A 54861-nucleotide genomic window follows, 5' to 3' on the forward strand; every position below is an offset into this window, starting at 1 on the left:
GAGCTTTGCCTCATTCGATTATGGCGGCGAGATCGGGGTCTCCAAACGGCTCTTGTGGAATGACGGTGTCTCATCAGGTGAGGTCCGGATCGGAGCCAACGCCCAATACATCGAGGAGTTTGAGTTCTCGGACGGAACAGTCCACTCGTGGGACGATCTCTTTTCTTGAATTGTGATGGCGGCTGAAAACGAAGCTCGTGTTGCTCGACCTAACCTCTATGCATTCAGTATCCGTTGGCAGGATATCTTGACCTGAGGCCCGATTGCCCTCCAGCTAGTGAGAGAGACAATCTATTGATTTCTGGCCTTATGCGGCTCTAGTCCCGAGGCTCGATTTCATTGCGAACTCCTGCGGCGTGAGAATGCCCAAGGATGAGGGGGGCTGTTGCAGTTGTAATCCTCCTTGCAGGCCGTGATCTTCTAGCGGGCTCCTTCAGCCGGTGGGCATCCGATATCTCGAGCTCACCAAACTTCGCTTTCCATTTTTAGCATGTCGCCAAGCTGATCCGGTGCTACCCGCGCACATCAGCCGTCGCCAAACCGCATTCCTGTTGCTTGAGGATCTCGAAGATCTGCGCATCGCACAGTCGTGATCTCTCCATCTTGTTCGGCTCCTAAGTTCGGACGGATCCTGCCCATATTCTGTAGAACCCTACATTTCCTGACTAGCAAATTACGGCTATTTTTTTGCGATCAGAGAGATATGCGTTTTTCAAAACGGACTCTTGTGATTTGCAAATTCTGAAGTCGGATAGGAGAAATCGGCTCGTCCTCAAGATGGTTTGTACATTTTTGTTCCGCGCAACCTCAAAGCGCGTCTTTTAGACGAGACCAAATGCTGTAGCTCAACGCAGCCACCATGCTTAAGCGAGCGATGGCACATGCTATAATGTATCCCCAAAGCGGCATTCCGCAAAGAGCCGCGAAGCCCAAAATTCCAGCTGTTACAATGAGGTAACCTCCAGCCACTCTTAAGATCGCGATCTCCTTGTTCCATGCGATAAGAACCCAAGTGAGGTGCTTGTATCCAGAGCACACAGCTAGAGAGACTGCTGACATCAAGAGAAGCGGGGTCAGTGCATATTCGCTCTCAAATCTTGAAAGTGGACCACCTAGGACGAGCACGGCGGCGATAAAGCCACTCACTCCAATGACCAACCCAACAAGCACCACCCACTTCATCGCATATATCGCGATGGCTTTACGCACCACTCCGGTGCTGTTCATGCGTAGAACTTGCGGCCCCACGCGCTGATCGATGATACCTGACAAGGTAAGTGCCGCCATATTAAACAAGACTAGAAGGCCGTATGTTCCGGCGGCCTCCGCACCGAAAATCTCACTTACAAAGTATCTGTCCAAGAAAATCGGCGCTGCAAAAAGCAGATTAGCTGCAAACAAATATCGCCCTGAACTTTCGCCCATAAGGGTGTTTGCTGCCGCCGTCGCAGCATGGGAGTTCTGGTTTTCAGGCTGTTCTTCCGCCCTTGGGGTCGAAACGTCCAACCCCTTGAGCATCATCCGTCTACGGAATTCAACATAACCCATGAAAAAAAGCCCGCCAACCACCTCTCCGATGATGGCGCCGGGCCAAGACAACAGATACGCACCTGCTATAGCGGCTATCAATGCTATCGATGTCCGAAGCATCGTCGCCTTTGCGAGCGGGCCCAAGTCAACCGAAGCTCGTAAAAACGAAGCACCAGCTGAGGCCGCGACGGCGGACCACGCAAATCCTCCAACTGCAATTATCAAAAGTGCCGCATCAGCGAACCCGATACTGACTGCGAAGCCAGTTCCAAAAACCGTGGGCACGACCACTCGGAGTGCCATTTTCGCGTCGAGCTTTCGACTTTCGCGAACCGTCGCAGAGTATTCTCCTTCAGCCCACTGCAACACGAAGCGTTTCCAAGATGTCTCAATGGCGCCAAATGACACCAAAAGTCCCGCAAAGGCGCCTAACCCAATAGCGACTGCATAATTGCCGAAAGCCACAGGTGGCAGGACCCAAGCGACGGCAAACCCACGCACCAAAGTCAAGCTAGATGCGGTCAACATCAGAGCCAAAAAGTACTTCCGAGAAAATGCTGCAAACATAGCGGAATTATAAGCCAATCAAAGGCGGACGACACGAATCAGAGAGGTTCGGGAGGCATACCACCTGCTTCAGCCTTCGCGCCCGCTGACACCTGCAAAACATGTACGAGGTCGTCCTTGTTCATAATTGGCCAGCGGGTTCCACCCCCTGCTTGCCGCATCGTACTTGCCAAGCACGCGCGCACAAAAGCCTTACGCGCATCCAAATCCATCGGCTCGAAGTCCGCTAGAGCCTGCTGGACTTGCAAAGGCAGACGGTCGATCCGGTCCAAATCTACAAATGTCGCGCCGGAGGCGCCAAACCAGTAAGTGCTGGATGCAAAACTAAGGACGGGCTTGCCACGAACTGTGGCTTCCACGCCTGCACTTCCAGCGCCCAAAAGGACGATATCAGAGGCGTCAAGCACCGCATTGCTTTTTTCCAACGGCGGCACGCTTATGACGCTTGGGATCGCTTTAAGCTCATTGAGGAAGGCTGGATCTCTACCTCCCATCATATGCGGGTGCTCTTTCACCAAGATCAATGCGTGACCAGACAGGCACTTGGCCATCTTGATCGTCATCGCCTCGTACTCAAGCATCTTGCGATTTTGCACCCAGTAGTTCGTCGACGCTTCCGGGTAGAACGCAAGCGGCATGTAAACGATAGGCCAATGGGACGCGCCCAAAATGGTGCGGGTCTCCGTCAGCTCTGCCCGCCAATCGTCACTGTAGTGGCTTGCACGCGGGTACCAGGTGGGGTGCATCACCTGTCCCAGATAGGGTGTGATCTGATAGTGCATGTTAAGCGGGTCACGCCGAACCGCCCCCAACACCTTAAACCAGACCCGCTTGGCCATGTAACGCGCAACCTTACGCAAATGCGTGACGAGCGAAAGGTTCAGCTTGATGTTGTAATCCATGCGGAAGTCTTGCGGCTGCAGACGCGCAAGTGCGGCAGATACATCATCTTCCTCAGGCTCGCGGATAGCTATTGGCAGGCCATGCTCGTTCTGCACAACAAGAACGTTTCCAGAAAAGAACGATCCGCAATAGGCAACAAACGGAAGCTTCCTGTTCCGCGTGAGGTGGCTCAGCGTGGCAAGCCCGTATTCATCGACGAGATGACAAAAGACGACGTCGGGCTGCATTTGATCGAGAGCCGCTCCCAAAGCCAACGCGATTGCGTGAATCCGCCGAAGCGCCTCGTCACGGTCAAGATTGCGCATGAGCCGACAGCGTTGGCGAATGTCTTCGACCTGTCCGTCATCAAGGGCATCACAGCGCGCATGCGCGGCGTAGGCTGCATAGAATGCATCGCAAGTATCTTGCGCATCCGTACCCCGCCCATCGGTCAGAAATGAAACCGCGAAATGATCTTGGGTACCCGCAAACATCGTTTGGAAATCGGGTACAAGATACGGCCGACAGAACGCCAAGACGCGTGTTTTGGACATGCTCAGTGGTTTGGTCACCGTCTGATCCTGACGCGTGACAGCAGACCGATCATGGCAATCAAAGCGCATGCGACCCAAGAGTTTGGCGTCATAGACAGAACGGGTGAAAAAACTGCTACCGTTGCAATCATCGGCGCGCTGAGTGAAAGAGCGCTTAGTTTGCCACTCTGAAGGCGCCGCAATCCAAGCGCGCCAAAATATCCCATGGCACCTGCAAAAACCAGCGCGCCGCCTTTGCCAAAGTCTACAATGCTTGCACCAATCAATGTCGGGTAAGTGCCTGGATTAATGAGCTCTTCGCTGTTGCTGTACGAGACATTCAGTCCGAAGACCCGATCAAGAATTTGACCTGCGATGGAGAATTGGTGCATGCCCCAAGCTTGGTTCAATTGCGTATCACCCATGATGACGCTGAGCTGATAAATGCCCTGGGTTACGTACAGCCACAGCATCGCAAGCGCAAAGTAGAGCGAGCCAAAGGCCCGAGAAAACCGTTCATCGACCAACGTTGGAACCAGCACATCATGATGGGAGGTTTGCCAGGAATAGGCCGTCGCCAACTGGACTCCAAGCTGTTCCGGGCGGTTAACGAAGATGATCAGTAGGAAGGCCAAAAGACCGGCCATCAGCAAAAGTCGTTTGAAGAAACGGCTAAGCCTCAAGCGATCAGGTTGCGCGCCCCTTGCGATGATACACATCGTAAACAGGCAGACCCAGAAATTGCGCCCCCCCTCAAACGTGAGCTGTTGCCAGAACACGACGAGCGTTGCTGCGATCAACAGAGCACGCGTTTGCGGTCTGGTAGACGCCCAAGATAAGCAGGCCAGCACCCAAGCCACTTGCAGGGCGGGAACCATTAGTCGACCAAGCCCACCGATAATCGAAACGCTGCTATTCTCGCTGGCGCGGTTTACTTCAAGGATACGTACAGTTGAAACGTTCGACGAAAAACCATAGTCGCGTACAATCGCAAATTCGTAGATCAACATAATCGATCCAAGCAATGCCATCAAAGACATACGCTTGACCCATCGTTGTTGCCACGCAGGTTCCAGAGTCAAACGCTGAGTTCCGTTTGGCATTGGATGAACACTACGCGCAATGATTGCGGCGAAGCTGAATACGCAAAGCCAGGCAAAAATCATCAGCCAAACGGTAGGATCGACATCGCCCCAAGTTCCAAACAAGGTCAGTTGCCGGACCAATATCACTGTGATCCAAGCGCACCAAACGATGCGCAGCATGAGATGATCCAGATGCCTCCGTGACGGAGGACCAATGGATTGCACTGTAGGGGCTACTTTCGCGCGCGGCACATGGTGTGGCCCGTAAGGCGTCTGATCTGTCACCGCCGGCCCCTTCTTGCGTCAGCCGCCCGCCGCCGCCCGCCAGCAACCCTTACCAGTGTTTGCCACAACAAAACCACGTCGTAACAAAGGTTAGCGTTAGCCTGATAAATCAGATCCAGGCGCGCTTTTCTCGGGATAAAACGGCGTGTGTATATCTCTTCAATCTCTTCCGCAGACTGGGCCTTCGCAAGTGCGTCCCCTTCCTGGCGGTGGATCACCAAAGACGCCAAACCCGTCACGCCAGGCTTAGACCGTAAAACATCGGCATATAACTCGCGATACATTTCAGTATAGCGGCGCAGCGGCGGGCGGGGGCCCACAAAACTCATGTCGCCCCGCAGAATATTCCAAAGCTGCGGGATTTCATCGAGCCTGTACCGCCGCAGCTTGCGGCCCAACGGAGTTATTCGGTGGTTTTTTGCGCCGCCCGATACGCCGGAATTCACCTCACCCGGGCGGGGCGGGCGCATGGTGCGCAGTTTGATCAATGAAAACGGCGTGTCCAAGTCTCGCATCCGTTCAGACACGTAAAACACAGGCAGGTCGCGCTTAAGCACCATAACCAAAAACAGCCCCAACATGACAGGCGACAAAAGCACCATCAAAACCAAGGAGAGTCCTATGTCAAAGATGCGTTTCAGGATGGGTTCACTCCTCGTTTTCGGGCTGCACGCGACACAAGATGGCCCGCGCCTCCTGCGCGATGGAGGCCGCGTCGGCGCGGGGCGGGGCGAGGTGCAATGCCTCCAGCCGCGCCGTATCCAAAACCACTCGGCGCAGAGCGGCTTTCGGCGCAGGGCGGAATGTCCAAGGTATAGGCGCGCCATCGGGACCGAAGGAATTCAGAAGAGCATCCATTTGTACTGCGCCAGGTGCTGCGATGTTGAGAAGGAATGGCAAATCTTCAGGCGTCGTACATAGCGCAAGCAAAACCGCCGCTAGCGCATTTGGCCCGATGTAGGAACGTTCAGGCCCCCGCCCATCTGCAAAACAGTCCAGTGTTAACGGAGCCGTTTCAGTCGCGTTGGCCGCATTTTGCAACAACATGTCAGCGCCTGCGACGGTCGCAATCCGAAGGCAGGTTGTGGCCGGAGATTGCGGCCCCAACTGCGCGACCTGCGCGGCGACCGCACGTTCCATAGCCAGTTTAGAGTAGCCATAGTCGGTTTCGGGATGGCAATCGGTTGTCTCAGCAATCAGAGCATTTGGATCTGCTTGGCGACCATAAACTGCCGCGGACGAGGCTAGAAGCACCCGCTCTACCCCGGCCCGTGCCGCGCTCTCGTGTAGGACAAGAGAAAGGTCAACATTGGCCTGCATCATTTCGGCTTTTTCAAAGACCTCCCCACGGGTAGGCGTCGCTCCCGCAAGCACAAGTACCGTGTCGACATCATGCAACCAGTCCAGATCGACAGCCTCATCAGGGGACCATTGTCGCCAATCCGAACCGGGTGGAGGCATCCGGCTGACCCACGTCATCTTGACCTCATCCGGACAAGGGACCGAGCGCATCATTTGCCCAATTCGACCCGATGCACCAAAGACTGCGATCCGCATATGGTTACGCCTTCAAGGCCAAGGTAAGGGCGGCGACGACGGTATCTTGATCCTCCTCCGTCAGCGCCGGGAACATCGGCAAGCTAAGGGCCTCTGCATAATAAGCCTCAGCCGCAGGGTATTGCCCGTGCTCAAATCCAAACTGCTTGAAGTCAGGTTGAATATGAATCGGTATATAGTGGACTTGCACGCCGATCCCTGCCGCACGCAATCGGCGAAACACCACGGCGCGTGGTGGAGCGCCACGAGTCTGATCGACGCGCACAGGATACAGATGCAACCCTGAGCGGCCCTGATCTGTAGGAACCGGGACGGGCAACTTAATGGGTAGATCAGGAAGCAAAGTGTCATAGCGGGCGGCTATCTTGTGGCGCGCTTCAATGAACGTTTCAATGCGGCCAAACTGACTAAGCCCCAGCGCCGCTTGCAGATCGGTCATCCGGTAATTGTAGCCCAACTCGACCTGCTCGTAGTACCACGGGCCGTGCGGCGACTCGTGCATCTCTCCCTCGTCGCGGGTGATGCCATGACTGCGCAACCGTTCCATGCGACTGGCCAGCTCGGGATCTTCCGTCATTGCCATGCCGCCCTCTGCGGAGGTCACGATCTTCACAGGGTGAAAGCTAAACACGGTGATATCGCTGAATTCGCAGCACCCGATGGGGTTGCCGTAATACCGTCCTCCAATCGCATGGGAGGCATCCTCGATCACGCTGAAGCCGTATTCGTTGGCTAAGTCTGCAATCGCCGCCATGTCGCAAGAGCGCCCTGCGAGGTGCACGGGAATGACGACCTTGGGCAATCGTCCAGAAGCTTTTGCTGCGGCAAGCTTGTCGGCAAGAAGTGCCGCGGACATATTCGAATTCGCGGGATCAATATCAACAAAATCGACATCTGCGCCGCAATACCGCGCACAGTTTGCTGAGGCCACGAAACTGATAGGCGATGTCCAGACCAAATCGCCGGGACCGACATCAAGCGCCATACACGCAACATGCAGCGCACTGGTCGCACTGTTCATCGCCACACCGTGTGCTACGCCGCAATAGGCCGCCACGGCTTGTTCAAACTCAGGAACCCGCGGGCCTTGGGTCAAAAAGTCAGATCGCAAGACTTCGGAGACCGCCGCAACATCATCATCCGAGATACTTTGACGCCCGTAAGGTATCATGACCTTATCTTCCTTGCAGATATCATGCCTGAAACTTGGCTGCGTCGTGTTCTGCAATCAAGGTCCGCAACTGCTCAACCGACAGAAACTCCGGGTTAGAACCGCTTTCGTAGTTGAAGCCCGCAGGAACCGGGGTTCCACCTGTCCTCTCGCAATAGGAATCGCGTTTCTGACCATCGCCCAGGATAACGTAGTAGTCGCCGATATCCACTGTGTTGCAGCTGTCGGAGGCTGTGATCATCTCTTCGTGGATCTTCTCGCCAGGACGAATGCCAACAACGGGTTTTTGACACTCTGCACAGACCGCCTCGGCAAAATCCGTGATCCTGTAAGACGGAATTTTCGGTACCAGAATTTCGCCGCCTTCTGCGTTTTCCAACGCCCAAAGCACCATATCAACGCCCTCGGCGAGGCTTATGTTGAAGCGCGTCATTTCGGGATCTGTGATGGGCAAGGACCCGGTGGACTTACGGTCCTGGAAGAATGGCAGCACGGACCCGCGCGAGCCCATAACATTGCCATAGCGCACGACAGAGAAACGCAGATCACGATCACCACGAATATTGTTGGCAGCCACAAACAGTTTGTCTGAACAAAGCTTGGTGGCACCGTAAAGGTTAATGGGCGCCGCTGCTTTATCGGTGGACAAGGCGACAACCCGCTGCACGCCTGTATCAAGGCAGGCGTCGATAATGTTCTGTGCGCCCAGGATATTGGTCCGGATGAATTCAAACGGATTGTACTCTGCCGCGACCACCTGCTTTAGTGCGGCGGCATGAACGACGACATCAATCCCCTCAAACGCACGCCGCAAACGGTCTACATCCCGGATATCGCCCAGAAAGAACCTCAAATTCGCATAATTGGCAGCCGGAAATTCCTGCTGCATCTCAAACTGTTTCAGCTCATCGCGCGACAAAATAACAAGCCTGCGAACATTGTAGTCGTGCAGAATGCGACGAACGAATGCTTTGCCAAATGAGCCGGTGCCCCCTGTCACAAGGATAGACTTGTTCTCAAGGAAGGACGCAACTGTCGTTGATTGGTTCATGAATGATTCCGGTAAGCTGAGAGGGCGCAGGCTACGCTCGGATGAAGTGTGACACCCTGATTAGGCGATTGGAATGCGGTCACTTTGGGAGGGGATATGGGCGGCTATTCGCTAGTTGTCCTCAAGTTGCGGTCTGATACATGCCCACACCGTTGCTTTCCAGCGAAAATACAAACGCTAGGAGCGGATCAAAACGCGCATGCGGTTCGGGGAAAATGGTTTTTCTCGTAAGGTACGAGCCTTTTGGAGGAGGTGGCAGATTGGCGGCTACTCAAAATGACGAGTTTTGGAAAGGCCGCAGAGCGGCGTTGACCTAGGTTTCGGGCGAGGAGGTGGTCGCGTCGACGGAAGCATCTCGCGGGATGTGACGCGCAGGGACGCCAACGGCTAGCGTATTGGCGGGCACATCATCCAAAACCACAGCGTTTGCGCCAACCACAGACCCGTCACCCACTGTAATTCCGCCAATGACCTTGGCCCCTGCCGTCAAAGAAACGTTGTCCCCGATCGTCGGACGCAAGGCAGCCGTGTACTGGAAATCCGGTTGAACTGCGCCAAGGGTCACTTGCTGATAAATACTTGCATTTGCGCCAATCCGGTTAGCACCAAGGATGGTTCCTTGCGTATGAAAAATGACCAGCCCCGGCCCAATACAAAGGCGTGCGGGATACTCCAAGCCGTACAGCACGAACAGCATCAAGCACGCGAGCTTGGATAGAACCGCACCGAACACTCCTCCGCTTTTGTGGAATGCATGGGCCCGGCGGATCAGAACATTCGGCAAAAACCGAAATGACAGACTATCGCGCATGCGTCGACGACGCGCGATGCCGGAATAGCTGGAAAACCGCGCCCAGTCTGCATCCAATAAGGCGCCGACCGGCAGCGTTTTAGACTCAATATCGCGTAGTCTCGCCATATGGTATCCTCTTGTACCCGCTGCTCAGGACCCGTCATGCTTTGAGATCATGTCCCAATCCAAAGGGGTCCCCCGCTTGAGGGTGCGGACAGTCTGACGCCCCAAGACCTGCGGCAGATGTTTGGGCGGCAACCCATATCCAGGCCGTATCGAGCGAATGTTGTCGCGTGTTAGCGGCGCCCCGGCCGGAATATCTTCCACCACATATAGCGACCTGCGGAACTGCGAGTTGCTTTCTTCCGCGCTGGACTGGCGATAGGAAACCTGACCTAGAGAAATCCAGGCGTCATGGCAGTCCGAGCAAAGCCTTGCGAACTCATCCGGCTCCAGACTGAAGTCTGCATCGGGCCCGCCATCGGCCCGCGCCAAGGTGAAGTGTTTCTCAATCACGCTCGCTCCAAGTGCAACAGCTGCCACCGATGTGGCTGTACCAAGGGTGTGATCCGAAAGTCCGGGCACCACATCAAAAGCTTCGCCAAGATGTGAGATGGTGCGCAAGTTCGACTCCGCACTAGGTGCGGGATAAGAGCTTATGCAATGGAGCAGCATCAGTTCTTCACAGCCAGCTTTCCGGGCGGTGGAAACGGCGGCCTCGATCTCTCCCAGATTGGCCAGCCCTGTTGAGATGATCATCGGCTTACCTTTGCGCGCGACGTGATCGATCAGCGGCAAATCAATAGCCTCAAAGGATGCTATTTTGTAGGCAGGCGCGCCGAGGCTATGCAATAAATCAGCTGAGCTTTCGTCAAACGGGCTGGAGAATAGCGTCACGCCGCGCGCTTTGGCCCGTGCGAAAATCGCCTCGTGCCACTCGAACGGAGTGTGCGCCTCTTTGTACAAATCGTGCAACGTATAGCCGTCCCACAACCCGCCGCTGATGTTGAACCCCGGCCCATCATGATCGATTGTGATCGTATCAGGGGTGTAGCTCTGGATCTTGATTGCATCGCATCCGGTGTCCGCCGCCGCATCTACCAGCGCCAACATCCGGTCGAGCGAGCCGTTGTGATTACCGGAAAGCTCGCAGATCACATACGGTGGATATTCCGGCCCGATTTTGCGGCCAGCAATGCTAATGGTTTTGGTCATGACGATGTCTTTGCGAGCGATCTCATTGCGACGGATCTCCGAACGTTAGGGTGAACTGCATAAACGAGCCTTCTGTGCGCGGTACGGTGCCTTGAAACCGAAGACTTTCAAACAGCCTTCGGGACGCCGTGTTATCAACATGAACCTGCGCACTAAGTCCCGCGCAACGGGGTTGCGCGGAAGCATATCGAACAAGGTTCAAAAGGCTGGCCCGTCCAAGCCCCAAGCCTTTGGCGACAGGCGCCATGCAGATACTGACTTTGGGATACGCGAATTTAGATCTGATTTCCGCAGAAGCCTCTGTGCCTAGCGTGGAGTGGTCTAGGCGCAGGTGACCGACAGCAACGCCCTTAGACTCAGCGATAAACAGCTCAATCTTGGGATCGCGCAGTGCTTTCTCGAACCACTCAAGATGCGCGTTTAAAGGCGTTACCTTCGCACTCTCAAAATACTTCACCGAGTCGTCGGAATTCCGCCATGTCCAAACATCCTTGGCATCGTCCATATCCGCCTGTCGCAAACTCACATCCGCTGCGCTTAGGACCCGGGCAACGCGCTGGGCGCCCAGCCCGTCGCAAAGTCGGGCGGCGCGTTGGGCCATCGCTGCACGTCCGATGGTATCGGACGCAAGATGGTCCAAAGCTGCCCTGATCTGTGCGCCATCCGGAAGCGCGTTAGGCGCACCGATCACGTGGGCAGCACCTTCGCGGGTAAGCTCTGCCGCTATGTCGAGTTGATTGTCCACAACGGGCACCGCGACAGTGGGCAACCCAAGGCAGCACCGCTCATGCGATGTGCCACCTGCAGCGCCGACCGCAAGATCGGCAGCCATCATCAGATCGGCCACATTTGGAGTGTCGACATGCACAGTGACATCGGAGCGATCCTTCGCAAATGCTGCAAGTCTTGCGGCAGTCGGGGCGGCGGCACCGATCACGGCGTCGACCAAATACCCCGCACCCGAAAGAGCTTGCACCGTCTCAAGCGTTAATCCACCCACATCGGTCATTCCAAAAGATACGAACACGCGCAATGCGCTTTCGCCTTGAGGGGGCTTCGCGCCCACTGCCTTTTTCGTCTGAGCCAACTCAGCCCGGCGCGCGGCGAAATCGGGATTGAGCAATGCGTAGCGCGCACCACACAGCAGGTCTGACGTTTCTGGCGCCAAATTTTTATATTCCGCAGGCAAGCGCCCGGATTTTGAATCAATCAACAGATCGCAGTCATGCATTCGTGTCGGAGCGTCATCAATCACCGCAATGCGGTTCGTGGCGCCTCGAAGCACGTGTTCATCCACAACGTCAAACGCGTACTCGTCGAGCACCAACCAATCGGCCCCGTCTGGCCAATGCGCGAGCAACGCAGATACCATTTTCGCAGGGTCGCGTTCAATTTCAATCACCGCCATACCACTACTTTGCAACGCTGGCGCAAAGCGGCTCGCCTCGTGGCCGATGAGGAACAAAGGGGCGGCACACCGGTGGGCTGCGTCGTCATAGATGGCACGCGCAAGAGACAGACACCGCATTATATGCCCCCCGCCAAGTTCCGCACTGGCCGTGGCCACGAATGCAATCCGAGAGGTGCCCAAAGCATTCACGCGGTAAACTTTGCTTTGTTGGTGAGCACCGCCCTCATCTTCGCCTCAGCAACTTCCCAATCACGGGGCGTGTCAATATCCTGAACTCTCTCGGCCGGGAGGACCACGGCAGTGGATTGCGGACCGAAGATCGGTTCGTCTGATTGCCAAGCCGCTGCCGTCCCCCAATAGAACTGTCCAGCGTCAAAATATACCGGTGGCAGATCTTGGCTGCGCGCTTGGAACTGGTCGGGAAACAGCATTTTCAAGGATCGCACCGGCCCCTGCGTCGTATCCCCTTCTAGTGTGAAGGCGCGTTGTACCGGGACATCGAAAGCGCAGACAGACAGAACATAACGCCAATCGCCGCTGGCTATCAGATCCGCGCCACGCGCGATGTCGGAAGACTCCAGAAATGGGGCTGTAGGATACACGCAACACACCAGATCTGCGTCGGATATCGCGGAACCGGATGCAGCGCCCTCGGCACGGATCGCATGTGCAATCACTTCACGCGTTCCCGTGAAATCATCCGACAATGTCGCTGGACGCCGAAACGGAACATCCGCCCCAGCAGCCATGGCCGCCGCTGCAATTTCATCATCGTCAGTAGTTACAATGATACGGTCAAATAGCTGCGTTTTCTGAAGCATTTCGATGGGCCAAGCAAGCATAGGCTTGCCCAAAAATGGGAGCACATTCTTGCGTGGGACCCGCTTGGAGCCGCCGCGCGCCGGTATCACTGCTAAGCGTCTCATATCATCGCATCAGTTGCACATTACCCAACACGCTCCATCAAGAACCATGTGATGTCGTCTTGCGGAAACGACGGATCGCGATGGTAGGCGAAACCATAATCGACAAGCTCAAATCCATCATGGCGATCGAGGATTTCACCTGCGAAATCGCGCTTAAACAAACGATCATTGTGGCCGCGATACGGAATCGCGACGGGGCGTGGATTATAGTACTCTGCCACCAACAAGTACCGTCCAGCGGCTTGGGTCAAACGATCGTACACCAAGTTCAGCATGTCGGGGTTGATGTGGATAAGCACGCCTTTGATCAGCGCCAGATCATAGGTCCGGTCCGGCACAAAATCGAAAATCGACATGTGGTGAACGTTTTCTGGCGGAATAACTTTGCCCAAGAGGGCGGCAGCGTCGGCGTTGATCTCTACAGCATGCTGTTCCTGTTCAGGATACAGCAGTTGGAGCGCACGCATATTCATTCCGATGTTCGCCCCAAATTCGATGCAAGTTTTTGGGCGTTGCGTGCATCGAAGGGCTTTCGTGAAAAAGTTCAGGTTGGACGCAAGCAACTCCTCGCCCTTGTTACGGTCGATGTAGTCCGACCCGAACGCACCACTCCAGAAGGCTTCTTGCTCTGTCTTGTATGTCATAGGATTACACATCCATCTAAATGTCTCGGAAAGGCATCGGCCAAGGAACGCAGTTAGTCTAGCTCAAAACCCGCCGCGGCAGCCGCGAATTGGCGCAAACGCGTTTAGCATGTCAGCAACCGCAGCGCAGCGCTAGAGCGTTAAGACCATACCATTTCACTGGAAACCGCCACCAAGCCGGACGCAGCCTCGTCTGGCACGAGAACTGCGAGGGGGTAGACTTCCTCAAGCGAATTGGAATCCAATGCTTCGAACGTGTAGTAGCGCCCTTGTGCTAGAATCTTTAGCGCGCGCAGAAACTTGCTGCGTCCTGTGTCGTGCAGCACGACCCCGAACAACTGATACCCGTCCAGGTTTTGAGCATAATCCAGCAGTCCCGGTTGGTGCTTGGTGAACCATTCGAACGAGACGATGGGGCGATTTGTTTCGATGAACGGTTTCATCGCCTCAAGAATTTCCTGCTCCATGCCCTCGACGTCGATCTTGACGAAGGTCCGTGCAAAATCGCCCAGATCTGCAATGACCTCGTTGGCATCCCGGATCGCAACTTGGTGCGTCATACGGTTGTCTGTGGAGTCAAATTCGAACACGTCATCGGCCAGCGCAGATCGCTCAGAAATCTTAGACAAGCCGTGCTCAATACGGGACTCGACCAGCGTAGCCTCCGTGTTCTCGTTGCCTAACCCGAAATTATGTGCGGTGGCATGGGTCACACCGTTGATGGCGAGATTTGCCTCAAGTACTTTGAACAGAACGGGATGCGGCTCGAACGTGTCGACCTTTTCGAACAAGCCAGCCAATGCGACGGCGTGGTTGCCGATGTTACCGCCGATATCGAGCATTCGTGCATTGTACCCGCTCGTTGCGATCAGCACCTTCAGAACCTCGAGAACACCTTTTTCAAAGTAACCCTCTGTGATGATGTGACGGTCGATACTTCCAACGCTTTGCTGAAAGAAGCGGTGAGGGCGACGACGGATCGCACGGGCCAAAAGCGACGCGGCCGAGAAAGCCGCCAAGTAACGAAGCCCATCAAAAAACGGACGGACCTCGTAGTACTTTTTAAGGGAATTTCTCATGCTCGGCGTTCCGTAGTATTGCTCAAATTGGCGGCGCCAAATGAGGAAATTACTCTGATTTGCAAGCTCTAGTCGCCCACGGAAAAGACTTCAATCAATTGGTGCGCAGCCGAAAGAAGTCAGACAGGAACCCTCGCCGCCAATATGTGAGACGTCTGTACCGGAGAAACAGCCGCGGAAAAGCTGTCGAACTAAGAAGTGATGCTGCACAAACTACTTGCCGCGCAAAACGGCGTCTAGCCAGCCGCTCACGTGGAATTGCCGCCGTAACCCTTCGGGCACTGGCGCAAACGGTATGTCCAAGAAACCGTCGGGAATACGCGGCTTGTCGCGGTCGATCACAGCGACTCGGCTGGCGTCATATAGGGCCACATCGCGGACATGCGGGTTGGTGGTTATCAGTTTTTTGCCCGCCAGCAGCGTCTCGATACTCCGCATGGTCAGCCCGGTTTGGCGCGCATGTTCGATATCTACTACCGCGCGCGATGCGTTCAACACATCCAGATAGGCCTCCTTGGATAGGACCTCGTGTGAAATTGGAACCTCGCCGGGGCGAAAAAGCTGTGGGTCGCGCAAGGCTCGCAACAACCACACCAGTCGTGAGGGTATGTAGCAATGAACGAAGGGCTTCAGGCTTTTGTGCGTAGACCAAAGCCTCGATAGGAAAGCGTACCGGTCTCCATGCACAGAGCCGACGAAGGACCAGTCATATACTATGTTTCCCGTTCGCGATGCTCCAGCGGACGCGGACAACGGCATGAAGCTAAACAGCGGCAGGTGTTGCCAGCCAAGCCGCGCTGCATCACGCGCGTCAAACGTCGCGACAGTGTCGCACAACCGCGCCAGCCCAACCGAGCCGGGATGATTGCGCACGGAATCCCACATGTAGAAATGAACCGTGGCGCAAGGCGCAAGTTTTCGAAGGGTTGTCAGCGTCTTTTCCGTTAACCCGTCGCCTTTGACGATCACGATACGGTCGATGTTTTCGAGGTCTCGCACACCGTGCAACATGCGCACCATTCGGGTCTGGGTCAGCTTGCGCAGCAGCGACGGGACACCCTTCATCAAGACCTTGTAAGCAGTGCGTTCCGACGCGCGCGCGTTGACCCAATCCACGTCGAAGCCTTTGCATTGCGCAGCATCCGAAATCGCCTGATGATACCCAAACAACAGCGGGCAAATCAGCAAAAGCCGCTGTCGCTCTTCGCTCACTTTGAGATGCCCGCAGACGCCATTTCAGCATCGGCCTTCTTGGATAGGTCCTCGTAGATTGGCTGCGTACCAGCCCAATCCACGAAGCGCTGCAACCCGGTCTCAAGGTCAACTGAGGGCACGAAATCGAGCAACCGCTGCGTCTCTGTCAGATCGGCCCAGTTGTGCCGGATATCACCCAACCGGAATTTTCCCGTCACCTCAATGGGCACGTCAAACTGTGCCGTCCGGCACAACGTGTCTGCAAGCTCCGCAATCGAAGTCGCTTGACCAGATCCTACGTTCAAAACAGTGCCATGGGGCATGTCCCGACCAAGAAGACCCTCGAACGCCGCAACCACATCATCCACATGCACAAAATCCCTGCTGGGTATTCCATCCTCGTAAAGTGGAATGCCTAACCCCTGCCGAGCGCGGTTATAGAAGATGGAGATGATCCCGGTGTACGGATTCTGCAACGATTGCCCTTCCCCGTAGACGTTCTGCAAGCGCAAGATACTTAGCCGTGCGCCGACGGCAGCACATCCGGCCTGCAAAAGCAGCTCCTGTGAGGCTTTCGTCGCAGCGTAAACCGATCCAGGATTGAAAGGGAGAGACTCCGGCGTCGCAATAGGCTCAAGCGCTACGCCGTCGCTGGCTTTGAATTCAAATTGTCCTGCGGATAAAGCGGCAAGACTGCGTGCACCGGGACGCATAATACCGCCAGTTCCATCGACCCTGCGGTAGGCACCCTCTCCGTATACGCTGCGGCTGGAGGCCAGGATGATCTGCCGGTCAGTCCGCGGAAGGTCAGACAAAGTCTGCAACAGATGCGCTGTGCCCAACTCATTCACGCTGACATAGGGCTCGATCCGGTACATGGATTGCCCCGTGCCCGTTTCAGCAGCGAAGTGATAGATCGCCTCCGCGTGCTCCAGCACAGAACGGGCGGTGCTCAAATCCCGTATGTCTGAGCGGAAATACGATACCCCTGGCACCACCACGGGTTTCGGGAGAGCGCCGTGGATCTGTGCGTGCAGATTGTCCAAGATGGAAACATCGTGGCCGTCATGCGCCAGCTTACTGGCCAACCGGGTTCCGATGAACCCAGCGCCTCCGGTAATTACAACGCGCATATTTTCCGCTCTCCTGATGAAATCGCGCCGCGTACAGAACTTTCCTTGAAAATCAGGGGGATTTCCCGCGCATTTCCAGAGTCGTTGTGTAGATGGCCAGCGAGGGCAAACCCGGCGATCCGAACATTTATCAACCTCGAAGCGCCTTCATGAGTAGGGGTATGCTGAGGCTTATCTGACCGTTCAGGATCGAACACCAAATACCTACCTGTCTTTGTCGCAACACCGAACTATTGGGTATTGAGACAATAGGCAATCAAAGAGATGTGTTGTTGGCAGTGTCGTGGGCTGCGATCAATCATGATCGCCATCTTCCCAACCGCGAGCGCCGCTGGCGTGAAGTCAAACGAGCCTTTGTTCTCCTGCAGCGCGCGTCCCGCAAAGGTGGAAGTAATCGAAGTATGACACGGGACAGGATTGCTCCGAGCAATCGTGTAAATGCGCAGAAAAGCACGTGGCCAAAAACCGAGAGCGGCTAGCCCGTTTTTTGCTGGCAATTCACGTCGGCTGGTCTGCCGGAAAAAACGACCCACCGCCTACGAATCGCTCAAGCGATTGATCTCTCCCAACGAGACGCGAGCACACACTGCACTGGCGATTAGACGGGTCATGAGCCCTTGAAAGAGGTTGCCCACTTCAGCCTGCAAGCAGATACTGAACGGTCTGATCGCGGTAGCAACCTGGGATCGAAGTTCAAAACACTGAGACGTTACGAAATCGCGATCATCTATGTCGGGAAGGGTTTTGGAAATGGCGCGCTGGGGAGGATTCGAACCCCCGACCCCTTGATTCGTAGTCAAGTACTCTATCCAACTGAGCTACCAGCGCACGATGCGGTCGTTTAACCCCGGTATCCGGGCAGCGCAAGGGCCAATCAGGCCGTCATGCCAGCTGGCAGAAACAGCGTGAAGACTGTCCCATCCTCATCGCTTTTCTTCAGGTCCAACTTGCCCCCATGGCCCCGGATGATCTCGGAACAGATCGCAAGCCCCAGGCCGGTGCCCCCCGCCTTTTGCGCGGACGAGAACGGCTTGAACAGGTTTTCACGGGCTTTTGCGGGAAGGCCGGGACCAGTGTCGCAAATCTCGATACACCAGCCATTGTCGACTTCGGTGGCTGCAATCTTCACCTCGCCGGGCATGTGCGTGGCGGCAATGGCCTGCCGCGCGTTACGAACCAGATTGGACAGGACACGGTGCAACTGCTCCGCATCGGCGCGGACATGCATGTCGCGCGGCACGTCGGCCGTATAGCTTACGTCACCATCGCCTTGGGCAAGATTGTCGTTGTCCAGAACGTCATCAACCAACGGCTCCAGCGGTATACGATCCAACTTGGGCGCAGGCTCTTCGGCCCGGCCAAAGGCCAGTGTGGCCTCCGTTAGGTTAATAGCACGGTTCAGCGAATTGATCAGCTTGGGCGCAATCCTTTGCACTGTCGGGTCAGGCACCGTTTCCAACCGATCCGCCACGAGTGTCGCAACCGAAAGCATATTGCGCAGGTCATGGCTGATCTTGGCCACGGCCTCCCCCAGTTGTGCCAACCGCTCCCGCTGCCGCAGAAGCGAGGTCAGCTGTGTTTGCATCCCGTTCAGGGCCTCTTCCGCATTCCTCAGTTCTCGCACCGATCCCTGGGGTTGGATGATCCGGTTCGCGTCTTCGGGGGCGTCGGCATAGCTCATCATTGAGCCAACGACACGCTTGATCGGGTTCACCATCAAGATACGCACAGCCACAAACAGCAAGAGCGCGGTGAAGATCGAGATGACCGCCGATAAGATCAAAATGCGCTGACCGTAGTCGATCATCGCCATCCGCAAGGGCGCGGTTTCCATCGTGACTTCGATCAACAGACCGGCCTCGCGCACCGGCTCCCCAATAACGCGGATGTTCTGATCTTCCGTCTCGAAGATGCGCATGGTCGCATCGCGGATCAGCTCCCATGCAGGCGGGTCACGCAGATCGAACGAGGCTGAAATCGGCTCCATCCCATCCGTCGACAGGATCAACTGGCGCACGGCATCGCGCCGTAGCACGACGTTCAGAACCTCGGCATTTTCCAGAAGCTCATATTCCAGATCATCGTCGATCATGCCGTCCGTCGCCAGCAAGGCGAGTGAGGCGATCTGCGCCCGTTCCAGACGCGCCAACAGGTAGTCCTCGCGGAAACGGGCAATGGAGGGGACGAAGATGAAAATCTCGGCCAGCATCACGAAGATGATCGTGAGGATCAGAAATCGACCTGATAGTGAGTTGGCCAAACGCCGCCCCCCGAATGGCCCGTTGGGCCTGTTACGTGACCGGCGCCGTTAAGGGCGGCCGAACCTCTGCACGAAGCGCACGACTTTCTTGACCGTATCGCTTTCGAACAGCTTGGGAGAGAAATACGCGCTCGCGGCCCGTTTGTTAATCTCTCCCAGTGTCGGGTAGGGCGCGATCATGTTGGCAACGGCGCTCATCTTCATCTTGTTCGCAATCGCCATGGACCAGATCTGGATCAGATCACCGGCTTGCGGACCAACGATTGTTGCACCCACTGGCTTACCTTTAAAGACCATCACCTTGGCAAAGCCCTTGGTCTGCCCAGTCGCGATGCCACGGTCGTTGTGGTGAAATTCTGCCTTGGCGATGAACACCTTTTCGCCGTGCTGCTCTTTCGCCTGTGCTTCGGTCAGGCCGACTTGCGCCAGCTCGGGCGACGTATAGGTGGCCCAAGGAATGTGATCCGTGCGGGCCTTGGCGGGCAGGCCGAACAACATGGGCCGGATGATGACACCAGCATGGTAGCCCGCGACATGGGTGAATTGGAAACCACCCGCCACATCGCCAACCGCGTAAACCCGCTTGTTGGTCGACCGCAGGCCCGCATCCACCGTGACACCGCGCCGGTCATAGTCGACACCCGCCTTTTCCAGATCGAGCTTGTCGACATTCACCTGACGCCCGACGGCAACGAGCAGATGCGTGCCGTCAAAGCTTTGGCCGTCTTCGGTTTCGACCTTGATAGCCCCATCCGACCCGCTGATCTGGCTGGCCTTCGCGCCTTCTACAATCTCGATGCCCTCGGCGCGCAGGTTCTCCAGCACGATGGCGGCGGCCTCCGGGTCATCCTTGCCCATGGCCTTGTCGCCTTCCAGCACGGTCACCTTTGAGCCTAGCCGCACATGCGCCTGCGCCATCTCCAGCCCGATCGGGCCACCGCCGATGATGATCAGGTGCTCGGGCCGCTCACGCAGGTCAAAAATTGTCTCATTGGTATGGTGTGGCACCGTGTCGAGACCCGGGATCGGTGGCACGAACGGACGCGAGCCTGTGGCAATCACAAACCGGCGCGCCTTGATCACATCCTCACCCGCCTGCACTTCCGTCTCGCTGATGAAACGCCCGAATTCGCGGATCACATGGACACCGAGGCCTTCAAAACGCTCCTGGCTATCCACCGGCTCGATCTCAGCGATTACAGCATGAACGTGGTCCTTGGCAGCAGCGTAATCCGGGTTGGGTGCATGGCCGGCCACACCAAACGCGGCCTCAGATGTTTCATGTGCCTTGTGACCGGCGGCCAGCAGGGCCTTCGACGGCACGCAACCGTAATTCAGGCAATCCCCACCCATCTTGTGGCCTTCCAGAAGGACGACCTTGGCCCCCATCTGCACAGCGCCCGCCGCAACGGACAACCCGCCAGAGCCTGCGCCAATGACGCAGATGTCGGTCTCAATCACAGCCATTGTATCAGATCCCCTTCTTGCCGCGCACGGCCTTCAACACGACGGGCAAGGCGGCCAGCGCACACAGACCCAGGATCGGCAGCAAGACCTGCGGCTCGAAAATGATGCCAAGGTTCGGTGTCTCGCCCCGCTCGAACACTTCGCCAAGACCTGCACCCACCGAGGTGTAGACGATCGCCCCCGGCATGATGCCGAAGAAGGTCGTGATCACATAGCGGCGCAGCGGCACTTCGAAGAGGGCAGGCAAAACATTGGCCACAAAGAACGGCACCGCAGGCACAAGGCGCAGAAGGAACAGGGCGGACCACTGATTCTCATCAATCGCGTCCTTGAACCGCTTGGTGATCCCTTCCGACCCTTCCAACCGCGCCCCGATCCGCGCGCCAAAGCTGGTCTGCGCAGCCAGGAAGATGGCGGTCGCCCCGATGGTCGCGCCTGTGATGTTGAACAAAGCACCCGGGAACGTGGCAAACAGGAACCCGCCTGTCAGCGTGGCAATCGTCGCACCGGGCAGCGAAAACGCGACGATCAAGGCATAGGCCAACACGAACAGGGCAGCGGTCAGAACGTAGTTGGCATCGCGAAACGCCAAAAGCGCCTCACGGTTGTCGGCCAATGCCTGAAAGCTCAGGTAGTCGCGGAAGAAGTAATACCCGACGCCTGCCCCGATCACGACGGCGATCAGTGGCAAATAACGCCCTAGTCCTGAGTTCTGCGGGTCTGACACGCTGTCCGACATATCCCTAAATCCTTGTCCCGTAAGTTGGACCCTAGATGCGACATCCGGCGCAAGGGCGATATCCCTCCTCACGCGCCAGTGATGGGACGTGACGCGATTGCAGGTTTTCGTGACCTTGCGCCCGAAAACTCGTAACAAACGGGCGACACCATGTTTCAGTTCCGCGGAGGATTTGTGGAAAAGGTTCTGATCAGCTCCTGCCTGATGGGCGCGCGCGTCCGATATGATGGCAAAGCCAAGACGCTGGATGACCAGCTTTTGGCGACATGGCGCGCCGAAGGGCGCCTGATCAGCCTGTGCCCTGAGATGGCCGCCGGCCTGCCCACACCCCGCGCCCCGGCTGAGATTGCGCCGGGCGCAACAGCCGAGGCCGTGCTGCGGGGGCGTGGTGCCATCTACGACAAGGACGGGCTCGACATGACCGCCGATTTCGTCAACGGCGCGAACCTTGCGCTTGAGGTGGCTCAGGAAAGCGGCTGCCGCTTTGCGCTTCTGACCGATGGAAGCCCTTCTTGCGGGTCAACGCGCGTCTATTCCGGCGATTTCAACGGGCAGACCCATGAGGGCGAAGGCGTCGTGGCGGCGCGGCTGCGTGCCGGTGGTGTGCGGGTTTTCGCACAGCATCAGCTTAATGATCTGGCCCGCGCCATCGAAGAGGCGGAAAATTCTGGCGGCTAGGCCATCTGGTTTGTTGACTCCACCCCGGCCATTGCCTATTGGCCGGGCTTCAACGTTATTCCTGCCGTTCGAGGGTCGCATTCGGCACCCTCCGGCCAACCAGTAATTCGGAGCGAGACTCATGTCCAAACGCACGTTCCAGCCGTCCAACCTCGTGCGCAAGCGTCGCCACGGGTTCCGTGCGCGCATGGCCACCAAAGCTGGCCGCAAGATTCTGAACGCCCGCCGCGCCCGCGGTCGGAAGTCGCTCAGCGCCTGATCGGCATTTCATGTCGGATTTGAAGCCTCCGCCGAGCACCGCCTCGCCGGGGGCTTTGTCTGTTCAGACCCTGCGCAACCGGCCGGACTTTCTGCGCGCGGCCTCCGCCCGCCGCGTGCCCTGCCCCGCCTTCCTGCTGCAAGCCCGCGAACGCAAACCGGGCGAGGCCGCGGGCATTCGCATCGGCTATACCTGTTCCAAGAAGGTCGGCAATGCCGTCGCCCGCAACCGCGCCAAGCGCCGCCTGCGTGAGATTGCTCGCGCCGTTCTGCCCGTCGAGGGGCACGAAGGCTGGGATTACGTTTTGATTGGCCGCAAAGACGCCACCGCCAGCCGCCCGTTCGCCGAATTGCAGGCCGATCTCGTCCGGGCCTTGCGGAAGGTCCATAAATGAGCCCGCTGGCCTTCATCCTTTCTCTCCCAATCCGCTTCTATCGCGCGGCCATCAGCCCGTGGCTCGGCAGCAATTGCCGGTATCACCCGACCTGCTCGGCCTATGCGATGGAGGCCCTGCGCAAACACGGCGCACTCAAAGGCACTTGGCTGGCCACCCGCCGCATTCTGCGCTGCCACCCATGGGGCGGCTCCGGCATCGACAACGTGCCCGATTAAGGCAGCAAAGTGTGATCCGGTGGGCTGGGTGCCGGGCCGCGCTTGTCCGAGGCATGGCCCTGCAACGTCAGCGACACATCCCTCAGAAATGACTGATCCGCGAAGTAGAAGCGGTGGCTCGCATTCTCAAGATTTCCACCGCTGTTCACGAAATCCCAATAGCGCGCCGTGCAATCCACGTCCGTGAACCCCGCCGCCGTCGGATGCGGCAACCCGACCTTCCCCGCGCGTGATCCGAACCGCTTGATATGCGCCGCCAGACCCAGAGGGAAATCTTCGGCATTGTAATAATTGGTGAAATGGCTCGACCACGGCCCGAACAGCTCACTTGATCCATTCCCCGCCATGAACCCGTCGCTCCGCACATCGCCCGCAAAAAGGCAGATCTTGTCAAATGGAACCCCTCCCAACCCGTTCAGACAGGTCTTCAGCGCATAACTCCCCATCGAATGGCAGATCGCATGAACCCGCTGATTGCCCGGCAGATTGTAGATCGGCCCAACCCCGTCTTCGTAGATCGACCGCGCGGTGCGCTGCACTTTCTCATGGTCTTCAATGTATTTCTTCAACGGCCCACCACCGCCACACGGCCATGAGAAGGCGATCACATCGCCATCGAAGCCGTTCGCCTTCAGCCCCGCCTTCAGCTTCCGCAGGGACCACAACATGCGGGCGACACTGGTGTTGAATCCATGAATGAAGATCGCGACGCCATCCGCACCCATCTGCGGCTCAAGCATTTGCAGCCACGTGGCCTGATCGACACGTTGCCCGGTGTTGTGCCCTTCATGTGGCAGCACGACGTAACTTGTCTCGTTGCTGACCTCATCGGTGAAGGTGTCCGTGGCAGGGTCGTATTTCCGGCGCGTATAGAAAAAATGCACGATCTATCCCCTCTCAAATAAGGGAAAGGCTAACCGACAGCGGGCGTTTCGCAAAATATCGCAGGCAGTCAGTGACGCTCAAACGTGATGATCACTTCACCAATGGGCACGCCAAAACGGCTCATATACGCGCGGTTCAGCAAGCGATCCTCGCTCAACAACCACATCCAGTCATCGAAGGTCACGCGCAGGGGCTCGCGATCCGGCAGGGGCAGATCAATCGTGTATTGCCAGTTGAACGTATCCCCAACCTCGCGGCCCATGGCCGTCCCGATCACACCGGGCGCCGATCCCACCCAGGTATCAGGGCTCGTCTGCGTCAACGTCCAGATGCGCTGCTCGGTGGAACCGTCCTCATAGACGAAATCCTCAACCAGCCGCAGGTTCTGACCGTCCCAAGTGCCGTGAATATCTACGGTGAAGCGCCGCCGCACCTCACCGAAGACGTCCTGAAACTGCCCGTACGCCGTCAGCCGCCCGTCGAAGAATTCCTCAAGGTTCAGCTGCTGGTTGCTCAGCGGCTGGTCATTTAACGAAGGCCGCCCACAGGCCGCAAGGCCAACGACTACCACCAAAATCAGGATGCGTTTCAACATGGATGGGCATCTAAAGCGCCGCGCCGCCCCGGCAAGTCACCTTGACGCAAGGCCCCCACGCCGCCTACCTGCGACCATGCTCGATTCAGATCACGACGACATCCACCCGCTGTTCTCCGGCGCGCCCTCCACGACGGAGTTCAAGAAGCTGCGCAAACGGCTGATCCGCGACACGCGCGAGGCGATTGACCGCTACGGCATGGCGCGCAAAGGCGACCGCTGGCTGGTATGTCTGTCCGGCGGGAAGGACAGCTACACCCTTCTAGCGGCCCTGACCGAGCTTCAGTGGCGCGGTCTTCTTCCAGTCGACATCCTCGCCTGCAATCTCGATCAGGGGCAGCCCGGCTTCCCGGCGACGGTCCTGCCCGAGTTCCTTGAGCGCATGGGCGTCCCCCACCGCATAGAGTACCAAGACACCTATTCCATCGTCGTAGACAAGGTCCCCGCAGGCCGCACTTATTGCGCGCTTTGCTCGCGGCTCCGGCGCGGCAACCTCTACCGCATCGCGCGGGAGGAGGGATGTTCTGCCGTCGTCCTCGGCCATCACCGTGACGATATTCTTGAGACCTTCTTCCTCAACCTCTTCCATGGCGGCAAGCTGGCGACCATGCCGCCCAAGCTGGTCAATGACGAGGGCGACTTGATGGTCCTGCGCCCGCTTGCCCATGTGGCCGAGGCAGATTGCGAAAAATTCGCGCAAGCCATGAACTATCCGATCATTCCCTGCGACCTCTGCGGTTCCCAAGACGGCCTCCAGCGCCAGCAAATCAAAGGGATGCTCGATGAGTGGGAGGCCCGCAGCCCCGGCCGTCGCGGCAAGATGTTTTCCGCCCTGATGAGTGCTCGGCCCTCACATCTTCTGGATCCGGAATTGTTCAATTTTTCCGGACTTTTTCCGAAAGATGCACCATCCGACCCGCGCGCTCCCGACGGCGATTAACCACCTGTAAACCCTCCCTGCGCTACCCCGAAGAACACCAACTTCGATGGGCGTGACAGATGAGCGATACAGGTCCCCGCGCAACGCAGCAGATCGGCCTTTTGGCCCAATCAGCCCTCGGCCGAATTGAGGTTCTGGCGCTCTTTCCGTTGCTGGTTTTGACGGCGGAATTCCTCGGCTTCCAGAACATCGCATTGGTCACGGCGCTTGGCCTGTCGGTCTTGCTGGCAGTGGCCGTCCTGCTGCCCCGACGCGAACGCTCAACCGCGATCAAGTCTGTTCGAACGCACGGCAAAGCCCCATTGATTGAGGCCTTGGCCGAGATTGCGCAATTTGACGACCGGGATACCGTCTGTCTGCATCTGGAAATCGATGATTGGCCGAAAATCGTGGACATGTGGGGACACGACTCGTCGCAATTCATTTCTCAACGGCTCGAAGATCGGTTTCGATCAGTCCTTCGGTCCGATGACCTGCTCTGCCAGTTGGGCGACAACCGCTTCGGCATCGTCTTGGGCGGCATGTCAGCGGCGCGCCTCAGCATCCGCGATACTGTGGCGACCCGACTTCTGAATGCGGCCAGCGAACCTCTGCTGCTCCACGATGCGACGCTCCGTTTGACCGTGACCATTGGCCATGCTTCCCTGCGTCGCAGGGCCTCCGACGTCCCAACGGCGACCTTCAAGGCGGCCGAGGCGGCACTCTCCGCCGCCAAGCTCCACGGCCCCGGCAGCGTTCGTGCCTACACCACCGGCATGGGCCGCGCAAAAAGCGCAGCGTCCGACCTCGCCAGTGAGGTTGAGGAGGCTATTCATTCAGGTGCCATCGATGTCTGGTTTCAGCCGCAAGTTTGCGCACAGACCGGCGAGCTTTCGGGAATGGAAACGCTGGCCCGCTGGCAACACCCCCAACATGGCCTGCTTGGGCCTTCCGAAATCATGTCCGCCCTACAATCCGCAGGTCACATGGCCTTGCTCGGCCAAACTCTGACGCACCGCGCCATAAAGGTTCTAGCCGAACTGGACGCCGCCAAGGCCCGCGTCCCCACCATGTCGATCAACGTATCCGCTGATGAACTGCGGGACCTCACATTGCCCGATGCCCTCGCCTCTGAGCTTGAGCGTTACGGCCTTCGCCCGGATCGGCTAACCGTTGAGATCTCGCCCGACATCACGACGCAGGACCTGGACGATGCCATTTTGTCCAACCTGAAGACACTGAAAGACAACGGCCACAAGCTGGACCTAGAAGGGATCGGCACTGGCGCTATCCCCTTGTCGATCCTGCAGAGATTCTCCGTTGATCGCGTCAAAATCGACCGCGCCCTCGTGGCTGGAAGCGATGCCGATCCGGAACGGGACCGCATCTTGCGCGCAATCGTGTCGCTGTCAGACGCAATGGGCGTACAAACCGTTGCAACCGGTGTCGAGACCTCGCATGAGGCGACATATCTGGCCGGGATCGGGTGTAGCCACTTACAAGGGTTCGGTATCGCACGCCCCATGAAACCCAGCCAGATTAGCCCTTGGGTAAACGCACGCGCCGCTGCAGGCAAAACCATCGACCTGGAAGCACGGCGCGCCGGGTAATTGCACGGACCCACTGCGCCCTGCGCTCATCCCAAGTCACACCCCAAAACACACCCTCCCGCGCCGATTTCGCCCCTTGACCTTCTCGCGCCCCTTCTGTTGAACCGCTGGGAATTGGCCCGTCCCCTCTTGGATGGGTCCAAATGCCTTTTATCTAAGGGCAAACGCGCGGAGAGGTATCGCCGAAATGGACGATCAGAACAGAAACCTGATCCTTGCCACAGGGCTCAGCTTTGTCGTCATTCTTGTATGGTTCCTCCTGTTCCCACCGCCAGAGCCGGTGGAAGACCCAAATGCCTTGCCACCATCGGCAGAAACCGGCGTTGATCCTGTCACCGGTGAGACCGGGATCGCCCTCACACCTCCCGTTGAAGACGCTGGCACAACCGTTGCCGCAGGCGACGAAGGCACGCCGGTCGAAGTGGCCTTGGCAGAAGCCGACCGCATCCCGATTGAAACCCCCTCCGTTGAAGGCTCAATCTCGCTTCTCGGTGGCCGGATCGACGATCTGTCGCTGCGCAACTACTTCACCGAAGTCGACGGCGACGAAATCGTCCGCCTCCTAGCCCCGGTCGGCAGCGATGACCCCTATTACGCCCTCTACGGTTGGCGCCCCTCCTCAGGCATGACCTATAACGACGTCCCCACCTCCAACACCCCGTGGGAGCTTGAAAGCGGTGAGACGCTCACACCTGACAGCCCCATCACGCTCAGCTGGGACAATGGCAGCGGCCTCGTCTTCCGTCGCACCATCGAAATCGACGAAAACTACATGTTCCAGGTCACTCAATCGGTCGAAAACACGACCGAAGTTGAGGTTAACCTGGCTCCCTACGGTATCGTGGCCCGCCATGGCCTGCCCTCTGACCTGCAGAACTTCTTCATCCTTCACGAAGGCGTTGTGCGCAAAGTTGACGGCCAGCTCGAAGAAATCGGCTATGACGACCTGCCCGATCTGGACGTGATCGACCGCGAAGGCGCACCTGCCGAACTGGTCGACGTCGAAGCCAATGGCTGGATCGGCTTCACGGACAAATACTGGATGACAACGCTGATTCCCGAAGACGGCCAGCCGTTTACCACCGTCATCAAATACGTCCCCTCCGCCGACATCTATCAGACCGAAGCGCGCCTGCCCTTCATGACAATCGCAGCAGGCGAGACCGCCGAAGTGACCACGCAGCTATTCGCGGGTGCGAAAGAGGCTGAGGTCATCCGTGATTACGAGAACGCCGAACCTGGCATGATCGCGTCCCTTTTCGGGGCCGAGCAGGACCCCAACCGGCCAGAGGTTGCGCGCTTCATCGACTCAATCGACTGGGGCTGGTTCTACTTCCTGACCAAGCCGATCTTCTGGTTGCTGCATTGGCTTAACGGCATCATCGGAAATATGGGCATCTCGATCATCGCCCTGACCTTCATCATCAAGGCCATCCTCTTCCCGCTCGCCTACCGCTCCTACGTGTCCATGGCGAAGATGAAAGAGCTTCAGCCAGAAATGGAGAAGCTCAAGGAGAGCGCCGGTGACGACCGCGAGAAGCTCCAGAAAGGCATGATGGAGCTCTACAGGAAAAACAAGGTGAACCCGGCGGGTGGCTGTTTACCGATCCTGCTGCAGATCCCGATCTTCTTCTCGCTCTACAAGGTGATCTTCGTCACGCTGGAACTGCGCCACGCGCCATTCTTCGGCTGGCTGAATGACCTTTCGGCCCCCGACAGCTCCTCGATCATCAACCTGTTCGGCCTTTTGCCGAACCCGGCACCCGATCCCGAAAGCATCATGGCGCTGATCTTCATTGGCATCCTGCCCATCCTTCTGGGCATCACCATGTGGCTCCAGCAAAAGCTGAACCCGGCCCCCACGGACCCGACGCAGGCGATGATCTTCGCCTGGCTCCCATGGGTGTTCATGTTCATGCTCGGCAGCTTTGCCTCGGGCCTGCTGGTCTACTGGATCGCGAACAACACGCTGACCTTCAGCCAGCAATACCTGATCATGCGCAGTCAGGGGTACAAACCCGACGTCTTCGGCAACATCCGCAAAAGCTTTGCGAAAAAGCCGAAAGACGGGGCATGAGCTGTACGCTCGATCAGATCTGGCGTTTCCCGATCAAAGGCATCGGAGCAGAACCGCTGGACCGGGTCGAGCTGTCCGAAGGCCTGCCCTTGCCCCTAGACCGGGCCTGGGCTGTTCTGGAAGACGGCGGCGATGCGTCCGAGGGCTGGCGCTCCTGCCGCAACTTCCTGCGCGGGGCCAAAGGGCCCTCGCTGATGGCGGTCATGGCACGGATGGAGGGCGACATGGTGCACCTGTCCCACCCGGACAGACCAGACCTCAAAATTGACCCGGCGCAGGACAGCACAGCCCTGTTCGACTGGCTGAAACCGATCTACCCGGCGGAACGCAAAGCCCCCGCCGCTCTCGTGAAATCTCCGCCAGAGGGCATGAGCGATGCGCCCTTCGCCTCCATCTCCATCCTGAACCCCTCCTCCCTCCGTGCCCTTGGCCAAAAACTCGGCCAGGCCCTCGACGCCCGCCGCTTCCGCGGCAACCTCATCGTCGACGGCCTCGCCCCGTGGGAAGAATTCGACCTGGTGGGCAAGACGCTCTCAATCGGCGACACCCGCCTTGAAATCGTGGAACGGATCACCCGCTGCCGCGCGACCGAGGCAAACCCGGAAACCGGCAAACGCGACGCCAACACGCTCCGCGCTCTTGAAGACGGCTGGGGCCATCAAGATTTCGGCGTCTACGCAATGGTCCGCACGGGCGGCACGATCGCCACCGGCGACGCGGTGAATCTCACATGAACACCCTGCCCTTTCCCCTCGCCGACGCGCCCGACGACGCCACGGCCGAACGGGGCCGCAAACTCTTCGCCGCCGGTGCGGATTTCCTGAAAGGCGTCGTCGCGATGGACGGCCTGCCGCCCGCCGACCGCACAGAAGTCTGCTTCGCGGGCCGCTCCAACGTTGGTAAATCCACGCTCATCAACGCGCTGACCAACCGCAAAGGCCTCGCGCGCGCCTCCAACACGCCCGGCCGCACGCAAGAGATCAACTACTTCACCCTCACCGACTCCCACTATCTCGTCGACCTGCCCGGTTACGGCTATGCTGAAGCGCCCCTGCCCGTCGTTAAGCAATGGCAGGCGCTGCTCAAAGCCTACCTGCAAGGCCGCGCCACCCTGCGTCGCGCCTTTGTGTTGATCGACGCACGCCACGGGGCCAAACCCGTCGATGACGAAATCATGTCGCTCCTCGACGTGGCCGCTGTCCCTTTCCAAGTCGTGCTCACCAAAGCCGACAAGGTGAAAGGTAAAGACCGCGAGACCTCGCTCAAACGCACCCGTGAGGCGCTCGCCAAACACCCCGCCGCCTTCCCCGAGATGATCCTGACCAGCTCGGAAAAAGGCGACGGCATCGCCACGCTGCGCGCCACCATCGCTACCCTTTAACCTCCGATAAAGGTTAACGCGCGCCCATCCTCCATTCGCACAGAATATCCCGGGGGTTTGGGGGCTGGCCCCCAAGACGTCTCCACCATACCCTCCCCCTCAACTCAGCACGATTCCGGCGCCAGCCCATGAGAAAACAGATGACCCGCGACTACCTTGCCACTGCCCGCACCCTCAGCGAGGCGTTGCCCTACCTGCAACGCTTCAACGACGCCATCATCGTGGTGAAGTTCGGCGGCAACGCCATGGGCGATGATGAGGAAATGGCCAGCTTCGCGCGCGACATCGTCCTGCTACGCCAGGTCGGCGTGAACCCCGTGGTCGTCCATGGCGGCGGTCCCATGATCAATGACATGCTCGCCAAACTGGGCATTGAAAGCAGCTTTAAGGACGGCAAGCGTGTGACCGACGCCGCCACGGTCGAAGTCGTCGAAATGGTTCTGTCAGGCCGCGTCAACAAACGCATTGTGCAGGCGATCAATGCCGAAGGCGGCAAGGCGGTTGGCCTGTCGGGCAAGGACGCGAACCTCATCACCTGCGACCCCGCCAACCCCGATCTGGGTTTCGTGGGTGAACCGACAGAAGTCGACCCCTCTGTCCTCAACAACCTGTTTGAGGATGACATGATCCCGGTCATCGCCCCCCTCGGCCTCGGCCGCGCAGGCGAGACCTTCAACATCAACGGCGACACCGCCGCCGGGGCCATCGCCGCCGCGCTCCAAGCCGACCGGCTGCTCCTGCTGACCAACGTGGCAGGCGTCAAGAACGCGGACGGCGACGTTGTCACCGAACTCAGCGCCGCAGATGTCGACGCCATGACCGCCGATGGCACCATCGCAGGCGGCATGATCCCGAAGACTGAAACCGCGCTCAAAGCCGTGCGCGCAGGCGTCCGCGCCTGCACCATCGTGGATGGCCGCGTGCCGAATGCCGTCCTGCTGGAGCTCTTCACCGAACACGGTGCAGGCTCCATGATCAGGGCGTGAGGAACATGGATTACGACACCATCGCCACCGCCGCTGCCGCCAACCACCTGACCATCGTGGGCGCATTCCACCCCGGCCCGGACGACAACGCCCCCGACGGAACCGGCACCCTCGTCCTCCTCGCGCCGAAAGAACCCGGCTTTTGGGCTTGGTTCCAGACGCAACCCGAGGCGCGCGATGGGCAGCCCGACATGATGGACCGCTGGTCTCAGCGGGTCATTGACGACATCGCAGATCAACTCGACGCCGCTTCCCTCTTTCCCTTCGGTGGCCCGCCTTGGCACCCGTTCATCTCATGGGCAACCAAATCTGGCTCCATCCATTCCAGCCCGGTCTCTCTGCTCGTCCATAACGACCAGGGTCTGATGATTTCCTTCCGGGGCGCGCTGGCCCTGACCGAGAAGATCGACCTCACCCCGCCACGCTTGACCCCCTGCCTGCTCTGCTCTGCCCCGTGTGAGACCGCCTGCCCCGTCGATGCCCTCAGCGAAGATGGCTATGACACCGCCGCCTGCCACACCTTTCTCGACACACCCGAGGGCGCGGATTGCATGGCGAATGGCTGCAAAGCCCGCCGCGCCTGCCCGGTCAGCCAAGACTATCCCCGCGACCCGGCGCAATCGGCCTATCATATGCGGCACTTCCACCGATGACCCGCACTCTGATCCTCATCCGTCACTGCAAATCCGATTGGTCCGCCAATCAAGAGGATCACGCCCGCCCGCTGAACCCGCGCGGCCGACGCGCAGCACCGCGGCTTGGGGCGTTTCTGGCGGCCGAGGGCCTGGCCCCGGATGAGGTGCTTTGCTCAGACGCGATGCGCACCCGCGAAACTTGGGCCGGGATCGCCTCGCAGCTCCCAGACGCGCCCGCGCCCACGCTCAGCCGCACGCTCTATCTCGCGGACCCTGCCGCAATGCTCACCGCCATCCGCGCCGGCACCGGCACTATCGTCGCCGTGATCGGCCACAACCCGGGCATCGGTGAATTAGCCTGGAGCCTCGCGGAGAAGCCGCCCCACGACGAGCGTTTCGGCATGTACCCGACCGGCGCCACGACCGTTCTGCGGGTCGGCGCTCCTTGGTCCGACCTCACAACAGGCGAAGTCACTCATTTCACCACACCGCGTGACCTGCCTGATCCGGGCTGACTGCCCCGGTCTTCCACTGGTCAAAAATACTCAAAAGAAAACGCCCGCCTTCCAGCGGAGGCGGGCGCAATTTGTGTGCGTAGCCGTGGGTCTCAGTGACCGAGGATCTGGCTCAGGAAGAGCTGCGTGCGCTCGGACTGCGGGTTCGTAAAGAACTCCTCCGGCTCGTTCTGCTCCACGATCTGACCGGCATCCATGAAGATCACGCGGTTGGCGACCTGACGGGCAAAGCCCATCTCGTGGGTCACGCACAGCATGGTCATGCCCTCTTCGGCGAGCTGGATCATCGTATCCAGCACTTCCTTGATCATTTCCGGGTCAAGGGCCGAGGTCGGCTCGTCAAACAGCATGATCCGCGGGCGCATACACAGCGACCGGGCAATCGCCACACGCTGCTGCTGACCACCGGAAAGCTGGCCAGGATACTTGTCGGCCTGCTCGGGGATCTTCACCTTTTCCAGGAAGTACATTGCCGTCTCTTCGGCTTCCCGCTTCGGCGTCTTGCGCACCCAAATGGGCGCCAGCGTGCAGTTTTCCAGGATCGTCAGGTGCGGGAACAGATTGAAGTGCTGGAAGCACATGCCAACCTCAGACCGAATCTTGTCGATGTTCTTCAGGTCGTTCGACAGAAGCGTACCATCGACGGTGATCGTGCCCTGCTGATGCTCTTCCAGCGCGTTGATGCACCGGATCAGCGTCGACTTACCCGAGCCGGACGGACCACAGATCACGATCCGCTCACCCCGCTGCACGGTCAGGTTGATGTCGCGCAACACGTGGAAATTCCCGTACCACTTGTTCATCCCCTGAATGTCGATGGCCACCTCGTCGGAGACCTTCATTTGCGAGCGGTCGATTGCGCGCTCTTCTACCAAATTTGTGTCAGCCATAGCTCAGGCCTCCTTAACGGTGATCGGTGCGCAGTTTGCGCTCGAGATATTGCGAGTAGCGGGACATGCCGTAGCAACAGATGAAGAAGCACAGCCCGATGAAGATGAACAGTTCCCAGTAGATGCCGTTCCAGTCGGTCGTCGCCCGGATCAGGTTCGAGAACCCGATCGGGTCGCTGAGGCCCACGAAGACCACCAGCACGGTGTCTTTGAACAGGCCAATGAACGACGAAACGATACCTGGGATCGAGATTTTCAACGCCTGCGGCAGGATGATCAGCTGCATGGACTGCCAGTAGTTCAGGCCAAGCGAGTCGGCCCCCTCATACTGACCCCGCGGCAGGGCGGCGAGGCCACCCCGGATCACCTCGGCGATATAGGCCGAGGAGAACAGCGTCACCATGATGATCACGCGCAGCATAAGGTCGAAATTCGTGCCCGGCGGCAGGAAGTAGTTCAACAGGAGCGAGGCCGTGAAGAGCCACACGATCAGCGGCACCCCCCGGATCACCTCGATGAAGATCACCGAGAACTTGTTGATGATGAACAGATCCGACTGTCGACCAAGCGCCAGAATGATCCCCAAAGGCATCGACAGGATGATGCCCGAGGCCCCGATCACGAACGCCAGAAGGAAGCCCCCGAAATCATCGGACGGCACCGGCGTGATCCCAAGCGGGATCGCACTGGACAACGCGCCTGCCACAGGCCCGGCGATGAACAGCCAGTAGAGGATCGGGATCAGGATCGCGGCAATCGTCGCCCCCAAGGCACCGATCGCCGGCGCCCCGAACTTGAAGATCGCCCAGCCGATCACGAAACCCACTGCAATCATCAGCGGACCCCAGATCGTGCCACCCCACAGCAGCCACGCGCAAAGGAACGGCGCGGCAGCCGTCAAGATGAACAACTTGCGCGGCACCGTGTCGAACAGAACCGGCGCAAGCGCGACCAGGAAGATCACCAGCGAAAGGATCGGCCGCCAGTACAGGTCAGATGGGTAGAAGCCGAACGTCAGCTGATGCCAACGATCCGTCAGCACCGCCCAACAGGCGACACCATGGCCATGTTCGCTGGACCCGCCACGTGCATCCCGGATTTCCCGGCACTCACTCAGCGACCCGGCATCCCAGATACCATTGACCATCCACGGCAGGATGCCCTGCAAGACATAGTAGATCACGAAAATCGACAGGACCGTCAGGATCGCATTCAGCGGTGAGGAGAACAGGTTCTCCCGCATCCATTTGACGGGACCAGCGGCTGTGATCGGTGGCGCCTGTTCCGGCAACATCTCCGTGCGGACATAGGCGGTTTCTGCATGAATCTCGCTCATATCACCGCTCCTGCAACTTGACGGAATTGTTGTAGATGTTCATCGCGCCCGAAATGATCAGCGACGTGATCAGGTAGAACAGGCCCAGAAGAAGCATCCCCTCCAACTCGCGACCGGTCTGGTTGATCGTGATCCCCCCAAGGGTGGACCGGACATCCATGTACCCCACGGCAATCGCCAGTGAGGAATTCTTGGTCAGGTTCAGGAATTGCGAAATCAGCGGCGGAATGATCACCCGCAGCGCTTGCGGCAGGATCACAAGGTTCATGGTCCAGCTTGGCCGCATCCCCAAGGCAAAAGCTGCCTCTGTCTGCCCCTTGCTGACCGCCATGATACCCGCGCGCACAATCTCTGCGATGAAGGCGCCGGTATAAAGCGACAAGGCGAACCACAAAGCGATCAGCGAGTTCCGCAGGTGAATACCATCGGCGAAGTTAAAGCCACGCAATTCGGGGTATTCCAGCGTCGCACCCAAAGCGACCAGCACGATCAGGGCAGGCACAATCACCGCCCCTAATCGCATCCAGAACGTGCCCGGCGGGCGAACCCCTGTTTTTTCCTGAATGGCCGTCGCACGGCGTCCGATAAAGCCCGATGCCACGAAGCCTGCGATAATCACGACCAGCAGCAAGATCATGTCACCTGCGCTTTGCGACGCGACCACGGCACCCGTTTCCGCATCAACCTCATTTCCACCAAGCGAGCGGTTGAACACGAGATTGGGGATGTAGATGCCACGGTTGGTGATCGCGACGCTGTCGCCAAGGATCATCGACGCCTCAGCGTCCTCACCACGGAAATCGCGCGGCTGCGGCGTGCCTTCGGTCATCACGGCGAAGATCACGAGGATCCACAGCAGCAGGGGAATGTTGCGGAAGCCTTCCACATAAACGCCCATTAGGCGCGACACGATCCAGTTTTTCGACAGGCGCAGAACACCCGCAAACACACCCAGGATCGTGGCCGTGATACAGCCCAGAACTGCCACAAGCAGCGTATTCAGAATGCCGACAATAGCCGCACGGCCATGGGTCGAGTCGTTGGAATATTCGACAAGACGCTGGTTGATGTCATACCCGGCGCGGTTGCCAAGGAAGCCAAAATCAAAGTCTTTGCCAAGCGCTTGAAGGTTGGTGACGACGTTGTTCGCCAGCCAGACCAAACCAAGCATGATCAGTATGAACGCAACCACCTGGATCGTCATGGATCGGTAGCGCGTGTCATAGATAAGCTGGCTAAGCCGGAACCCCTCCACCGGTGGGTCGGTCATCGTTGCCATCGCTGTGGCCCCCTGTCGTTGGTTTCGTTGTTGCGGTACGGGCCGTCTTTTGCGGTCCCTTGCATCACTGCAACTTACGTTTGTCCGTATATGAGAAGGGCGCGAACTTTACGCTCGCGCCCTCTCGTTTTTAGGTCTTACCGGAACGGCGGGCTGTAGAGCAGGCCACCATCGGTCCACTGAGCGTTCAGGCCACGGGCCAGACCGATCGGGGTGGATTCACCGATATTGCCTTCGAACAGCTCACCGTAGTTGCCCACGGCTGCGATTGCGTTCGCGGCCCAATCCGCTTCGAGGCCGAGCATTGCGCCCAGTTCACCCTCGGTGCCCAGCAGGCGACGGATTTCGGGGTTCTCGGTGGTGCCACCGATCTCGCCAACGTTGGCCGAGGTCACGCCCAGCTCTTCAGCGGTGATCAGTGCGTTCAGAGTCCAGCGAACGATATCGCCCCACTCATGGTCGCCATGGCGAACAAGCGGGCCGAGCGGTTCTTTGGAAACGATCTCGGGCAGAACGACGTGTGCCGACGGATCTTCGAACGTGGCGCGCGTTGCGGCCAGGCCCGAGGCGTCCGTGGTGTAAACGTCACATGCACCGGCAAGGTACTGCTGCTGTGCTTCTGCGTTGGTCTCGATCGGCACGGGCTCGTAGCTCATGTTGTTCGAGGCAAAGAAGTCAGCAAGGTTCAGTTCGGTCGTGGTGCCGGTCTGGATGCAGACGGTTGCGCCGTCCAGTTCCAGTGCGGACGAGACGCCCAGTTCACGGGGAACCATGAAGCCCTGACCATCGTAGTAGTTCACGCCGGTAAATTCGAACGCGAGGTCCACATCGCGCGAGAATGTCCAGGTGGTGTTACGGGCCAGCATGTCGACTTCGCCCGATGCCAGCGCGGTAAAGCGGGTCTGGCCAGTGGTCGGAACGAATTCAACGGCTGTCGCGTCGCCGAGAACAGCTGCAGCAACCGCACGGCAGACGCCAACGTCGAAGCCTTCCCATTCGCCTTCGGCGTTGGGGGCCGCAAAGCCGGTCAGACCAGTGGTCACGCCGCAGTTCAGCGAGCCACGCTCTTGAACCTCGGCGAGGGTCTGGGCCGAAGCAGCACCTGCGATCAGTGCGCTGGCCGCAAGCGTGCCGAGAAATACGGATTTTTTCATTGTTAACCTCTTCCTGTGGGATCGCCCTAAGGGATCATATTATTTGCCCTTTGGGCCTTGGCATATGCCGGGAGGGGCTTTTTGCCCCCCGCCGCTGCCAAAATGGGCAAATCCTGTGCATAAGGTCAAGGGCGTCGGGTGTTCAAAACAGGCTGGAAACACTTCGTTTGCAGGCCCGCGCAAGGTCACTGCCCGGAATTTATGCAATGGGTGTTGGGCTATGCCCTGTGAAACATCACTTCTCAGAGCAAAGCGACAGGAACCGCTCGGCGTGAAGCAATTGGGCACGCTTGGCCTCTGCCATCTGCGTGGCCTCGTCATCTTCGCCCCATTGCGAGATCTGCCAATCCTCATCGATTCGGCTCAAACGCCAGCCTTCATTGGCCGAAATGTGGCGCTCCGCGATGGCCAGACCCAGCACCAGAGACCCGGTCAGCGTGATCAGATCGTGCAGCGCCGTCAGCGGGAACGCCTCGGTATGTGACACCTGCGCAGCAAGCGCGCCCAGCGCCGCAGGGTCTTGATCTACCGGTAAGACGCCCGCCACCGGCACCAACCGGGCAGCAAACCGTTCCGTCGCCCAATCCAGCAGCGGATCCCACGCGTCCTGCTGACGTTGCGTCAACTCCGCCGGCCCATGCGCGCGATAGCACAGGAGGTCAGTTTCCCCATAGGCCGACAGCATCGCGCAGACCTCCGCATGCTGCGGCGCGACTCGCTCAATGGCTGAGTTTGCGGACCGCGTGTTGGGCATCGTGAGCGGCTGGATATGCCCATCCTGCGCGCGCCATTCTTCGGCCACGGCCTCTGCCATCGCCTCCGTCGGCAGAAGCAGAGGCAGCTTGCCCGGCGTGTTCAACGTGCGCTCATCCAGAAACACCCGGTATCCGCCCTCATCCGCGCGCACCGCAACGTCTGTCCAAAACCGCTTTGCTTTCCATTCCGTCATGCGAACGTCCAACACTCCTCTAGCGCCGCAGGCAGATCCTCGAACCGATCCAGCACGCGCGCGGCACCCGCGCCCATCAGCACCGCACGCGAATGATAGCCCCAGCCGACCGCCAAGGCGCCCACATCCCCTGCCCGCGCCATTTCCATATCGAAACTCGTATCGCCGACCATCACCGCCATATGGGCCTCAACCCCCGTCTCATCCAGACATGCGCGCACCATCGACGGATGCGGCTTGGACGGATGGAAATCCGCCACTTGCACGGTCTGAAAGACACGCGCCCAGCCATGCAGCTCGATCAGATGGTCCAGCCCCCGCTTCGACTTGCCCGTGGCCACACCCAGCAGCACATCATCCCGCGAAGCCAACCCGGCCAGAACCTCAGCCGCGCCCGGATAGAGCGGCGAGTGCGCAGCCCCGTCCCCGGCCATGCGCAACCCCGCAAACGTGTCTTTGTAGGCCTCCGTCAAACGCATCGCCAAATCCGCCCGGTCCGGCACCAGCCGCGCGAACGCTTCCGGCAACGACAGGCCGACGATCCCAAGCACCGCCTCCCGCGAAGGCACCGCCATCCCATGCGCCTCGAACGCGCCCTGCATCGACGCCAGGATATGCGCCTGACTGTCCACCAGCGTGCCGTCCACATCGAAAATGACCAGCTTCAGGTCCATTCGTCATCCTCGAACGGATCGGCTGGCACATCCGAAGGATGCCACCCCAACGTCTCCCACGTCTTCGCCATATGCTCGGACAACGGCGCAACCAGGTTTACCACCGCCCCGCCAAACGGATGCTCAAACCGCAACGACCGCGCGTGCAGATGCAGCTTGCGGCTGATCTCGCCGCCCAGCTGCGCGCCCCAGCCATCGCCCAGATTTTCCTGACCCGAGCCGCCATACTTCCCGTCGCCAATGATCGGATGCCCGATCTCGGCCATATGCGCGCGCAATTGATGCGTCCGCCCCGTGATCGGAACCAAAGCACACCACGACACGCGCCCCCCAAGGTTCGACAGCACCGCGTAATCCGTCTCGGCCCGCTTAGCCCCCTCGACGTCGCGCACCTCGTCCGGCATCACCGCTCGCATCTTCTCGTTCTCACCGCCCTTGCCATGGCCCGGTGCCTTCACCAGCCCGTATTTGATCGTCCCCATCTTCGGCAGAGGTGTACCCGCCACGGCCGCCCAGTAAATCTTCCGCGTCTCCCGCGCCCGGAACGCATCGGTCAGCGCCTTGGCACTTGCCCGCGTACGCGCCATCAGCAAGACGCCCGAAGTGTCCTTGTCCAGCCGATGCACCAGCCTAGGCTTCTCTTCGAATCCAAACTTCAACACCTCGCTCAACCCATCCACATGGCGGCTCTGCCCCGACCCGCCCTGCGACGGCAAACCAGCAGGCTTGTTCAGCGCAATGATGTAATCGTCGCGGTAGATCACCGCCTTCCGCATCATCTCCGCATCCGCATCGCTGACCTTTGGCGCGCGATGCACCACCGGCGCGGCCCCGTCAGGCAGCGGCGGCACCCGCACGGACTGCCCCACTTCAACGCGGGTCGAGGTTTTCACCCGCCCGCCATCAACACGGATTTCGCCCTTGCGGCACATCTTCTCGATCCGGCCCTGCGGCACATGTGGGAACCGGCGGCGGAACCAGCGGTCGAGCCGCTGATCGCCCTCATCCGGGCCCACTTCAACCGTCTGAACCCCACTCATGCGACCATCCCCCGCGCAACCCAAAGGCCCAGCATCAGCCCGCCAATCGACAAGATCACCGACGCGCCCACATAAAGCGCCGCCTGCCCTATATCGCCACGCTCATACAGCGTGACCGCCTCAAGCGAAAAGGCCGAGAAGGTCGTGAACCCGCCCAGCAGGCCCGTCATCACCAACGGCGACAAATGCGTCAGCCCCCGATGCGCGGCGACCACCACAAAGACCCCCATCAGGAAAGAGCCCACAACGTTCACCGTCAGGATTGGCAACGGAAAAGCGGAATGCCCAAACAGCCGGATCATCCCGAGACCTGTCAGGTATCGGAGCACGGCGCCAACGGCACCGCCAAGGGCCACTTGCAGGATCGCTGTCATGGGGGCGGGATGCGCCGGGCGGGTCAGGATGTCAACGGAGCCAGGCCATCGACGGGCCTCGGTGCGGCGATCCAACGGTCGTTATCAGGCACTTTATGGTGGCCAAGCACAATCTCCGTACATGCGACGCACCAAGATCAGCCAAATCGCCGGGCCGGTGGGAGGCCCGTCGATGGCCGGGCGGCTGCGCCGCTGTTAACCGACTTGGCGTTTCAACTCCCCCGCTTCTTCCGCAACCCGTCAAACCATTCCACACGCTTCTTCAACTCCCGCTCAAACCCGCGCTCTTTCGGCTCGTAATACCGCGCGCGCGACATCGTGTCGGGAAAGTAATTCGCCCCTGAAAACCCGTCTTCATGGTCATGGTCGTAAGCATAACCCTCGCCATAACCCTGATCCTTCATCATCGACGTGGGCGCGTTCAGGATATGCTTGGGCGGCATCGCGGAACCGGTCGATTTCGCGCTCGCGCGCGCCGCCTTGTAGGCCACGTAATTCGCGTTCGATTTGGGCGCGAGCGCCAGATAGATGATCGCCTGGGACAGCGCCAATTCCCCCTCCGGGCTGCCCAGCCGCTCATACGTCTCCCACGCATCCAGACAGACCCGCTGCGCTTGCGGGTCGGCGAGGCCCACGTCTTCCACCGCCATCCGCACCATGCGCCGCGCCAAATACCGCGGGTCCTCGCCCCCCTCCAGCATCCGCGCAAACCAGTAAAGGCACGCGTCGGGGTCCGACCCCCGCATGGATTTGTGCAACGCCGAGATCAGATTGTAATGCGCATCCCCCGACTTGTCGTATTGCGCCGCGCGTCGTTGCAGCCGCGCACCCAAGGCCTTGGTGTCCAGCGGCTCTACCTTCCACGCCGCGACCTGCTCCACCAGATTGAGAAGCGAGCGCCCGTCCCCATCCGCCATCTCCCGCAACGCCACCCGCGCATCGGGCAGAAGCGGCAGCTTGCGTTCCAACTCCGCCTCCGCCCGCTGCAACAGTGCCTCAAGATCATCGTCGCTGAGCCGCTCCAGCACCATGACTTGAGATCGCGACATGACAGCGGCGTTCAACTCGAACGAGGGGTTCTCCGTCGTCGCCCCCACCAAAAGGATCGTGCCATCCTCCATATGCGGCAGAAAACTGTCCTGCTGTGCCTTGTTGAAGCGGTGGATTTCGTCGACGAACAAGAGCGTGCCTTTGCCGTTCTGGCGGCGCAGCTTTGCGCCCTCGAACACCTTCCGCAGGTCCGGGACACCCGTGAAGATCGCGCTGATCTGCACGAAATGCAGGTCCGTCTCGTCGGCCAGAAGCCGTGCGATTGTGGTCTTGCCCACGCCCGGCGGCCCCCAGAAGATGAGCGAGGACAGCGACCCGCTGTCCAGCATCACCCGAAGGCTGCCTTCAGGGCCGAGGATATGGCCCTGCCCGATCACCTCCGACAAGGCAGCCGGCCGCAGCCGATCCGCAAGCGGGCGCGGCCCTTTGGCGGCGTCCTGCGCCGCAGCAGATGTATCGAAGAGATCAGCCATGATGGGCAAAACTACGCCCGCGCCACCTTGGCGGCAAGCCTTAAGAAAAGGTTAACGAAATGGCGTTTAAATATCTTTTTCAACGGCTTAACCCCTCTGCTCACGCGTGAGCAAAGGGGCTGAAGCCGCACATCAGTGCATTTTCGAGGCCATCGAGACAAAGTAGCACCGATGCGCCACGCCACCGATCTTCATGATCGGCCCCCCGGCCTCCATATCAATGCCCAACCGGCGACCAAGGCGTGGGATACCGATCGGCAGAAGCCCCAAAAGCGTCGTCGCCCCCAGCTCCCGCGCCGAGCGCACCATATGCCCCATCAGCGACATCTGTACTTCGCGCCGGATCTCGGTCTCCACACCCTCCGCGACAAACAAACGGTTCGCATCCCAGATATGATCCGCAATCGGCGCCGGATCATCCAGTAGGTTGGCGGGGATCGAGTCCAAAAGCCCCCGCTGCGCATCGCGCACCATATAGGAATAGATGCCACAAGATGCAGTCGTCGGCGTCAGCCGCACCCCCGCCAGAACCCGCAGGCCATCATGGACACAGACCCACCGGCTCTGCGCCGTGTCGTACTGGTCGAATTCCATGTCCCCTTCCGAGGGGATCTCCCAGCCCATCTCTTCGATGAATTTCTGATGTCTGGCTTTCAGCATGTTCGTGAACAGGGGCCCATGCCGGTGAAAGTTCTCGAACGAAAGGGTCGTCATTTGCATGTGAGTCTCCAATGAGGTGAATCGATATGTTCGACGCACCGCCAAGTTGGCTCTCATGCGGGGCTGCTGCCCCTTTGGCTCAGATCAATCCATACTCCTTGGCCCTTTGAACGGCTTCTGCCGTCGTTCGGGCCATCAGCTTCTGACGCGCAGACGTCAGACGCGCCTTGAACGCGCTTTCGGATATGCCGAGCTTTGCGGCAGCAGCTGCATGGCGGTCCCCCTCCGCGATGCATTTCAGTGCGTCGGCCTGCGCCTTGGACAGGCGGGCCGGCGGTTCGGACAGATCGTGCATCCGGTGCACGATCCGATAAACAAGCTCCATTTCATCTTCGGTGAACTCGCGGTCTTCCCGACTCGCGCCCGCAATGGTGCGCGACGACATCGGCCCGATGGATGCGATCATCCCGTATTTCAGGCCGTATTCCGCAGATTCCTTCAGGATTCCAAACGGATCAGGCAGGCCAATCTGGCTCCACCGGCGCGTCCCGGTATGGCTCAGCCCCCAAGCCAAAGTGGGGTCGCGCAGACCGTAGAGTTTTGATGTGTAAACCTCCTGCCAGGAGTCGGGATAGGTGTTCACCATGATCAGCGGCGAGACGTAGCGGATGTGCAGACCCACGGCGAACCCGGCAGGGGCCGCCAGCGAAAGTTCGTGCAGCAAGAGGTCTAGAACCGGCGCTTTTGTCATCTAACCCACCAAATGGACATGTCCATTTAGATAGGTTGCCCGAAACGGGGTCAACCCGGATGATCAAGCGCTAACGCAAGGTGAGACGAATGACCAAAAGGATCGATCCCGATCTTTTCGCGCGTCTCATGAAGTTGTCTTCTGAAACGCGCCGTGACCTACTCGAATTCCTCGGGCAATCGCCCGTGGATACGGAATCTGTCGTGCGCGATGGGCCCTTGAACCACACAGGTTCTGGCCCTTCGAAGAGGCGCTAACAAGACGTCACCCATCCCCAAAAGGAAAAACCCTCCGACGAGGCCGGAGGGTTCAATCAAAGGGCCTGATGGCAGGGATCAGCCTTCTGCGGCTTCTTCCTCTTCCACACGGGCGCGGTCTGCGGCGCCTTTCGCGTCAACGTCACGGTCCACGAACTCGATGATCGCCATCGGCGCCATGTCACCGTAGCGGAAGCCCGCTTTCATCACGCGAACATAGCCACCCTGACGCTCTGCATAGCGGGGGCCAAGCACGTCAAAGAGCTTCGTGACGAACTGGTCCTGCTTGAGCTGCGAGGCGGCCTGACGGCGCGCGTGCAGATCGCCACGCTTGGCCAGCGTGATCAGCTTTTCAACGATCGGACGCAGTTCCTTTGCCTTGGGCAGGGTGGTCTTAATCTGTTCATGTTCGATCAGCGAGCCGGCCATGTTCGAGAACATAGCTTTGCGGTGTTCGTGGGTCCGGTTCAGGCGGCGGTATCCGCGGGCGTGACGCATTGTCTATCTCCAATTCAGGGGCCCTCTACGGGCGTTTTTGCTTTGTCTGGGGCCCCATGCGTGCGGGGCCCTCTCCTTGGGGCGTTCAAACCCGAATATTCCCCGGCGCGACCGGGCATTCTTTCCGCAGCTTAGAAGTTGTCTTCGTACTTCTTCGCCAGTTCTTCGATGTTGTCGGGCGGCCAGTCCACGATATCCATACCGAGGTGCAGACCCATGCCAGACAGCACTTCCTTGATCTCGTTGAGCGACTTGCGGCCGAAGTTCGGCGTGCGCAACATCTCTGCTTCGGTCTTCTGGATCAGATCACCGATGTAGACGATGTTGTCGTTCTTAAGGCAGTTCGCCGAACGCACGGACAGCTCAAGCTCATCAACCTTCTTCAGCAGAAGCGGGTTGAATTCCAGATCGTCCTCGTCGTCCTGACGGGTCGCCGATTCCGGCTCGTCGAAGTTCACGAAGATCGACAGCTGGTCCTGGATGATCCGAGCAGCGTAAGCCACGGCATCGTCAGGCGTGACGGAGCCGTCAGTTTCCAGCTTCAGCGTCAGCTTGTCATAGTCCAGCACCTGACCTTCACGGGTCGGCTGCACGTCGTACGACACCTTCTTGACCGGCGAATAGATCGCGTCGATCGGCATCAGGCCGATAGGCGCGTCCTCCGGGCGGTTCTTGTCGGCGGCCACGTAGCCCTTGCCGGTGTTAACCGTCAGCTCGATGTAAAGGTCAGCACCATCGTCGAGGTGGCAGATCACGTGATCCTTGTTCAGAACCTCGATCCCTGCGGACTCGGAGATGTCGCCGGCCGTCACAACACGTGGGCCTTTTGCGGAGATCGAAACGCGCTTGGGGCCTTCGGCTTCCATGCGGATCGCGACACCCTTCAGGTTCAACACGATGTCGGTCACATCCTCACGAACACCAGCTACGCTGGAGAATTCGTGCAGAACGCCGTCAATCTGGACGGAGGTGATGGCCGCGCCTTGCAGCGAGGACATCAGAACGCGGCGCAGCGCGTTCCCAAGCGTCAGGCCAAAGCCCCGCTCCAACGGTTCAGCAACAACGGTTGCCTTCCGCGCAGGGTCAGTGCCCGGCTGGACAACCAGCTGGGTGGGCTTGATCAGCTCTTGCCAATTTTTGTGGATCATGCGTCGCCTCCATGCTCGTGTCGGGGGGATCCATCCCGGACACACTCGAGGTAAAAATGACGAATCCGGGCCACGGAAAACCGCAGCCCGGCAGGAATTCTTCTGACCTTAGACGCGGCGGCGCTTCGGTGGGCGGCAGCCATTGTGGGCCATCGGCGTCACGTCGCGGATCGAAGTGATTTGGAAGCCCAGGGCCGCCAGGGCGCGCAGCGCGCTTTCACGGCCCGAACCTGGGCCCTGAACTTCGACCTCAAGCGTTTTCACGCCATGGTCCTGCGCCTTCTTACCCGCATCTTCCGCAGCCATCTGGGCGGCGAACGGTGTGGACTTGCGGCTGCCCTTGAAGCCCATCGTGCCAGCAGACGACCAGGAAATGGCGTTGCCCTGCACGTCAGAGATCAGGATCTTGGTGTTGTTGAACGATGAATTCACATGCGCAACGCCAGTGGCGATGTTCTTGGAAACCTTCTTCTTCGCGGGACGACGATCACGTGCCATGTGTCCAGCCCTCCCTTATTTCTTCTTACCGGCAATGGCCTTTGCGGGGCCTTTGCGGGTGCGAGCGTTGGTGTGCGTGCGCTGACCGCGGACGGGCAGGTTACGGCGATGGCGCAGACCGCGGTAGCAGCCAAGGTCCATCAGACGCTTGATGTTCATCTGCGTTTCGCGGCGCAGGTCACCTTCGACGTTATAGTTGGCGTCGATGTGCTCACGGATTTGCAGCACCTCTGCATCCGACAGCTCATTCACGCGGCGCGTGGCGTCGATGCCAACGGCTTCGCAGATGGCTGCGGCGGAGGTGTGACCAATTCCGGTGATGTAGGTCAGCGCGATCGGAACGCGCTTTGCGGTGGGGATGTTGACCCCTGCAATACGTGCCATGTGTGGCATATCCTTCAGTTGCGAGCCCGTAACCCCAGGCCCTTTTTTCACAACGTAAGCCCGGGCGATTTTCCCGGGCTTGCATTAGCTCCCGACAGGGTGATTCCTGCGGAGATGGCGGTAAGTATGACTTGATGACCAAAAGGTCAATAGGCCCGGATCAGGCGTCCAGAATGCCCGCGATTTCGGCAGCAACTTCGTCCATCGTGCCAAGGCCCTCAACGCCCTGTAGCATCCCCTTGGCGTAGTAGTAGCCGAGCAGCGGCGAGGTTTGTTTGTAGTAGACGAACAGGCGTTCCTGCATCGCTTCAGCCGTATCATCGGCGCGGGGTTCTTTCCCGGCGGCGACGGCCTCGGCTGCGCGGTTGACGACGCGTTGCACCAGCACCTCGTCCTTGTCGACGCGCATCTCGATCACAGCATCAAGGCTTTGGCCCATGTCGGCGAGCAGTTCGTTCAGCGCATCCGCCTGCGGCAGTGTGCGGGGGAAGCCGTCGAAGATGAAGCCGTTGCCACCGGCTTCCAGCTTTTCGCGGATTAGGCCGATGACGATCTCATCTGTTACCAGATGACCCTTGGCCATCACCTCGGCGACCTTCTGGCCCATCTCTGTGCCGCTGGTCTTGGCTTCGCGCAGCATGTCCCCGGTGGACAGCTGAGTCATGCCGCGTGCTTCAACAAGGCGTTGCGCCTGCGTTCCCTTCCCCGCACCCGGCGGGCCCAAAAGAATGATGTTCATCGACGCGCAGGTCCCTTCCGCGGTTTCTTGGCGCCGCTCTTGCGCCCCCGCAGTTGGGACTTCTCAAGCAGGCCTTCGTATTGGTGTGCCAACAGATGAGACTGTATCTGCTGCACTGTGTCCATACCCACCGAGACGATAATCAGGATCGAGGTGCCGCCGAAATACGCCGTGATGGCAAGGTTCGTCCGCACGATTTCTGGCATCAGACAGACGAGCGCCAGATAGGCCGAGCCAAGCACAAGAATGCGGCGCACCACGTATTCCAGATACTCAGCGGTCCGCGCACCGGGGCGGATGCCCGGAATGAAACCGTTCTGGTTCTTCAGGTTGTCGGCCACATCCTCGGTCTTAAAGGACACGTTCAGCGTATAGAAATACGTGAAGAAGATGATCATCGACGCGAAGAACAGTAGGTAAAGCGGCTGGCCGGGGCCGAAGTTCGCAAGGATCCAGCCCATGACCGGGCCGTTGCCCTCGGCGCCACCGAAGGTCGTCAGCGTGGTCGGCAGTAGCAGAAGGGAAGAGGCGAAGATCGCAGGGATCACACCCGCAGGGTTCACCTTCACGGGCAGATGGCTGGAGCCACCATCGTAGACCTTCATCCCCACCTGGCGGCGCGGATACTGAATGTGGATTTTCCTCAAACTGCGTTCCATGAACACAACGAAGAACAGCGTGCCGATCAGCATCACGATCACACCAAGGATCGCAGGCGTGCTGAGCGCACCCTGACGGCCGGACTCGAAGAACTGCGCCAAGGCTGCTGGGATTTCAGCGATGATGCCCACGAAGATGATCAGCGAGATGCCGTTGCCAATGCCGCGCTGTGTGATCTGTTCACCCAACCACATCAGGAACATCGTGCCGCCGACCAGCGTGATCACGCAGGCAGCGCGGAAGAACCAGCCGGGATCGGTCACCAGGCCGCCAGATTCCATGGAAACAGCAAGTCCGTAAGCCTGCGCTGTCGCCAAAACCACTGTGCCGTAGCGCGTCCATTGGTTCAGCTTTTTGCGGCCCTGCTCCCCCTCTTTCTTCAGCTGCTCCATCGCCGGCACCATGGCCGACATGAGCTGCACGATGATCGAGGCCGAGATATAGGGCATGATCCCCAGCGCGAAGACACCCATGCGGGACAGCGCGCCGCCGGTGAACATGTTCAGAACGCCACCAAGGCCAGCCGCTGCCTGATCGAAGAAGTTCTGCAACTCGATCGCGTCGATGCCGGGCACCGGAATGTAGGTGCCGATCCGGTAAATGATCAGAAGGCCCAGGGTGAACCAGATCCGCTGGCGAAGCTCTGTGGCTTTGCCGAACGCGCTCCAGCTCATGTTGGAGGCCATTTGCTCCGCTGCTGATGCCATGCCGTCTCTCTTATGCGCTAAAGCCGCCGGGCCCGGGCCACGGGGCCCCTGCGGCGCAGGAATTCCTTTGGGAAGGATGTAGGCGGAGAGGGCCCCGCCCACAAGCGTTACGGGGTGATTAACACCCCGAACGGGTTACTCCGCCGCAGCAGCCGCTGCCGTGGTCAGCTTGCCGCCTGCCTTTTCAACAGCTTCAACAGCCGCTTTCGAGGCGCCAGTGACGCTGATGTTAAGCTTGGCCGACACTTCACCCTTCGCCAGAACGCGCACGCCATCGAGCTTGCGGCGCACCAGACCGGAGGCGACCAGCGCATCTTCGGTGATCTCGGCTTTGGCGTCGATTTTGCCGGCGTCGATGAACTTCTGGATCAGGCCCAGGTTCACAACAGCGAATTCCTTACGGTTCGGCTTGTTGAAGCCACGCTTGGGAAGACGCTGGTAGAGGGGCATCTGGCCGCCTTCATAGGCGTTGATGGCCACACCCGAACGGGATTTCTGACCCTTGATACCACGGCCGGCGGTTTTACCCATGCCCGAGCCGGGGCCACGGCCAACGCGCTTACGGCGTTTGGTTGCACCAGGATTGTCCCGCAATTCATGCAGTTTCATGTCGCTTCTCCTTAAGCCGGACATGCCCCCGGAAGCGAAATGGGACAGCCACGGCATTTCTTGATGTTGATTACGCTTGTTGCGCAGGCCGATTCCGGCCACCGGAGGCGTATATGACCTGTTGTGATTTCAAGCAAGGCCCCATTGGCGGGATCAGTTGGCAACGAATACTAACCTGTGCGCGGGGTCGGAGGCAGGAAGGTCTCGACCTCCAGCAGGTGCGCGATGCTTTCATGGGGCAGGTCCAGCGCATCAAGCGCCTCGCGCTCGGTCTGGTAGACCTCGACCTTGATGCCACCGGCGATCTCAGCCAGCGACTGATACATGCGCCCCACACCGAAGATGGTCTCTTTCGGCGAATACAGAACTGTCTGCGTTTCGACGGGCGTTTCGGGAACCTGGCTGTTCACTTGCCGCAAAATCGACTGCACTAAACTGAAATTGATATCGAATTCGGTTATCTCCGAATGGTCAATCAACTCGCGTCGGCCGGGCTTGTAATGCGCATCGCTCAGATATCGGACGAAATTGCCCGCGAATTGCTCGTAGTCCACAAACCCATACCAACGGGCATAGAGTAGATCGAGGTCCAGCGATGTTTCGAATTCGATGGCCACGCCGTCAATTCCAATAAGTTAATGAAGCGTTAATTGTAGGATAGCCCGTTTTGCGAAGAAAAAAGGGGTATTTCTAAGGCTGCCCATGGGCAAAAGAAAAGCCCGGCACAGGGCCGGGCTTTCTGTCTACAGGAAAAGGTTAGGCTGTTCAGCCGCGCTCTTCCACGATTTCTACGAGATGCGGGATCTTGTTGATCATGCCGCGGACCGAGGGGGTATCCTCAAGCTCACGGGTTTTGTGCATCTTGTTCAGACCCAGGCCGATCAGCGTGGCACGCTGGTCTTGGGGGCGACGGATGGGCGAGCCCACCTGCTTGACGACGATGGTTTTTGCCATGGGTCTCAGGCCTCCTCAGTCTCTGCCGCGGGGGCGTCATCACGCTTGGGCAGGATGTCGGCGACCTTCTTGCCGCGACGTGCTGCCACCTGACGGGGCGAGCTTTCCTTGCGCAGACCGTCCAGCGTGGCACGGATCATGTTGTAAGGGTTCTGGGAACCGGTCGACTTCGACACAACGTCCTTCACACCCAGCATCTCGAACACGGCACGCATCGGACCACCGGCGATGATACCAGTACCTTCCGGTGCAGTGCGCATCACGACCTTGCCTGCGCCGTGACGGCCCAGAATGTCGTGGTGCAGCGTGCGGCCTTCTTTCAGCGGCACGCGGATCAGGTTTCGCTTAGCCTGCTCGGTGGCTTTGCGGATCGCCTCGGGCACCTCTTTGGCCTTACCTTTGCCGAAGCCCACGCGACCGCGCTGGTCACCAACAACGACGAGAGCGGCGAAGCCGAAACGCTTACCACCCTTAACGGTCTTGGAGACGCGGTTGATCGCGACCAAGCGGTCGGCAAATTCCGGCGTTTCCTCTTCACGGTTGCGACCGCGGCCGCGCCCTCTGTTTTCACGTTCTGCCATATGGCAATTCCTTCAAATGGAGCGCGTTGGAACGCGCCGGAGTTGTCTCAATCCTCGTGAGCGCACGGCCCCGGGATCATCGAGGGCGCCCCAATGGAGCGCCCTTCAAGGTGCTTCAGAACTTCAGACCACCTTCACGCGCTGCGTCGGCCAAGGCCTTCACACGCCCGTGGAACAGGAAGCCGCCACGGTCGAAGTAGCATTCTTCGACGCCAGCCTTCTTCGCCCGCTCGGCAATCGCGGCGCCCACCTTTGCGGCGGCCTCCACGTTGTTCTTGCCGACCACGCCGAGCGACGATTCCAGCGACGAGGCCGAGGCCAGCGTCACACCTTGGGTGTCGTCGATCAGCTGGACGCTGATGTTCTTGTTCGAACGATGAACCGAAAGGCGCGCGCGCCCTGCAGCCATCTTCTTCATTTTGTTCCGGTTGCGCAGGCGGCGCTTCTGGAACAGATCGCGTTTGCTCATAGCCATAGTGCCAGCCCTTACTTCTTCTTGCCTTCCTTACGGAAGATGTACTCACCCTTGTAGCGGATGCCTTTGCCTTTGTAGGGCTCGGGCGCACGCCACTCACGAATGTTCGCTGCCACCTGACCAACAAGCTGCTGGTCGGTGCCCTCGATCACCACTTCGGTGTTCTTCGGGCATGTGACGGTCACACCGGCGGGCACTTCAAAGTCGACGTCATGCGAATAACCGAGCGACAGCTTGAGGGTATTCCCCGCCATCTGTGCACGATAACCAACACCGGTGATCTCAAGCTCTTTCTTGAAACCGTCGGTGACGCCGGTGACGAGGTTCTGCACCATGGTGCGGCTCATGCCCCACTGCTGACGCGCACGCTTGGACTTGCCACGCGGCTCAACGGTGATCGCATTGTCGGCCACGGCCAGCGACACATCGTCGGTTGCGGTGAAGGCGCGGGCACCCTTGGGGCCCTTCACTTCAATGGTCTGACCCGACACGGAGGCTTCGACACCCCCGGGCAGCTCGACCGGTTTTTTACCAATACGAGACATTGCCAGATCTCCTTAGAAGATTGTGCAAAGCACTTCGCCGCCAACATTCTGGCTGCGAGCGTTTGCATCGGACATCACGCCCTTCGAGGTGGAAACGATCGACACACCCAGACCCTGACGGACCTGCGGGATGTCGCCCACGCTCATGTAGACGCGGCGGCCGGGTTTCGACACGCGCTTGAGCTCACGGATCACCGGGGTGCCTTCATAGTACTTCAGGCTGATTTCAAAGGCGGGGTGACCGTCTTTGCCGGTGGTGGGCTCGTAGCCGCGGATATAGCCTTCGTCCGCCAACACATCCAAGACGCGCGCACGCTGCTTGGAGGCCGGGGTCTCGACCGTGGATTTACCGCGCATCTGGTTGTTGCGGATGCGGGTCAGCATATCGCCGATAGGATCATTCATTTCTCAGATCTCCCTTACCAGCTCGACTTGACCATGCCGGGAATCTGACCGTTGGAGGCCAAATCACGCAGCTTGATCCGCGACATTTTCAGCTTGCGGTAATACGCCTTGGGGCGACCGGTCAGCTGGCAACGGTTGTGAAGACGGGTGGCCGAGCTGTTGCGCGGCAGTTTCGCCAGTTTCAGACGCGCCTTGAAGCGCTCTTCCATCGGCTTGTCTTCGTCATTTGCAATCTCTTTCAGCGCGGCACGCTTGGCGGCATACTTCTCCACCAGGCGCTGACGCTTGAGTTCACGTTGAACCATGGAAACTTTAGCCATGTGTCTATTCCTCTCGCGTCAGGCGTTGAACGGCATGTTGAAGTGCTTCAGCAGGGACTTCGCCTCTGCATCTGTCTTCGCCGTGGTGACGATGATCACGTCGATGCCCCAAACCTCATCGACCTTGTCGAAGTTGATCTCGGGGAAAACGATGTGCTCCTTGATGCCCATGGCAAAGTTGCCACGACCGTCGAACGACGGCTTCACACCACGGAAGTCGCGGATGCGGGGCATTGCGATGGTGGTGAGGCGGTCAAGGAAGTCGTACATGCGGTCGCCGCGCAGCGTGACCTTCGTGCCAAGCGGCATGTCTTCACGAACGCGGAAGCCAGCAATGGACTTCTTGGCTTTGGTGATGACCGCGTGCTGGCCTGCGATGGCGGTCAGGTCTTCCTGGGCCGATTTGGCCTTCTTGGAGTCCTTCACGCTTTCGGCCCCTGCGCCGATGTTGAGAACGATCTTCTCAAGGCGCGGGATCTGCATGTCGTTTTTGTAGCCGAATTCCTCTTTCATGGCTGCCTTGATGGCATCCTTGTAAGCGGCCTTCAGACGCGGGGAGTAGTTGGCGGTATCCAGCATCAGATCACGTCCCCCGTGGTCTTGGCGAAGCGGACCTTCTTGCCGTCTTCCTCACGGAAGCCAACGCGAGTTGCTTTGCCGTTTGCGTCCAGCAGGGCCAGGTTCGACAGATCGATGGGCATCGCCTGAGGGATGCGGCCACCTTGGCTGGACTGGCTTTGCTTGGTGTGACGGATGGCGATGTTCACGCCGTCCACGATTGCTTTGCCGGCCTTCGGGTTCACGGAGGCGATTTCGCCTTCCTTGCCCTTGTCCTTGCCGGCGAGCACGACGACCTTGTCGCCCTTCTTGAGCTTAGCTGCCATCTTACAGCACCTCCGGCGCAAGCGAGATGATCTTCATGAAGTTCTTCGCGCGCAGCTCACGAACAACCGGCCCAAAAATACGGGTGCCGATCGGCTCGTTGTTGTTGTTGAGGATGACGGCGGCGTTGCGATCAAAGCGGATCGCTGTTCCGTCTTCACGGCGGACTTCCTTGGCGGTGCGAACGACGACGGCCTTGCGGACGTCCCCTTTCTTCACACGACCACGCGGAATAGCCTCCTTGACCGACACCACGATGATGTCGCCCACAGAGGCGTACTTGCGTTTGGAACCACCCAGGACCTTGATGCACTGAACACGGCGAGCGCCGCTATTGTCAGCAACATCCAGATTGGTCTGCATCTGGATCATATTGGTTTCTCCCGACGTCCCGGACCGGCAGTTTGCACATTGGCCCGGGGGTTTCGATCAAACCGAGATGTGACAGCCTTAGTTGGCGATCACCTCCCAGCGCTTGGATTTCGAGACAGGGGCACATTCCTGAATGCGGACTGTGTCACCCACCTTGAAAGTGTTCTCCGGATCATGCGCCCGATACTTCTTGGACTTCCGGATGGTCTTCTGCATGACCGGGTGCTTGAAGCGGCGCTCCACGGATACGGTCACGGTCTGTTCGTTGGCGTCGCTGGTCACGGTGCCTGTAAGGATACGCTTGGGCATGGTCTTACGCCTCCGCTGCGGCAGCGGCCGCTTTTTCGTTCAGAATGGTCTTAACGCGCGCGGCGTCGCGGCGAACCTGACGCATACGAGCGGTGTTTTCGAGCTGGCCTGTGGCCTGCTGGAAGCGGAGGTTGAAGGCCTCCTTCTTTAGCGCCGTCAGCTCATCACGAAGCTGGTCCGGCGTCTTGTCACGCAGTTCCTGGGCGTTCATCGCCTTTTTCCTTTCAACATCATCAGCCGGCCGCGCGAAGCGTCACCGTGATTCTGATGGAGTTCGGTGAATGAACGGTCGCAATAGGCTCAAGCCAAGTGCAATGCAACCCATTTCTCCCAAACAAAAACGACCGCCCCCGCGCACTTCCGGCGCGTGGAGCGGCCTCTCCCTGCGGACTTCGCAGTCGGCAGAATCTTAATCGTCGTCGGTCAGGGCGTTGAAGCCCGCGCTGATGCCACGACCTGCAAGGCGCCCTGCGCCTGCGACCGCGTGAACCGTGCCGCGCCCGACGGTGCCCACGACGTCACCGGTCGTGTTCGCAACCTGGCTGGTCGAGCAGGCCCCAAGCGTGACAGTCGAAAGGACGGCGGCTGCAAGGATCGTCATGCGATAAGTCACTTTGGTCATCGGTCTCTCCTTCCCCTGATCGGGCATTGGTTCAAAGGCAGCAGAAGCGCCGTCTTTGCTTGGGGAATAGGTAATCCATAGCTTTACTCATGAAAAACGAATAAGAAATATGTTTAAAACGAGTATTGCTGAAGGATAGATATGGATATCGCCCTGATCCGCACATTCCTTGAAGTCACGGCCACCGGGTCCTTCGTCTCCGCCGCTGACCGTCTCTACGTGACACAATCCGCCGTGAGCCTGCGTGTTCAGCGGTTGGAGGCAAGCCTTGGCCGCCCCCTCTTCACGCGGTCCAAAGCGGGCGCGGAGCTGACGGCCGCGGGGCGCGAGTTCGAACGCTACGCGCTGTCGATGCTGAAACTGTGGGAAGAGGCCAGACAACAGGTTGCGATCCCCGAAGGCTTTACCGAAAGCCTCTCCATCGGCGCGCAATACTCGCTCTGGCCGCGCCTGGGGTTTCGCTGGCTTGACCAACTGCGTGTCGAACGTCCCCACCTCAACCTACGGGCGGAACTGGGGATGCCCGACAGGCTCACCCGATTTCTAGTCGAGGGCGTGATTCAGGCTGCGCTGACCTACACGCCCCAGATCC

General features: G+C 59.1%; 65 protein-coding genes and 1 tRNA gene (1 of these 66 cut by a window edge). 13 read left to right on the forward strand and 53 right to left on the reverse strand.

What is annotated here, in order from left to right; translation table 11 throughout:
- Nucleotides 1–807: 807 nt before the first annotated feature.
- The 20 genes from V8J81_RS14655 to V8J81_RS14750 form a co-directional block, all read right to left on the reverse strand.
- Nucleotides 808–2058, reverse strand: a complete 1251-nt coding sequence (locus V8J81_RS14655) for a hypothetical protein (protein ID WP_368476492.1) — start codon at nucleotides 2056–2058, stop codon at nucleotides 808–810.
- Nucleotides 2059–2135: 77 nt separating this feature from the next.
- Nucleotides 2136–3551, reverse strand: coding sequence for a hypothetical protein (locus V8J81_RS14660; RefSeq protein ID WP_368476493.1), 1416 nt, complete (start codon nucleotides 3549–3551; stop codon nucleotides 2136–2138).
- Nucleotides 3548–4777, reverse strand: coding sequence for a hypothetical protein (locus V8J81_RS14665; RefSeq protein WP_368476494.1), 1230 nt, complete (start codon nucleotides 4775–4777; stop codon nucleotides 3548–3550). Before V8J81_RS14665 ends, V8J81_RS14660 begins: the two co-directional genes overlap by 4 nt.
- 101 nt (nucleotides 4778–4878) lie before the next feature.
- Entirely contained in the window at nucleotides 4879–5526 is a 648-nt protein-coding gene (locus V8J81_RS14670; protein WP_439649926.1) for a sugar transferase, read from the reverse strand.
- A gap of 4 nt (nucleotides 5527–5530) precedes the next feature.
- Nucleotides 5531–6439: an NAD-dependent epimerase/dehydratase family protein gene (locus tag V8J81_RS14675; protein ID WP_368476495.1), complete on the reverse strand. Its 909-nt coding sequence runs from the start codon at nucleotides 6437–6439 to the stop codon at nucleotides 5531–5533.
- 4 nt (nucleotides 6440–6443) lie between these two features.
- On the reverse strand, nucleotides 6444–7667 hold the full coding sequence (gene pseC / locus V8J81_RS14680; RefSeq protein ID WP_368476496.1) for a UDP-4-amino-4,6-dideoxy-N-acetyl-beta-L-altrosamine transaminase: 1224 nt from the start codon (nucleotides 7665–7667) through the stop codon (nucleotides 6444–6446).
- Nucleotides 7633–8661, reverse strand: a complete 1029-nt coding sequence (gene pseB / locus V8J81_RS14685) for a UDP-N-acetylglucosamine 4,6-dehydratase (inverting) (protein ID WP_368476497.1) — start codon at nucleotides 8659–8661, stop codon at nucleotides 7633–7635. The genes pseC and pseB overlap by 35 nt, the downstream gene beginning before the upstream one ends.
- 313 nt (nucleotides 8662–8974) lie before the next feature.
- A complete protein-coding gene (locus tag V8J81_RS14690) occupies nucleotides 8975–9580 on the reverse strand; it encodes a serine O-acetyltransferase (RefSeq protein ID WP_368476498.1) in 606 nt (201 codons plus the stop codon).
- A 24-nt stretch (nucleotides 9581–9604) separates the two neighbouring features.
- Nucleotides 9605–10669, reverse strand: a complete 1065-nt coding sequence (gene pseI, locus V8J81_RS14695) for a pseudaminic acid synthase (RefSeq protein ID WP_368476499.1) — start codon at nucleotides 10667–10669, stop codon at nucleotides 9605–9607.
- A gap of 22 nt (nucleotides 10670–10691) precedes the next feature.
- Complete coding sequence (gene pseG / locus V8J81_RS14700; RefSeq protein WP_368476500.1) at nucleotides 10692–12269, reverse strand: UDP-2,4-diacetamido-2,4,6-trideoxy-beta-L-altropyranose hydrolase; 1578 nt, start codon at nucleotides 12267–12269, stop codon at nucleotides 10692–10694.
- Nucleotides 12266–13006: a pseudaminic acid cytidylyltransferase gene (gene pseF, locus V8J81_RS14705; protein WP_368476501.1), complete on the reverse strand. Its 741-nt coding sequence runs from the start codon at nucleotides 13004–13006 to the stop codon at nucleotides 12266–12268. Before pseF ends, pseG begins: the two co-directional genes overlap by 4 nt.
- Before the next feature lie 20 nt (nucleotides 13007–13026).
- On the reverse strand, nucleotides 13027–13650 hold the full coding sequence (locus V8J81_RS14710; RefSeq protein ID WP_368476502.1) for a pseudaminic acid biosynthesis-associated methylase: 624 nt from the start codon (nucleotides 13648–13650) through the stop codon (nucleotides 13027–13029).
- A 140-nt stretch (nucleotides 13651–13790) separates the two neighbouring features.
- Nucleotides 13791–14729: an FkbM family methyltransferase gene (locus V8J81_RS14715; protein ID WP_368476503.1), complete on the reverse strand. Its 939-nt coding sequence runs from the start codon at nucleotides 14727–14729 to the stop codon at nucleotides 13791–13793.
- A 213-nt stretch (nucleotides 14730–14942) separates the two neighbouring features.
- Nucleotides 14943–15941: a WaaS/CpsH family glycosyltransferase gene (locus V8J81_RS14720; RefSeq protein ID WP_368476504.1), complete on the reverse strand. Its 999-nt coding sequence runs from the start codon at nucleotides 15939–15941 to the stop codon at nucleotides 14943–14945.
- Nucleotides 15938–17056: an NAD-dependent epimerase/dehydratase family protein gene (locus V8J81_RS14725; RefSeq protein WP_368476505.1), complete on the reverse strand. Its 1119-nt coding sequence runs from the start codon at nucleotides 17054–17056 to the stop codon at nucleotides 15938–15940. Before V8J81_RS14725 ends, V8J81_RS14720 begins: the two co-directional genes overlap by 4 nt.
- Nucleotides 17057–17807: 751 nt before the next feature.
- Nucleotides 17808–17884, reverse strand: a tRNA-Arg gene (locus V8J81_RS14730).
- Nucleotides 17885–17930: 46 nt separating this feature from the next.
- Nucleotides 17931–19316: a sensor histidine kinase gene (locus V8J81_RS14735; RefSeq protein ID WP_368476506.1), complete on the reverse strand. Its 1386-nt coding sequence runs from the start codon at nucleotides 19314–19316 to the stop codon at nucleotides 17931–17933.
- 48 nt (nucleotides 19317–19364) lie between these two features.
- Nucleotides 19365–20783, reverse strand: coding sequence for a dihydrolipoyl dehydrogenase family protein (locus tag V8J81_RS14740; protein ID WP_368476507.1), 1419 nt, complete (start codon nucleotides 20781–20783; stop codon nucleotides 19365–19367).
- 4 nt (nucleotides 20784–20787) lie between these two features.
- Nucleotides 20788–21522, reverse strand: a complete 735-nt coding sequence (locus tag V8J81_RS14745; RefSeq protein ID WP_368476508.1) for a TVP38/TMEM64 family protein — start codon at nucleotides 21520–21522, stop codon at nucleotides 20788–20790.
- 31 nt (nucleotides 21523–21553) lie between these two features.
- Complete coding sequence (locus V8J81_RS14750) at nucleotides 21554–21694, reverse strand: Ada metal-binding domain-containing protein (protein WP_368477657.1); 141 nt, start codon at nucleotides 21692–21694, stop codon at nucleotides 21554–21556.
- Between V8J81_RS14750 and V8J81_RS14755 the strand changes: the two genes are divergently transcribed.
- The 4 genes from V8J81_RS14755 to yidD all read left to right on the forward strand — a co-directional run bounded on the left by V8J81_RS14755 (nucleotide 21673) and on the right by yidD (nucleotide 23071).
- On the forward strand, nucleotides 21673–22200 hold the full coding sequence (locus V8J81_RS14755; protein WP_368476509.1) for a 2-thiouracil desulfurase family protein: 528 nt from the start codon (nucleotides 21673–21675) through the stop codon (nucleotides 22198–22200). The genes V8J81_RS14750 and V8J81_RS14755 overlap by 22 nt on opposite strands.
- A gap of 121 nt (nucleotides 22201–22321) precedes the next feature.
- The gene (gene rpmH, locus V8J81_RS14760; protein WP_025311815.1) at nucleotides 22322–22459 is read left to right on the forward strand and encodes a 50S ribosomal protein L34; all 138 of its coding nucleotides are present in this window, start codon (nucleotides 22322–22324) and stop codon (nucleotides 22457–22459) included.
- Between the two features lie 10 nt (nucleotides 22460–22469).
- Nucleotides 22470–22853, forward strand: a complete 384-nt coding sequence (gene rnpA, locus V8J81_RS14765; protein WP_368476510.1) for a ribonuclease P protein component — start codon at nucleotides 22470–22472, stop codon at nucleotides 22851–22853.
- Nucleotides 22850–23071 carry a membrane protein insertion efficiency factor YidD gene (gene yidD / locus V8J81_RS14770; protein ID WP_368476511.1) on the forward strand — a complete coding sequence of 74 codons (222 nt, stop codon included), beginning with the start codon at nucleotides 22850–22852 and terminating at the stop codon, nucleotides 23069–23071. The genes rnpA and yidD overlap by 4 nt, the downstream gene beginning before the upstream one ends.
- Here the strand turns inward: yidD and V8J81_RS14775 are convergent.
- Both V8J81_RS14775 and V8J81_RS14780 read right to left on the reverse strand, forming a co-directional pair.
- Nucleotides 23068–23955, reverse strand: a complete 888-nt coding sequence (locus tag V8J81_RS14775; protein WP_368476512.1) for an alpha/beta hydrolase — start codon at nucleotides 23953–23955, stop codon at nucleotides 23068–23070. The two genes, yidD and V8J81_RS14775, sit on opposite strands and share 4 nt — an antisense overlap.
- 68 nt (nucleotides 23956–24023) lie before the next feature.
- Nucleotides 24024–24551, reverse strand: coding sequence for a DUF3833 domain-containing protein (locus V8J81_RS14780; protein ID WP_368476513.1), 528 nt, complete (start codon nucleotides 24549–24551; stop codon nucleotides 24024–24026).
- Between the two features lie 76 nt (nucleotides 24552–24627).
- On the opposite strand from V8J81_RS14780, the gene ttcA reads away from it, so the two are divergent.
- The 8 genes from ttcA to V8J81_RS14820 all read left to right on the forward strand — a co-directional run bounded on the left by ttcA (nucleotide 24628) and on the right by V8J81_RS14820 (nucleotide 32674).
- Nucleotides 24628–25491, forward strand: a complete 864-nt coding sequence (ttcA, locus tag V8J81_RS14785) for a tRNA 2-thiocytidine(32) synthetase TtcA (RefSeq protein WP_368476514.1) — start codon at nucleotides 24628–24630, stop codon at nucleotides 25489–25491.
- Between the two features lie 59 nt (nucleotides 25492–25550).
- On the forward strand, nucleotides 25551–27080 hold the full coding sequence (locus tag V8J81_RS14790; RefSeq protein WP_368476515.1) for an EAL domain-containing protein: 1530 nt from the start codon (nucleotides 25551–25553) through the stop codon (nucleotides 27078–27080).
- A gap of 187 nt (nucleotides 27081–27267) precedes the next feature.
- Nucleotides 27268–29157 (forward strand): membrane protein insertase YidC, encoded by a 1890-nt coding sequence (yidC, locus tag V8J81_RS14795; RefSeq protein ID WP_368476516.1) that lies wholly within the window; start codon nucleotides 27268–27270, stop codon nucleotides 29155–29157.
- Nucleotides 29154–29891, forward strand: coding sequence for an MOSC domain-containing protein (locus V8J81_RS14800; protein WP_368476517.1), 738 nt, complete (start codon nucleotides 29154–29156; stop codon nucleotides 29889–29891). The genes yidC and V8J81_RS14800 overlap by 4 nt, the downstream gene beginning before the upstream one ends.
- Nucleotides 29888–30538: a ribosome biogenesis GTP-binding protein YihA/YsxC gene (gene yihA, locus V8J81_RS14805; RefSeq protein WP_368476518.1), complete on the forward strand. Its 651-nt coding sequence runs from the start codon at nucleotides 29888–29890 to the stop codon at nucleotides 30536–30538. Before V8J81_RS14800 ends, yihA begins: the two co-directional genes overlap by 4 nt.
- Before the next feature lie 128 nt (nucleotides 30539–30666).
- Nucleotides 30667–31524, forward strand: a complete 858-nt coding sequence (argB, locus tag V8J81_RS14810; protein ID WP_368476519.1) for an acetylglutamate kinase — start codon at nucleotides 30667–30669, stop codon at nucleotides 31522–31524.
- Between the two features lie 5 nt (nucleotides 31525–31529).
- A complete protein-coding gene (locus tag V8J81_RS14815; protein ID WP_368476520.1) occupies nucleotides 31530–32177 on the forward strand; it encodes a ferredoxin in 648 nt (215 codons plus the stop codon).
- Entirely contained in the window at nucleotides 32174–32674 is a 501-nt protein-coding gene (locus tag V8J81_RS14820; protein WP_368476521.1) for a SixA phosphatase family protein, read from the forward strand. The genes V8J81_RS14815 and V8J81_RS14820 overlap by 4 nt, the downstream gene beginning before the upstream one ends.
- A gap of 92 nt (nucleotides 32675–32766) precedes the next feature.
- Here V8J81_RS14820 and V8J81_RS14825 read toward each other — a convergent pair whose 3' ends face one another.
- The 31 genes from V8J81_RS14825 to V8J81_RS14975 all read right to left on the reverse strand — a co-directional run bounded on the left by V8J81_RS14825 (nucleotide 32767) and on the right by V8J81_RS14975 (nucleotide 54269).
- Nucleotides 32767–33564: an amino acid ABC transporter ATP-binding protein gene (locus tag V8J81_RS14825; RefSeq protein WP_368476522.1), complete on the reverse strand. Its 798-nt coding sequence runs from the start codon at nucleotides 33562–33564 to the stop codon at nucleotides 32767–32769.
- A 13-nt stretch (nucleotides 33565–33577) separates the two neighbouring features.
- Nucleotides 33578–34900, reverse strand: coding sequence for an amino acid ABC transporter permease (locus tag V8J81_RS14830; RefSeq protein WP_368476523.1), 1323 nt, complete (start codon nucleotides 34898–34900; stop codon nucleotides 33578–33580).
- A gap of 1 nt (nucleotide 34901) precedes the next feature.
- Nucleotides 34902–36179 carry an amino acid ABC transporter permease gene (locus V8J81_RS14835; RefSeq protein ID WP_368476524.1) on the reverse strand — a complete coding sequence of 426 codons (1278 nt, stop codon included), beginning with the start codon at nucleotides 36177–36179 and terminating at the stop codon, nucleotides 34902–34904.
- 137 nt (nucleotides 36180–36316) lie between these two features.
- Nucleotides 36317–37333: an amino acid ABC transporter substrate-binding protein gene (locus tag V8J81_RS14840; protein WP_368476525.1), complete on the reverse strand. Its 1017-nt coding sequence runs from the start codon at nucleotides 37331–37333 to the stop codon at nucleotides 36317–36319.
- Nucleotides 37334–37568: 235 nt separating this feature from the next.
- Complete coding sequence (locus V8J81_RS14845) at nucleotides 37569–38282, reverse strand: ATP12 family chaperone protein (RefSeq protein ID WP_368476526.1); 714 nt, start codon at nucleotides 38280–38282, stop codon at nucleotides 37569–37571.
- A complete protein-coding gene (locus V8J81_RS14850; RefSeq protein WP_368476527.1) occupies nucleotides 38279–38956 on the reverse strand; it encodes an HAD-IA family hydrolase in 678 nt (225 codons plus the stop codon). The genes V8J81_RS14845 and V8J81_RS14850 overlap by 4 nt, the downstream gene beginning before the upstream one ends.
- On the reverse strand, nucleotides 38947–39996 hold the full coding sequence (locus V8J81_RS14855) for an RluA family pseudouridine synthase (protein ID WP_368476528.1): 1050 nt from the start codon (nucleotides 39994–39996) through the stop codon (nucleotides 38947–38949). The genes V8J81_RS14850 and V8J81_RS14855 overlap by 10 nt, the downstream gene beginning before the upstream one ends.
- Nucleotides 39993–40370 carry a fluoride efflux transporter CrcB gene (gene crcB, locus V8J81_RS14860; protein WP_368476529.1) on the reverse strand — a complete coding sequence of 126 codons (378 nt, stop codon included), beginning with the start codon at nucleotides 40368–40370 and terminating at the stop codon, nucleotides 39993–39995. Before crcB ends, V8J81_RS14855 begins: the two co-directional genes overlap by 4 nt.
- A gap of 212 nt (nucleotides 40371–40582) precedes the next feature.
- Complete coding sequence (locus V8J81_RS14865) at nucleotides 40583–41893, reverse strand: replication-associated recombination protein A (RefSeq protein ID WP_368476530.1); 1311 nt, start codon at nucleotides 41891–41893, stop codon at nucleotides 40583–40585.
- A 132-nt stretch (nucleotides 41894–42025) separates the two neighbouring features.
- Nucleotides 42026–42613 (reverse strand): acyl-homoserine-lactone synthase, encoded by a 588-nt coding sequence (locus V8J81_RS14870; RefSeq protein WP_368476531.1) that lies wholly within the window; start codon nucleotides 42611–42613, stop codon nucleotides 42026–42028.
- Between the two features lie 79 nt (nucleotides 42614–42692).
- Entirely contained in the window at nucleotides 42693–43304 is a 612-nt protein-coding gene (locus V8J81_RS14875) for a helix-turn-helix transcriptional regulator (RefSeq protein WP_368476532.1), read from the reverse strand.
- A gap of 335 nt (nucleotides 43305–43639) precedes the next feature.
- Nucleotides 43640–44059: a 50S ribosomal protein L17 gene (gene rplQ, locus V8J81_RS14880; RefSeq protein ID WP_368476533.1), complete on the reverse strand. Its 420-nt coding sequence runs from the start codon at nucleotides 44057–44059 to the stop codon at nucleotides 43640–43642.
- 131 nt (nucleotides 44060–44190) lie between these two features.
- On the reverse strand, nucleotides 44191–45207 hold the full coding sequence (locus V8J81_RS14885) for a DNA-directed RNA polymerase subunit alpha (RefSeq protein ID WP_368476534.1): 1017 nt from the start codon (nucleotides 45205–45207) through the stop codon (nucleotides 44191–44193).
- Nucleotides 45208–45315: 108 nt separating this feature from the next.
- Nucleotides 45316–45705 carry a 30S ribosomal protein S11 gene (rpsK, locus tag V8J81_RS14890; RefSeq protein ID WP_368476535.1) on the reverse strand — a complete coding sequence of 130 codons (390 nt, stop codon included), beginning with the start codon at nucleotides 45703–45705 and terminating at the stop codon, nucleotides 45316–45318.
- A 15-nt stretch (nucleotides 45706–45720) separates the two neighbouring features.
- A complete protein-coding gene (rpsM, locus tag V8J81_RS14895) occupies nucleotides 45721–46089 on the reverse strand; it encodes a 30S ribosomal protein S13 (protein WP_368476536.1) in 369 nt (122 codons plus the stop codon).
- Between the two features lie 160 nt (nucleotides 46090–46249).
- Nucleotides 46250–46828 carry an adenylate kinase gene (locus tag V8J81_RS14900; RefSeq protein ID WP_368476537.1) on the reverse strand — a complete coding sequence of 193 codons (579 nt, stop codon included), beginning with the start codon at nucleotides 46826–46828 and terminating at the stop codon, nucleotides 46250–46252.
- Nucleotides 46825–48195: a preprotein translocase subunit SecY gene (gene secY / locus V8J81_RS14905; protein ID WP_368476538.1), complete on the reverse strand. Its 1371-nt coding sequence runs from the start codon at nucleotides 48193–48195 to the stop codon at nucleotides 46825–46827. The genes V8J81_RS14900 and secY overlap by 4 nt, the downstream gene beginning before the upstream one ends.
- Nucleotides 48196–48330: 135 nt before the next feature.
- Nucleotides 48331–48804 (reverse strand): 50S ribosomal protein L15, encoded by a 474-nt coding sequence (gene rplO / locus V8J81_RS14910; RefSeq protein WP_368476539.1) that lies wholly within the window; start codon nucleotides 48802–48804, stop codon nucleotides 48331–48333.
- Nucleotides 48805–48974: 170 nt separating this feature from the next.
- Nucleotides 48975–49421 carry a hypothetical protein gene (locus V8J81_RS14915; protein ID WP_368476540.1) on the reverse strand — a complete coding sequence of 149 codons (447 nt, stop codon included), beginning with the start codon at nucleotides 49419–49421 and terminating at the stop codon, nucleotides 48975–48977.
- A 148-nt stretch (nucleotides 49422–49569) separates the two neighbouring features.
- Nucleotides 49570–49758, reverse strand: a complete 189-nt coding sequence (gene rpmD / locus V8J81_RS14920; RefSeq protein ID WP_339987301.1) for a 50S ribosomal protein L30 — start codon at nucleotides 49756–49758, stop codon at nucleotides 49570–49572.
- A 5-nt stretch (nucleotides 49759–49763) separates the two neighbouring features.
- The gene (rpsE, locus tag V8J81_RS14925) at nucleotides 49764–50339 is read right to left on the reverse strand and encodes a 30S ribosomal protein S5 (protein ID WP_368476541.1); all 576 of its coding nucleotides are present in this window, start codon (nucleotides 50337–50339) and stop codon (nucleotides 49764–49766) included.
- A 115-nt stretch (nucleotides 50340–50454) separates the two neighbouring features.
- A complete protein-coding gene (rplR, locus tag V8J81_RS14930; protein WP_368476542.1) occupies nucleotides 50455–50814 on the reverse strand; it encodes a 50S ribosomal protein L18 in 360 nt (119 codons plus the stop codon).
- A gap of 11 nt (nucleotides 50815–50825) precedes the next feature.
- Nucleotides 50826–51359, reverse strand: a complete 534-nt coding sequence (rplF, locus tag V8J81_RS14935) for a 50S ribosomal protein L6 (RefSeq protein WP_368476543.1) — start codon at nucleotides 51357–51359, stop codon at nucleotides 50826–50828.
- Nucleotides 51360–51371: 12 nt separating this feature from the next.
- On the reverse strand, nucleotides 51372–51764 hold the full coding sequence (rpsH, locus tag V8J81_RS14940) for a 30S ribosomal protein S8 (protein WP_368476544.1): 393 nt from the start codon (nucleotides 51762–51764) through the stop codon (nucleotides 51372–51374).
- 14 nt (nucleotides 51765–51778) lie between these two features.
- On the reverse strand, nucleotides 51779–52084 hold the full coding sequence (gene rpsN / locus V8J81_RS14945) for a 30S ribosomal protein S14 (protein WP_368476545.1): 306 nt from the start codon (nucleotides 52082–52084) through the stop codon (nucleotides 51779–51781).
- A gap of 18 nt (nucleotides 52085–52102) precedes the next feature.
- Nucleotides 52103–52663, reverse strand: coding sequence for a 50S ribosomal protein L5 (rplE, locus tag V8J81_RS14950; protein WP_368476546.1), 561 nt, complete (start codon nucleotides 52661–52663; stop codon nucleotides 52103–52105).
- Nucleotides 52663–52968: a 50S ribosomal protein L24 gene (gene rplX, locus V8J81_RS14955; protein WP_368476547.1), complete on the reverse strand. Its 306-nt coding sequence runs from the start codon at nucleotides 52966–52968 to the stop codon at nucleotides 52663–52665. The genes rplE and rplX overlap by 1 nt, the downstream gene beginning before the upstream one ends.
- 1 nt (nucleotide 52969) lies before the next feature.
- Entirely contained in the window at nucleotides 52970–53338 is a 369-nt protein-coding gene (gene rplN, locus V8J81_RS14960) for a 50S ribosomal protein L14 (RefSeq protein WP_011567679.1), read from the reverse strand.
- A 78-nt stretch (nucleotides 53339–53416) separates the two neighbouring features.
- Nucleotides 53417–53647: a 30S ribosomal protein S17 gene (gene rpsQ / locus V8J81_RS14965; protein WP_368476548.1), complete on the reverse strand. Its 231-nt coding sequence runs from the start codon at nucleotides 53645–53647 to the stop codon at nucleotides 53417–53419.
- A gap of 4 nt (nucleotides 53648–53651) precedes the next feature.
- Entirely contained in the window at nucleotides 53652–53858 is a 207-nt protein-coding gene (gene rpmC, locus V8J81_RS14970; protein ID WP_368476549.1) for a 50S ribosomal protein L29, read from the reverse strand.
- Between the two features lie 198 nt (nucleotides 53859–54056).
- Nucleotides 54057–54269 (reverse strand): hypothetical protein, encoded by a 213-nt coding sequence (locus V8J81_RS14975; RefSeq protein ID WP_368476550.1) that lies wholly within the window; start codon nucleotides 54267–54269, stop codon nucleotides 54057–54059.
- Between the two features lie 141 nt (nucleotides 54270–54410).
- Here V8J81_RS14975 and V8J81_RS14980 point away from each other — a divergent pair, with 141 nt between their 5' ends.
- Nucleotides 54411–54861, forward strand: the 5' end (the start) of a protein-coding gene (locus V8J81_RS14980; protein WP_368476551.1) for a LysR family transcriptional regulator. It continues 470 nt past the right edge of the window; only the first 451 of its 921 coding nucleotides appear in the window; the start codon lies at nucleotides 54411–54413; its stop codon lies beyond the right edge, outside the window.

Source organism: Gymnodinialimonas sp. 202GB13-11 (genome assembly GCF_040932485.1).
In the GTDB taxonomy this organism is placed as follows: Bacteria; Pseudomonadota; Alphaproteobacteria; order Rhodobacterales; family Rhodobacteraceae; genus Gymnodinialimonas; species Gymnodinialimonas hymeniacidonis.

What these genes read in the sequence shown, in the direction of transcription:
- V8J81_RS14655 (WP_368476492.1), bottom strand. Translation starts at nt 2,058, where the DNA reads ATGTTGACCGCATCTAGCTTGACTTTGGTGCGTGGGTTTGCCGTCGCT.
- V8J81_RS14665 (WP_368476494.1), bottom strand. Translation starts at nt 4,777, where the DNA reads ATGCTGCGCATCGTTTGGTGCGCTTGGATCACAGTGATATTGGTCCGG.
- V8J81_RS14675 (WP_368476495.1), bottom strand. Translation starts at nt 6,439, where the DNA reads ATGCGGATCGCAGTCTTTGGTGCATCGGGTCGAATTGGGCAAATGATG.
- pseB (WP_368476497.1), bottom strand. Translation starts at nt 8,661, where the DNA reads ATGAACCAATCAACGACAGTTGCGTCCTTCCTTGAGAACAAGTCTATC.
- V8J81_RS14690 (WP_368476498.1), bottom strand. Translation starts at nt 9,580, where the DNA reads ATGGCGAGACTACGCGATATTGAGTCTAAAACGCTGCCGGTCGGCGCC.
- pseI (WP_368476499.1), bottom strand. Translation starts at nt 10,669, where the DNA reads ATGACCAAAACCATTAGCATTGCTGGCCGCAAAATCGGGCCGGAATAT.
- pseF (WP_368476501.1), bottom strand. Translation starts at nt 13,006, where the DNA reads ATGAGACGCTTAGCAGTGATACCGGCGCGCGGCGGCTCCAAGCGGGTC.
- V8J81_RS14710 (WP_368476502.1), bottom strand. Translation starts at nt 13,650, where the DNA reads ATGACATACAAGACAGAGCAAGAAGCCTTCTGGAGTGGTGCGTTCGGG.
- V8J81_RS14715 (WP_368476503.1), bottom strand. Translation starts at nt 14,729, where the DNA reads ATGAGAAATTCCCTTAAAAAGTACTACGAGGTCCGTCCGTTTTTTGAT.
- V8J81_RS14725 (WP_368476505.1), bottom strand. Translation starts at nt 17,056, where the DNA reads ATGCGCGTTGTAATTACCGGAGGCGCTGGGTTCATCGGAACCCGGTTG.
- V8J81_RS14740 (WP_368476507.1), bottom strand. Translation starts at nt 20,783, where the DNA reads ATGGCTGTGATTGAGACCGACATCTGCGTCATTGGCGCAGGCTCTGGC.
- V8J81_RS14745 (WP_368476508.1), bottom strand. Translation starts at nt 21,522, where the DNA reads ATGTCGGACAGCGTGTCAGACCCGCAGAACTCAGGACTAGGGCGTTAT.
- V8J81_RS14755 (WP_368476509.1), top strand. Translation starts at nt 21,673, where the DNA reads ATGTTTCAGTTCCGCGGAGGATTTGTGGAAAAGGTTCTGATCAGCTCC.
- rpmH (WP_025311815.1), top strand. Translation starts at nt 22,322, where the DNA reads ATGTCCAAACGCACGTTCCAGCCGTCCAACCTCGTGCGCAAGCGTCGC.
- rnpA (WP_368476510.1), top strand. Translation starts at nt 22,470, where the DNA reads ATGTCGGATTTGAAGCCTCCGCCGAGCACCGCCTCGCCGGGGGCTTTG.
- yidD (WP_368476511.1), top strand. Translation starts at nt 22,850, where the DNA reads ATGAGCCCGCTGGCCTTCATCCTTTCTCTCCCAATCCGCTTCTATCGC.
- V8J81_RS14780 (WP_368476513.1), bottom strand. Translation starts at nt 24,551, where the DNA reads ATGTTGAAACGCATCCTGATTTTGGTGGTAGTCGTTGGCCTTGCGGCC.
- ttcA (WP_368476514.1), top strand. Translation starts at nt 24,628, where the DNA reads ATGCTCGATTCAGATCACGACGACATCCACCCGCTGTTCTCCGGCGCG.
- V8J81_RS14790 (WP_368476515.1), top strand. Translation starts at nt 25,551, where the DNA reads ATGAGCGATACAGGTCCCCGCGCAACGCAGCAGATCGGCCTTTTGGCC.
- yidC (WP_368476516.1), top strand. Translation starts at nt 27,268, where the DNA reads ATGGACGATCAGAACAGAAACCTGATCCTTGCCACAGGGCTCAGCTTT.
- V8J81_RS14800 (WP_368476517.1), top strand. Translation starts at nt 29,154, where the DNA reads ATGAGCTGTACGCTCGATCAGATCTGGCGTTTCCCGATCAAAGGCATC.
- yihA (WP_368476518.1), top strand. Translation starts at nt 29,888, where the DNA reads ATGAACACCCTGCCCTTTCCCCTCGCCGACGCGCCCGACGACGCCACG.
- argB (WP_368476519.1), top strand. Translation starts at nt 30,667, where the DNA reads ATGAGAAAACAGATGACCCGCGACTACCTTGCCACTGCCCGCACCCTC.
- V8J81_RS14815 (WP_368476520.1), top strand. Translation starts at nt 31,530, where the DNA reads ATGGATTACGACACCATCGCCACCGCCGCTGCCGCCAACCACCTGACC.
- V8J81_RS14820 (WP_368476521.1), top strand. Translation starts at nt 32,174, where the DNA reads ATGACCCGCACTCTGATCCTCATCCGTCACTGCAAATCCGATTGGTCC.
- V8J81_RS14825 (WP_368476522.1), bottom strand. Translation starts at nt 33,564, where the DNA reads ATGGCTGACACAAATTTGGTAGAAGAGCGCGCAATCGACCGCTCGCAA.
- V8J81_RS14830 (WP_368476523.1), bottom strand. Translation starts at nt 34,900, where the DNA reads ATGAGCGAGATTCATGCAGAAACCGCCTATGTCCGCACGGAGATGTTG.
- V8J81_RS14835 (WP_368476524.1), bottom strand. Translation starts at nt 36,179, where the DNA reads ATGGCAACGATGACCGACCCACCGGTGGAGGGGTTCCGGCTTAGCCAG.
- V8J81_RS14840 (WP_368476525.1), bottom strand. Translation starts at nt 37,333, where the DNA reads ATGAAAAAATCCGTATTTCTCGGCACGCTTGCGGCCAGCGCACTGATC.
- V8J81_RS14845 (WP_368476526.1), bottom strand. Translation starts at nt 38,282, where the DNA reads ATGACGGAATGGAAAGCAAAGCGGTTTTGGACAGACGTTGCGGTGCGC.
- V8J81_RS14850 (WP_368476527.1), bottom strand. Translation starts at nt 38,956, where the DNA reads ATGGACCTGAAGCTGGTCATTTTCGATGTGGACGGCACGCTGGTGGAC.
- V8J81_RS14855 (WP_368476528.1), bottom strand. Translation starts at nt 39,996, where the DNA reads ATGAGTGGGGTTCAGACGGTTGAAGTGGGCCCGGATGAGGGCGATCAG.
- crcB (WP_368476529.1), bottom strand. Translation starts at nt 40,370, where the DNA reads ATGACAGCGATCCTGCAAGTGGCCCTTGGCGGTGCCGTTGGCGCCGTG.
- V8J81_RS14865 (WP_368476530.1), bottom strand. Translation starts at nt 41,893, where the DNA reads ATGGCTGATCTCTTCGATACATCTGCTGCGGCGCAGGACGCCGCCAAA.
- V8J81_RS14870 (WP_368476531.1), bottom strand. Translation starts at nt 42,613, where the DNA reads ATGCAAATGACGACCCTTTCGTTCGAGAACTTTCACCGGCATGGGCCC.
- V8J81_RS14875 (WP_368476532.1), bottom strand. Translation starts at nt 43,304, where the DNA reads ATGACAAAAGCGCCGGTTCTAGACCTCTTGCTGCACGAACTTTCGCTG.
- rplQ (WP_368476533.1), bottom strand. Translation starts at nt 44,059, where the DNA reads ATGCGTCACGCCCGCGGATACCGCCGCCTGAACCGGACCCACGAACAC.
- V8J81_RS14885 (WP_368476534.1), bottom strand. Translation starts at nt 45,207, where the DNA reads ATGATCCACAAAAATTGGCAAGAGCTGATCAAGCCCACCCAGCTGGTT.
- rpsK (WP_368476535.1), bottom strand. Translation starts at nt 45,705, where the DNA reads ATGGCACGTGATCGTCGTCCCGCGAAGAAGAAGGTTTCCAAGAACATC.
- rpsM (WP_368476536.1), bottom strand. Translation starts at nt 46,089, where the DNA reads ATGGCACGTATTGCAGGGGTCAACATCCCCACCGCAAAGCGCGTTCCG.
- V8J81_RS14900 (WP_368476537.1), bottom strand. Translation starts at nt 46,828, where the DNA reads ATGAACATCATTCTTTTGGGCCCGCCGGGTGCGGGGAAGGGAACGCAG.
- secY (WP_368476538.1), bottom strand. Translation starts at nt 48,195, where the DNA reads ATGGCATCAGCAGCGGAGCAAATGGCCTCCAACATGAGCTGGAGCGCG.
- rplO (WP_368476539.1), bottom strand. Translation starts at nt 48,804, where the DNA reads ATGAAACTGCATGAATTGCGGGACAATCCTGGTGCAACCAAACGCCGT.
- rpmD (WP_339987301.1), bottom strand. Translation starts at nt 49,758, where the DNA reads ATGGCAAAAACCATCGTCGTCAAGCAGGTGGGCTCGCCCATCCGTCGC.
- rpsE (WP_368476541.1), bottom strand. Translation starts at nt 50,339, where the DNA reads ATGGCAGAACGTGAAAACAGAGGGCGCGGCCGCGGTCGCAACCGTGAA.
- rplR (WP_368476542.1), bottom strand. Translation starts at nt 50,814, where the DNA reads ATGGCTATGAGCAAACGCGATCTGTTCCAGAAGCGCCGCCTGCGCAAC.
- rplF (WP_368476543.1), bottom strand. Translation starts at nt 51,359, where the DNA reads ATGTCTCGTATTGGTAAAAAACCGGTCGAGCTGCCCGGGGGTGTCGAA.
- rpsH (WP_368476544.1), bottom strand. Translation starts at nt 51,764, where the DNA reads ATGAATGATCCTATCGGCGATATGCTGACCCGCATCCGCAACAACCAG.
- rpsN (WP_368476545.1), bottom strand. Translation starts at nt 52,084, where the DNA reads ATGGCTAAAGTTTCCATGGTTCAACGTGAACTCAAGCGTCAGCGCCTG.
- rplE (WP_368476546.1), bottom strand. Translation starts at nt 52,663, where the DNA reads ATGCTGGATACCGCCAACTACTCCCCGCGTCTGAAGGCCGCTTACAAG.
- rplX (WP_368476547.1), bottom strand. Translation starts at nt 52,968, where the DNA reads ATGGCAGCTAAGCTCAAGAAGGGCGACAAGGTCGTCGTGCTCGCCGGC.
- rplN (WP_011567679.1), bottom strand. Translation starts at nt 53,338, where the DNA reads ATGATCCAGATGCAGACCAATCTGGATGTTGCTGACAATAGCGGCGCT.
- rpsQ (WP_368476548.1), bottom strand. Translation starts at nt 53,647, where the DNA reads ATGCCCAAGCGTATCCTTACAGGCACCGTGACCAGCGACGCCAACGAA.
- rpmC (WP_368476549.1), bottom strand. Translation starts at nt 53,858, where the DNA reads ATGAACGCCCAGGAACTGCGTGACAAGACGCCGGACCAGCTTCGTGAT.
- V8J81_RS14975 (WP_368476550.1), bottom strand. Translation starts at nt 54,269, where the DNA reads ATGACCAAAGTGACTTATCGCATGACGATCCTTGCAGCCGCCGTCCTT.